Source organism: Siphonobacter sp. SORGH_AS_0500, from assembly GCF_031453245.1.
In the GTDB taxonomy this organism is placed as follows: domain Bacteria; phylum Bacteroidota; class Bacteroidia; order Cytophagales; family Spirosomataceae; genus Siphonobacter.
Genome location: NZ_JAVIYT010000001.1, coordinates 205,172 through 262,842, shown reverse-complemented (window position 1 = coordinate 262,842; position 57,671 = coordinate 205,172). Strand labels below are relative to the sequence as shown.

Below are 57,671 nucleotides of genomic sequence, written 5' to 3'. Positions count from 1 at the left end.
AGCACACCCATTTCGCTAGTATTAGTATACCCTTTCTTCTGATTAACCTGGCCATAGCAGAACCCGCTCAGACACAGCATTGCTAGTAATAGAGTTGATTTCATACGAAAAGATTAGGCTTCAGGACGGGTTACGGGAATTTTGCTTAGTAGTCGAGGATTATTACGATCGGTGTAATCATACTGATAAAAACCGTCTTTACCGATCAGTAATAACAGCTTTGTACTCAGCGGGATAACATCATATGCATCCATGTTTTTAAAATGGTTCAGTAAGTGCTTGTCTAGCTCCAGCGGATTACTAACGTCAAACATTTTTAGTCCGTGACTACCTTCACACACAAATAAAGTTGGATGATCGACGCCCAAACCATAAGGGCCTTCCATGGGAAAGGATTTTAATAATTTGGGAGCATACATATCTTTCACATCAATCAGATCAAGCTGGTTACTAGGCGAGCCACCACAGATCGTTTGCTGCCGAAGCGTAACGTAGGCATGGTTTTCATGCACTACTACCGGATCGCAGGCCCGTACGTGACTCAGCGTAGCCACTCGAACGGGATTATTCGGGTCGGCGTTGGAAAGGATATGTACGCCCGTTGTCGAACCTACATACAGCCGATCCTGATACGGGAAGATGGTTTCGATGCCCCATCCCAGGGTAACCACGTTGCCCTTCTGCGGATTTTGTGGCTGGCTGATGTCAAACAACTGCATATTCTGATTGGTAACGGCGTAAAGCGTATTATTCACAATCGCAAAACGAGCCATCGAGCCACCCGTTCCGCTGCCCTGATTTGGTGATGAACTGGACGATAACGAAGCAGAAAACGAGCTGGAGGCATTAAAAAAGCTGTCGAATACTAGCCAGGGATTACTCCAGGGATTCATGTTCCCCTCACAATCCGTTTCAATCACACTGGTAATTAGTTCTACATCATAGTCTGTAATTTGCGTGGGAGCCATCGCAGGATTCATTCCATTGGCGTTACTAAACCAGCTCACACCTTCTACCATGCCGCTGGTGAAAGCATTTTCAATCCGTTTTAAAAGTTTGGGCTGAGTAGGGTCCGACAGGTCAAAAACCAGGAAATCGGTGTAACTATCGGCATAGAGCATATTCCCTTTTACGGCCATATCCGCATTACCTAAAATGCTCAGGAAAGAAAGGTTTTTAGGGTTATTCGGATCGCTGTTATCAATGATATGGATTCCTTTTTTGATTTCATTGATGAACAGATAACTGCCCTTTACGTAGATTTTACCCGGCTTTTCGAGCGATTTAGCTCCTGCAATAGCAACGCCATTGTTACGTAAGTCAGCAGTAGAAATTTGCTTACTAATTAGATTTCGGGAAACGTTTGTCTGATGGCACTGGTCCTTACAGGAAGTCAGACCCAGCAAAGCGACAGCCAGTACGAGTAGTGATTTTTTCATAGAAAAAGGTGTTTGAATGTTAAAGGCAATTCGTAAAAAAGGCAAAGCAAAGCTAGGGTTATGCATAGGCATAACCAGTTGTCATTCACTTGAAATTGTATGGGTAACGAGAAGAATGCGACCTAGAATCTTTACTTCATTGGTCCACAGGTACCATCCAGACAAGTAACTGCCGGTGGGGTTACTGCGACGCAATCTGAAATTTTGCCTTCCCGACTATTTACTTCTGCTTCCAGCAGATTGTAATCCTCTACTTTTTCCTTGAGCACTTCTACGTCTGTCGGCGTAAGTGAATAAATCAGGTATTTCCAGGGGCCGCCGCAGGGCTTGCTTCCAAAGGCAATGCTCCCACATACCCGCTCTCCCTGGCAGGCCTTGTCCTGAATCAAGGCCAGGATTTCCTGCTCCATGAAGCGTAATCGCTCCGAATCACCTACGATTACCTTTTCTTTCTCGCAGGAGATTAAAACCAACAATAAGCTTCCCAGAGCGAGGATACGTTTCATAGTTATTGAGCTTTTACAGGAAAGACAAGCAGAAGACACTGGTGAAAGTCAGAAAGTTGGAAAGAGAAACTATTTTTTCAAAAAATACTGCTGTTAAAAATCGTTAAGGCTCCAAAACGCAAAAGCAGAGCCCTTTTGAGGCTCTGCTTTTTATTTCTACGGTTTATTACTTTTATGCTAATTCAGCAATAATCGTTTTTCCAGAAACGGGTTTATCGCCTAGATTAACCAGAATTTTTGCATCAAGCGGTAAAAAAATATCTACACGGCTACCAAATTTAATGAAGCCAAATTCTTCTCCCTGATTAACTACATCGCCTTCTTTCACATACCAGCAAATCCGTCGGGCCAGAGCTCCGGCAATCTGCCGAAACATTACCTCCACCCCTGATTCATGACGAACAACAATAGTTGTACGCTCGTTTTCAGTCGAAGATTTGGGGTGCCAGGCTACCAGATATTTTCCGGGATGGTACTTGAAAAACGACACTACGCCTGATATAGGATTCCGGTTTATATGCACATTCACGGGCGACATGAAGATACTTACCTGCCGACGAGGGCCGTTGAAGTATTCTGTCTCCACTGTTTCTTCAATTACCACTACTTTACCATCCGCCGGAGCAATGATTTGTTTAGGGTGTTGAACCGTTTTACGACGGGGATTTCTAAAAAACTGGAGGATAATCAGGTATATGATAATGCTACCTATAATGGCTAGCTGCCTTACCAACGTTTGTTCAGGAAAGACATAGGCAATAGTAGCATTAATCGCTAGTAAAATGGCCAATGCCAGGGACAACGTAGCAATACCTTCTCGGTGGATGGTCATAAAAAAAATATAAATGTTCGCGATCGGTGAGTGTTAAAGAATGACGGTAGACCTACTGATCGTCAATGCTGTACAGGAATATCAGCGTCATTGAAGCCGCAAGGTACGAAAAAATCACTCGCCGTAGTAACTTGGCCTTTATCGAACCACGATGAGATACTGCACAGTTCGGGCTGGTTTTACAGAATAATCCGTCAAAATCCAGAGGGTACTCCCTTTCTTCACTCCTTTTACCGTGTACACTCGTTCACCGATCAAATCTGATCGCACAGGTTTTTGATAAACGCTGGTAATACGCACCACACTGGAATCACTCAATGCCGATTGCCAATTATTCTTTTCTTCCTTCTGCCCCAATCGAATTTCCCGACTTTTTCCCTCCGCAAAAACCAGTTTGGCGGGCTTTTGCCCGGGTATTAGCCCGAGCAAAAAAGTACTTATCCATACCAGAACTATCATCAGCTATAGCGATCATTACGCCAGGGATAGGCCGTATTAGAATAGCCTCTTTCCTCCCAGAAACCAAGTTTATTTTCGGGTAAAAACTGAATCCGTTTGATCCATTTGGAGCCTTTCCAGGCGTATAACTGAGGCGTAATCATTCGAACCGGACCGCCATGCTCTACGGGTAAGGGTTCGTCATAGACGGTATGGGCCAATAATACATCAGGTTTCAAGGCCTCTTCCAGCAAAACGTTAGTACTGTACGTATCATACCCATAACACATGATGTGAGTAGCGGTTTCTTTCGGCTGAACCAGTGCCGCCAGATCCATCAATCGCACACCCTTCCAAACCATATCCAGTTTAGACCAGGTTGTTACGCAGTGAAAATCAGAAATGTCTTCTACCTGAGGTAGATTCATGAAGTCATCCCACTTCAGAATGACCGGATTTTCCACTTCTCCATCAATGGTTAATCGCCAGCGGTCCAGTGAAACGTTGGGGTGATAGCCCAAATCTAACACCGGCCACTTCTGGGTTAAGGTCTGGCCAACGGGCGTTTGTGGCATCCCATGCCGATTGATAGGTCCCCTTCCCTGTGGGGTTTCATCCGCAATCGAAGGCGTGCCTTTCATGCGTTCTTCAAACCGATCTTTCAGCTTCATCCGAGCTTCAATGATCCGGTCTAATTTATCATCAGAAGCCGATTCCATGTTTGCTAAGTTTTAAATCAAATATAGCTTGTGTTCAACGATTCTACTGCTAGAATCGTGCCCAGCGACTTGCTGATAGTTTCTTTTTTCAAGAAAAAAGCCCATTCGTTAAGAAATGGGCTTTTCTATTCAATACAATGCTATTTAAAACCTAGGAAACCAGCGTTACGACTGCCAATTCACGAACGGCCCGGGCAATGCCCTCGGGATCAAAACCACATTCGCGATGTAGGTCTATTTGCTCGCCGTGTTCCACAATTCGGTCAGGAATACCTAGACGTTTGATTTTGGCAGTATACCCATGTTCGGTCATGAATTCAACTACCGCCGAACCCATACCACCCATCAGACAGCCATCTTCGACAGTAATGACTTTATCAAATTTCTGGAAAACTTCGTGTAATAAGGCTTCATCCAGGGGTTTTACGAAACGCAGGTCATAATGAGCCGGGTGTAAGCCTTCTTTTTCCAGTAACTGACAGGCCTTGGGAACGTAGTTACCAATGTGGCCGATGGTTAAGATAGCTACGTCTTCTCCCTCCTGAACTTTTCGGCCTTTGCCAATTTCCATTAACTCAAAAGGCGTACGCCATTCCGGCATTATACCTTCGCCCCGAGGATAACGAATGGTCATGGACTGGGTACCAGACTGGAAACCTTCACTTTGAGCGGTGAACATTAAATTACGCAACTCACGCTCGTCCATCGGGGAGGCCACCACCATGTTCGGAATGCATCGCATGAAAGCAATGTCATAGGCTCCATGGTGCGTCGGACCGTCGGCACCAGCAAAACCAGCCCGATCCAGACAGAAAATAACGGGTAATTCCTGAATACACACGTCATGTATAACCTGATCATACGCTCGTTGCATGAAGGTGCTGTAAATATTACAGAATACCGTCAGCCCCTGCGTAGCCATTCCGGCAGAAAAGGTTACCGCGTGTTGTTCGGCAATACCCACATCAAACGCCCGATCCGGCATGGCTTTCATCATGATATTCATGGATGAACCACTCGGCATGGCGGGGGTAACGCCTACGATACTACTATTTTGTTCGGCCAGTTCCACGAGTGTGTTTCCAAACACTTCCTGATACTTAGGAGGCTGGGGCTTCTCGTAAACCTTCTTGAAAATCTCACCAGTAATCTTATCGAACTTGCCGGGAGCGTGCCATTTGGTCTGATCTTTCTCCGCAGGAGCGTAGCCTTTTCCTTTAACGGTAACGCAATGCAGAATTTTAGGACCGGGAATATCTTTCAGATCGGAGAAAATTTCAACCAGATGATCAATATCATGACCATCAACGGGGCCGAAATAACGCAGATTCAGAGATTCAAATAAGTTACTCTGATGCAGTAACGTGGCCTTAAGGCCATTCTCAATTTTGGAGACAATTTCCTGTGCCGTCCGACCGAAGTTACTCATCTTACCCAGCAGATTCCATACTTCGTCTTTAACCCGATTATAGGTATGAGACGTAGTGATGTCCGTCAGGTAATCTTTCAAAGCCCCCACGTTGGGGTCGATACTCATACAGTTATCATTGAGAACAATCAGCAAATTGCTGTCTTTCAACGATCCCGCATGGTTCATGGCTTCGAAGGCCATACCGCCCGTCATGGCTCCGTCGCCAATAATGGCTACGTGCTGTTGCTTGGTATTACCCTTATGCAAAGCCCCTACCGACATACCTAAAGCCGCCGAAATTGAAGTAGAGGAGTGCCCTACACCAAAGGCATCATAAGGGCTTTCTTTCCGTTTGGGAAAGCCCGAAAGTCCACCATAAAAGCGATTGGTATGAAAACGATTCCGCCGACCAGTAAGGATTTTATGACCATAAGCCTGGTGACCTACGTCAAAAACCATCTGGTCTTCAGGCGTATTTAACACGTAATGCAGAGCTACGGTAAGTTCAACCACTCCCAAACTAGCTCCGAAATGCCCGCCGTATACCGAGACATTATCTATGATAAACTGACGTAACTCCTGGCAGACCTGAACCAACTGCGATTTATCAAGTTTTCGCAGCTCGTCAGGGGTGTCAATTTGAGCTAACAAAGGACCAGGCGTAATAAGCATTGCATAAGAGATTCAAAAACTGAATGAGTGACTCGTTGTAATTTACTCAGTCAATTAGTCGTAGTTTATCCTAAACAGCTGAAAGTCATGAAATGTTTCAACGTTTCAGCAGGATCATTTAGGAAATGAGGCACAAAGTTACTGTAAAATAACTTACGTGTACGATTTAATAGAGTATGTATTCCACAGAAAAGCCCCTCGAAGATCGAGGGGCCGTTCGCTTAGTTTTTCTGACTGGCTTTGTAAAGCTTCTGTTTTTCCTCCCGAGTCAGGCTTTCGTAGCCTGATTTTGAAATTTTATCCAGAATAGCATCAATTTCTTCATCTCCCGGATAGTCCTCGGCAGTAGCCGTGCTGTAAGTCGTATAAGTCGTCCGTGTTTGAGAACGATATTTCACCTGCATGGTAGGACGAGGCTGACGGGCAAATAAACGTTTGAAAAAATCCAGGACCGCTTCCACGGGCTGGCCTAAATCAATGCCCCGACGTAACATCCGAATGTACATATAGCCAAATAAGGCTCCACTCAGGTGAGCGATATTACCTCCCGCGTTAGTTCCCGGAATCTGAGCGAAAGAAACAATAACCCAGAAAGCAGCAATGTACTTAATTCGAACCGGACCAATGATCAATACATGGAAAGTATAATTGGGCAAAAGCGTTGCTGCCCCTAACATAACGGCATAGACGGCCCCCGAAGCTCCCAGATTTAATACATCCAGTTGACTCTGATACAAAGGAACCAGATTGTAAAGGGCAATGAAGACAAAGCCCCCGAAAATGCCTCCCAACAGGTAAATGCTAACCAGCCGCCGGCTACCGAGATATTCCTGCACCAACTGCCCAAACCAGAACAGAAAAAGCATATTGAAAAGAATATGCAGGACGTTCTGATGTACAAAACAGTAGGTTAGTAAAGTCCAAGGTTTGTAAAGCACATGAGCCAGGTTGGATTTTAAAGCCACCTGGTTCAGAATGATGTCGTAAATACCCGCTTTTCCGGCAAGACTAAAACTTACCTGTAACACCAGTAAGAGTAGAAATACAAATACGTTGATCAGGATTAACTGAATCAACCCGTTGTCCCGTCTGGAAAAGGCCTCTTTTATGTCGTCTACAAAGCCGCTCATAACCCGATTATAATGTTAATACTGCTCCTAATGGCCATACAAATAGCTATACTAGTATAACGGGTACGGCTAGGTTTGGGTTCTAAAAAAATAATGCCTGATTAATAAAAATTTTTTCGTTGCCGGGCCCAGTATCTGATCAGAATATACGCAAACAACATCCCGCCAATGTGGGCGAAGTGTGCCACGTTATCTCCCGGATTGCGGTGTAAACCAGAATACAACTCGAATATACCATATAAAGCTACAAAATATTTAGCCTTGATTGGAAACGGTATCAGGAACAAAAACAGCTCCGTGTTAGGAAATAACATTCCGAAAGCCATCAACAATCCAAAAATAGCTCCAGACGCTCCCACCATGGGGGTGTCGACCACCATTCCCAGGTATTGTTTAGTCAAAGCAATACACTGATTTTGCAAAAATGTGTTATCTGGATTTCTTAGGTATTGACCCACCCATGGCTCTGAATTCAGAAATGGAGCATGGTCATTGACAAAACCTACGAAATTTGTGGGGTCTGGGTCTTGAATAAACCTAAGGGCTGATTGATATAATTGATTGTATTCATAATAATTGATCCCTGAATACAATAGGCCTGCTCCAATACCCGTAAAAAAGTAAAAGAATGTAAATCGCTTGGTGCCCCAAAGATTCTCCAAATTGGGCCCGAAGATGATCAGGGCAAACATATTACTGAAAATATGCCCGAAATCATTAACGGCATGCAGAAACATGTATGTGACAAACTGAATGGGATTGAATAAGCTAGAACTCACACTATGCAGAGCTAGCAAATCCGTAATCTGAGGAAAAATCAGTCGTTGCATGGCGTACATGGCCACATTCACAATCAATATAATTCGAACCGCAGGCGTAAGATTGAACATATCAGGTTATACTTTTTTATAGAACGGGTACTACAGGCTTTTCAGCTCTTTTCTTAGAGGAATAGCTACTAAATTTTTCTGCCAGTACTGACAGAATTCCGTTAGCTGACATTCCTGACACTTTGGCGACCGGGCCAGGCAGACGTATCGTCCGTGTAGAATCAACCAATGGTGAGCTCTGGGTACCTTTTCTTTGGGAATGTATTTCATCAATTCCTTCTCAACGGCTAGCGGGGTCGTTGCCGTTTTATTAACCAGCCCCATACGATGCGAAACCCGAAAGACGTGCGTATCGACGGCCATTGTCGGCTGATTGTAAATCACCGAAGCAATTACGTTTGCCGTTTTTCTGCCTACACCCGGCATTTTCTGCAAATCTTCGACTTTGGCAGGAACTTCCGAACCAAATTCGTTAACCAGAATTTTGGCCATTCCAACCAGATGCTTCGCCTTATTATTAGGGTAGGAAATCGAGCGAATGTACTCAAAAACCTCATCAGGGCTAGCCAATTGCAATAATTCAGGCGTTGGGAAACGCTCGAACAATTTAGGCGTGACCATATTAACCCGTTTATCCGTACACTGGGCAGAAAGAATAACCGACACCAGTAATTCATACGGATTTCGATAAATCAGCTCGGTCTCAGGTTCGGGAAAATGTTCGGTAAAGTAGGCAATCAGGCCTGCGTAACGTTCTTTCTTAGTCATAAGCAAAAAAACCCCGTCTCGTCAATGGAGAGGGGTACGCGAATATAAACAAAAAACCAATCCCGTTTCAGTGATACTGCTGACGGGACTGGCTTTGCTGACGCTTCTCTTTCGAGTAGTTCAGAATTGTATCAATTACGCGGGTGGATGGCTCCAGCTCAATTTTATTCAGACCAGCTTTCAAATCCATGACATCGAGATAGAACAGGAGTAACTCATGGTCGTGCATGAGCAGTTCTTCGATCTGCTGGTTTTCTTCCGTAGTGGTTTCTTCGTAAGCGTAACGAAGAATGTCATTTTGTGTAAAGGTTTGTATCATGCGTACGTACGTTTTTACTCATCATCTTCCGTAAATTGATGAGAGCATAACGCATACGACCTAACGCGGTGTTAATACTAACGCCCGTTGCATCAGCAATTTCCTGAAAGCTCATGTCTTCGTAGTGCCGCATAACCAGTACTTCACGCTGCGGTTCAGGGAGCCGCGTAATGAGATCTTTCAGGTGTTCATACGTTTCGTTACGAATCGTCGTCGCCTCGATGGAGTCGTCCGCAAATTCTAACGTATTAAACACATTGCTTCCGTCTTCGAACACCACTTCGGGGTAGCGTCTCTCTCGGCGGAAAAAATCAATTGCGAGGTTGTGAGCAATTCGTACGATCCAGGGAAGAAATTTACCTTCTTCGTTATATCGTCCTGATTGCAGCGTATCGACGGCCTTGATGAAGGTATCCTGAGTCAAATCTTCTGCCACAAACGAGTCCTTAACGATAAGGTAAATGGTTGTGTAAACCTTTGATTTATATCTGTTTACTAAATGCTCAAAGGCACGCTCATTACCACGGATATATAGCGAAACCAGCTCACTGTCGCTAAATTGGACTTTTGCCATTTACTTTCCAGTTTAGTTAACGTAGAGCGGTGCTGCATGTAGTATCTCCTATCCGGTTTTTTTTTAAGAATTTGTAATAATCAAAATTAATGAGCTTACGCAAATAACCAAAAATGATTCAGTCAAACGAAGCCTCTGGACGACATATTTAACAGATTTTAACAAGCACGATGGTAATTTTTAACCAATCAGGCTTTTTCAGCAAAGGTTCTTTTGAATAAAATCAGTTTTACAGTACTATCATCTTCTTGTGAGGAATCACAATTATAGTACAATAAATTCATTATATAGACCTTTATTTATTTAATGGTAAAAAAACTCCCAATTTTCGGCGAAGGGCCAGTGGTAACGAATTTTGTTCCTTCACTAATATACCTATCATAAAGCCTAACAACAGCAGACCATGTACGAAAGTCGAAAGCCAAAGGTTTTCAATTTTTATAAATGAAGAAATAACGATTAATCCACCGCCCACCAGCAGATAACCCACCGCCGACGAAACATAGTAGGGAATAGGGTAATGTTTTTCGCCCAATCCATAACAGGTAACCATCATTATAAAGCAGGAGACCGCGAAAGCAATGGCACAACCCAGATAACCCAAATAGGGAATGAGTATAAAGTTAGCAACCAGCGTTACTGCGGCCCCAATGAAGGTTAGTAAGGTACCATACTGGGTGCGGTCTGAAAGCTTGAACCAGATGGTGAGGTTGTAATAAATACCCAGGAATAAATTCGCTAGTAACAGCACCGGCACCACGTCCAGCCCTTCCCAGTATTCTTTCTGGCGGAGAAATAACTCGGCTACTAAATCCAGATTAATCGAAACGGCTACCCAGATTAATACCGAGACGATGATAAACCATTTCATTACATCGGCAAATACGCCGGGGGCATTTTTATCTTCAGCCTTCGAAAAGAAAAAAGGCTCGGCTGCGTATCGGAACGACTGAATGACCAGACTCATAAATATGGAAAGTTTGTATACGTTTCCATAAATACCCAGAGCTTCTTTGGAAGTGCGACCGGGGTAGAAACCTTCGGGTAACCAGCGTTCAAGCACAAGACGGTCAAAGAGCTGATTGAAGTTTCCTGCCAATCCTAAAATTAATATCGGGTACGCATAAATCCACATGGGTTTGAAAGCGTTCCAGTCCCAGCGAAAGCGAAAATCCCGAAACTCTGTCCATAGCATCGGGATCGTTGCCAGGTTAGCAATCAGATTGGCAAATACAATGTAACCTACGCCTAGTTCAGGATTATAATTGAATAACCAGGTTCCTTGCAGAAACGTCAGAAAATGTCCGTCGTGAATGCCTTTACAAAACCAGAGAAAGTAAAAATTCAACCCTACGTTCAGCATGATGTTAGACACGCGAATGGCTACGAACTTTCGGGGCCGTTTTTCGAGGCGAATACGGGCATAGGGAATGGCTACCAGAGCATCAATAACCATGATGATGGCAAGCCAGCTAACCAGTTGCCCCCGACCAGGATAACCAAATTCCTCCGCAATGGACGAAGAAAACAGAATGATTAAGCCTGAACAAATGGCACTTACGGTCAGAATGGCCGTAATGGAAAGGTTATAAAATTCCTGAAAACGATCTTTCTCACGGGACGCAAACCGGAAAAAGGTAGTCTCCATCCCAAATACATAAATCACGTTTAACAGAGCCACCCAAAGAAAATAGGTAACCTGCTCGGCCATGACGCCGGGTCGGAATACGGAGGTATGTAAGGGAACCAGAAGATAGCCAATTACCCTACCTAAAATGCTGCTGACACCATATAAAGCCGTGTCACTGGCTAATTTCTTTAAAGCACCCATGTGAAAAATGTACGCTCATTGCGAAACGTCTGATCAGTATGATCGGTAGCAACTTTGCCGCAAAGGTATAGCAGCCAGGGGGCAAATTACCAAAGCGGTGAGCAATGAGAGCGAGAGAATCGTACTTTTGAGCAAAACTTTCTCCCATGAAATTTCTTTACTTCCTCGTTTTGCTGTTCTTCTTCACCTCTGCTCAGTCGCTTTTTGCCCAGGCGGCGGTGGGTTATTACCCTTTTAACAGCATTCTGAACATAAGCAGCAATCCTAAAAATCGAATTTGGGTAGATGCCCGTTTTCAGACGAATTCCATCTTTTCTTCCTTAAATACGGAAGTGGTTCCGATGGTAACTTTCGTTCGCAAGCCTCAGCATTTGTTTTACGCCGGGGTAGGAGCTAACATGGGTATCGTTGGTAAGATTGTGGATTCCCGTAGCCGTCTCATTCAGGGTTACCTCTTGAGCGTCGGAACGCGGGTATATCCGCTGGAAAAAGTCCCACAACTGGGCATTGCTTTCGAAATCACCCCTTATTCACGTCAGGATTTTAAATCGGGGAATTTCCGCACCTGGCTTGGTGTGTCCTGGCAATTGAGAAAAACCAAAGAAAAAGGTGAATAGGATTTCAGCCTACTCACCTTTTCAAAATCGAAATACGTTGTTACTTAAGCTGGTTAACCGCCATTTGATCAGCCTGTGGAAAACCACTCAAGGCTTTCTTATACAGGGGATCATTGGCATTTAAAACCTGATAAAGCTCATTGCGAAGTCCGGCAGTCGTAGCCCGTTTTTCCCAGACATAACTAGCTACCAGAGCTTTAATCTGATCCCGCACATACCCTTTTGAACGGTTAAACTCGGCCTCATTTCGCTTGATTCCTGAAGCCGCCGCCATAGCTACGACTTCATTCAACATGGCATCGGTTACGTTAAATTTCTGCAGATACTCTTTAAACGTTTGTCCGCCTAACCGGGCTTTGTTATCCAGAGCATAACGGAAGGCATATTCTGCAATCACATTTTTGCCCGCTAACTGGTATAAATAACGCGTTCGGTAAGTAGTATCAATGGGTACGAAAACGTCAGGAATAATACCGCCACCGCCGTACACAGGACGACCATGATCGGTTTTAAAGGCCTGTTTTTTATCGAATTTCACACTATCTGCCACGAACAATTCGCCGTCTTTATACCGATCATCGGATTCGTAAACGGCGTAAGGTTTCTGAATACAACGGCCACTGGGGGTATAATACCGCGAAACGGTAATGCGAATCTGCGAACCATCCGAAAGATCAATGGGCGTCTGCACCAATCCCTTGCCAAACGTGCGACGACCCACCAGCAACGCCCGATCATGATCCTGCAAGGCACCTGCCACAATCTCGGATGCCGAAGCCGAATTCTCATCGATTAATAAGACCACGGCTCCTTTTTCGAAAAGTCCTTCTTTGTTTGCAAAAGTTTCCTCGTCAAACTGAGGACTTTTTCCATTAGTCTTGACAATCAGTTTATTACCTCCCAATAATTCATCAACAATATTCGTTGCCCGGTCTTTGAAACCGCCGCCGTTGCCGCGTAAATCCAGCATCAGGCGGGTCATACCTTCTTTTTTCAGCGAAGCCAGCGTATTGCGGAATTCGGTATAAGTAGACTCAGCGAAGCGATCAATTTTGATATAACCCGTTTGGGGATCAATCATATAAGCCGCCGAGATCGAATACGTTGGAATGCGACCGCGAGTGACCGTAAAAGGAAGCAGGTTTTTCTCACCGCGACGCTGAATGTCCAGCTTGACGGGCGTTCCACCCGGTCCGCGAAGTTTACTAAAGATGAGTTTATTGTCTATGTTCTTACCCGTCAGTAAAGTACCGTCGGCTTTAATCATGCGGTCCCCCGAGCGTAAGCCCGCTGCTGCTGCCGGACCTCCGGGAATGGCATTAATGACAAAAACGGTATCGTTGAAAATATTAAATTCTACCCCAATACCATCAAAACCCGATTCAAGCTGAGCCTTAGCAGCAGCAACTTCCTTTTTCGGGATGTATACACTGTGGGGATCAAGGCGGGTCATCATTCTTTCCAGACCATAATCCACCAACGTATCAGTATTGACTGAATCAACGTAGGCATTATCAATCCAGGAAATGATTTCCCGAAATTTATTCAGGTTACGCACCAAGTCACCCGAATACTTGGGCCGCCCCCCAAAGAACGTAGCACCAATCAGAATACCGCCAGCCATGGTAATGGCCAGTAACAAAGGCAGCCGAACGGTAGAAGAACTGTTTCGGATATTTTTATCTGAATGGTTTTCCATAGGGTTCTATAAGATATATTCGATCAAGGCAACAACGTAGAAACGTTTCTTTGTGGTGCTTATAAATTCTTTTTCTCCAGTTTTTTAGGATCAATCTGCCGAATCAATTCCTTTCGATTCAGGTAAATAGCCCACAGGCCCAGCAAGTCGTTTTGCGGTACCGATTGAATGACTGGATTACTGATACTTTTGTTTACCAGTGCCGCTTCTATTTCTTTAGTCATCACAACGGGAACGGTATATAACCACTCGCTGCCGTCACCAATTTGCTGAATATTCGTTTCCTGAGGTAAGTGCTTTTCTGCACTGTACTGATAGGCGGCAAATACTTCCTTCGTTTTGGTATCCGTTTGGGGCTTACTCAGGTCCTGCGTGGGGACGAAGACGATACGAGAAGCCGAGGCTTTTGCCAGCGAATCCACGAAGGTGGTATTACGTAAAGCTCTGACGGGTTGTTGCTGTAAAACGCCAGCCAGTTCTTCGCCCTTTTCACTGGAAAATGTAGAAAGCTGAGAGCTGGTTACGTGCTTAATCTGCTGATTCTCCATGTCCTGCTTCATTTTAGCCGTATCCAGCCGCTTGAATTCGCAGGCGTTACAAACCACCATACCCAAGATAAGTATGCATCCCTGTATTTTCATAAAAGATAATGTTAAAGAGTAACCAGACTCGGACTGGAGGAGATCAATAATCCAGTCTCGTTCCGATAGATATTCGGCGAAGGTAAGGATGCACTTTTAATCCGCAGATACGTAGGAGGTGCAAAAACTCGACCAGGACGAAGAAAGTCCATATTGAATGTTTCACTCAGGCGATCAAACTGCCGACGGCCCCAAGGAGTGTTGAACGTAGAAAGACGAATTTCAGGACTTACCTTTAAAATAATAGTGGCCCGTTTCACGCGTACTACCTGTCCATTGATCACCGCTTTTCGGGTTTTTCCGAACAAGGGAATATCAATGGCCTGAACAGCCGTAGCCGTCAGCACCAGAAAAAGAACGATGAAGGATGGAATAACTTTCACGCAGTAAAATTACGGATAATTAGAGTAACTGGTTTTCCGATGGATAAATCTTCTATTACTCCTAACATCAACGCTTTGCTATAGGTTCTTTCGTTGGAACCTCTTATAATAATTATCTTTGCAGAAATTTTATCCTTCATAAATGAAATTGAAGGAAAATGATTCATTCTCACGACCATGCTTGAGCAATTAAAAGCCATACGCGAACGCTTTCAGGAAGTATCCCAACAAATCGTGCAGCCCGAAGTGGCAAGCGATGTAAAGCGATATAAAGCCCTTAGTAAAGAATATAAAGATCTGGAAAAAATCGTTAAAAAGTACGAGGAATACGAGTTGCTGCTCGGACAGATCGCTTCTGCCAAAGAAGTATTATCCACAGAAAAAGACGAAGATTTTCGGGAAATGGCAAAAGCCGAACTCGACGAACTCGAACCCAAACAGGACGAAATAGAACAGGAATTAAAAGAGTTACTGATTCCGAAAGATCCTAACGATAGCCGAAACATCATTCTGGAAGTTCGCGGCGGTACGGGTGGCGACGAAGCGGCCATTTTTGCCGGTGATATCTTCCGTATGTACCAGCGTTTTGCCCAGAATCAGGGCTGGCAGTTCCAGATCATGGACCAGACCGAAGGTAGCTCGGGTGGTTTCAAAGAGATTATTGCTTCCGTGCAGGGAGAAGACGTATACGGAAAGCTGAAGTTTGAGTCGGGTGTGCACCGCGTACAACGCGTGCCCGCGACGGAAACGCAGGGCCGGATTCACACCTCTGCCGCCTCGGTAGCCGTATTACCCGAAGCCGAAGAAGTGGACGTTCAGATTAACATGAACGACATTCGGAAAGATACCTTCTGTTCGTCAGGGGCCGGTGGACAATCCGTTAACACCACGTACTCTGCCGTTCGGGTCACACACTTACCTACCGGGCTGGTGGTACAATGCCAGGACGAACGTTCGCAGATCAAGAACTTTGAGAAAGCGATGACTGTTCTTCGTTCACGCTTGTACGAAATGGAATTAGCGAAACAACAGGCCGAAATCTCCGGTGCCCGCAAGAGCATGGTTGGCTCGGGTGACCGCTCCGATAAAATCCGAACGTACAATTATCCACAATCACGGGTGACCGATCACCGCATTGGTCTTACGGTTTATAACCTTCCCGCTGTTATGGATGGAGAAATTGGTGACTTCATCGAACAGTTACGCATCGCCGAAAACGCCGAGCGTCTGAAAGAAGGAGCTGTTTAGTAATTAGTTGATTATTGTTGGAATTCGTTTGAAAGGTTAATAGGGTTTGAGGTTTGAAAACGTACCTCAGACTTCAAACCATCTCTAACTTTCAAACCTTCCCAAACTCTATTAAAAGTCATGAAAATTACGATTGAAATTCCTGATGATCAGGCTGTTTTTATGAAGCAGTTATTAGATCGTTTATCTTTTGTAACATCTATTGAAATGGAAGAAAAGCAGCATTCGGTGGTTACTTCTGCCGAGTTACTTCATGCTTTTCCCATCCTGAAAGAAGAAGCCAATGTTCGTTTGTCGAACATTCTGGATCAGCATTTGAATTGAGTTCTTAATCATTTCATTCTTGAGCGATTTTCTCTTTCTCTTTACCGGCTTGCTCATCGGAGCTGTAGCAACCTGGATGGCTACCAAAGGCCAGAAGGGCTCACAGCTCCGAGTGGCTGAGCATTCCTTTCAGTCGCTCCAGAACGAGACTAGTCAGCTTCGCTCGACGCTGGAAAAAGAGCGTCAGAATACCCTGGATTTGAATCGTCAGTTAGCCGCTCTGGAAGCAGATTACCGCAATCTGGAGGATAAGCTTCATTTCCAGCAAGAAGAACTTTCTTCGCAATTTCGGCACCTGGCCAATGACTTACTTGAAGAAAAATCCCGGCGTTTCACCGAACAGAATCAGCTTAACCTGAATCAGTTGTTGCATCCCTTGGGTGAAAAAATTCAAGCCTTCGAGCGAAAAATTGAGGAGAACTACAAAGAAGAACTTCGCGACAAGGTGAGCCTGTTGGCCGAAGTTCGTAAGCTTCATGATTTGAGTCAGCGACTCAGTCAGGATGCTGATAATCTGGCTAAAGCCCTCAAAGGTGATACCAGACAACAGGGAAACTGGGGTGAGGTCATTCTGGAAAAAGTACTGGAACGCTCAGGCCTGATGAAAGGAGCTGAGTATAATACCCAGGTATTAACCCAGAATGTGGATAACGCTCTGATTAGGCCGGACGTGGTTATTTACCTGCCCGACAACAAACACCTGATTGTGGATGCGAAAGTTTCTCTGTTAGCCTACGAACGTTGCATGGGCTGCGATGATGAGATGGAACGCGGGAAATACCTGACGGCTCATTTGAGTTCCGTGCGAAGCCATATCCGACTATTAGCGGAGAAAAAATACGAAACGGCTCAGGGCTTACTAACGCCCGACTTTGTGCTCTTATTCATGCCCATTGAACCCGCCTTTAGTCTGGCGATCCAGTCGGATGCTGAGCTATTCAATTTTGCCTGGGAACGGCGGATTGTATTGGTAAGCCCCACCACTTTACTGGCAACGTTACGAACGGTTTCCAGCATCTGGAAATTTGAAAAGCAGAGTAAGAATTCGCTCGAGATTGCCCGCCTCAGCGGAGAGTTATACGACAAGTTTGAAGGCTTCATCCGGGATTTGCAAAAAGTAGGAGATACCCTCAAATCTTCCCAAAACGCCTACGATGAAGCCGTCAAGAAGCTGGCCGAAGGCAAAGGAAATATGCTCCGCACCGCCGAGAAAATCAAAGCCCTCGGAGCCCGCTCCACCAAAGACCTACCCAAATCCTGGCTCGATCAGGCGGAAGAATAACGTGCAGTTTTGAGTTTAGGGTTTGGTGTTTTGAGTTATAAAACCCTAAACTCTAAACCTTAAAACCCTAAATTCAGGACAATGAATATTGGTCTATTTTTTGGTTCTTTTAATCCGATTCACATTGGGCATTTGATTGTGGCGAATGTAATGGCCGAAACCACCGATCTGGATCAGGTTTGGTTCGTGGTCTCGCCGCAAAATCCCTTCAAGAAAAATAAGCAGTTACTTCACGAAGAAGATCGCTATAAGCTCGTGGAACTGGCCATTCAGAATAACTCAAAACTTCGCGTAACGGACGTAGAGTTTTCCATGCCCCGGCCCAGTTATACCGTTGATACGTTAACTAAACTTCAGGAAAAATTCCCGCAGCATACCTTCCGGTTAATCATCGGTGGCGATAACCTCGGCCAATTTCCGAACTGGAAAGAACACGAAAAAATCCTGAATGATTTTGGCTTATACGTATATCCAAGGCCCAATTCCGAGCCGAGTGAGTTAGAGCATCATCCCAATGTTCGAATGGTAGAGGCTCCTTTACTCGACATTTCTGCCACCTTTATTCGAGCCCAGATCAAAGCCGAACGAACCATTCGTTATATGGTTTCGGAAGAGGTAGAGACGTACATCCGCTGGAAGAAATTTTATCTGTAAGTATTTACTTATTTACTCAACATTAAACAAATGAAAATCAGTATTCTGGGTTGCGGCTGGCTGGGGTTACCGTTGGGAGCTTTTCTTGCAACGAAGGGGTATATCGTTACCGGAACAACTACTACTCCTGAGAAAATTCCCGCTTTGCAGGAGGTTCGTATTCAACCCGTATTACTGAATTTCAAACCAGAAATAGAAGGTGATCTCTCCGCTTTGATAGACGCGGATGTCTTGATTATTAGTATCCCTCCAAGGGCTGGTAAACAAGGGGATGCTTTCCATCCTCAACAAATTAAGTATTTACTTAAAAGCTTAACTTCTTTTCAAGGTCGTATTATTTACATTTCTTCGACCTCAGTCTATCCAGATACCAATGGTATCATCGATGAAAACGGCCCGGTTATTTCTGATCATCCGTTGGTTGAGGTGGAAAACTTACTTCAGCAAAGTCCCTTTCCGATTACTATTCTGCGTTGTGGCGGATTAATGGGTTATGATCGAATTGCGGGGAAGTACTTTATTGGCAAGACGGTTCATACGGGCGATGTTCCCGTCAACTTTGTTCACCGGGACGATGTTATCCACATCGTGGAAAGCATCATGGAGCAGAATAGCTGGGGTGAGGTTTTCAATGTAGTCTGCCCCGAACACCCCATCCGACGGGACGTGTACGAACAAAATGCCAAAGATCACCACTGGCAACCGCCTGTCTTTGAGGTACCGAAAGAACCACTTTCTTTCAAAATCATTTCCAGCGAAAAACTTCAACGCATTCTTTCCTATTCTTTCCGCTTTCCCAATCCTATACATTTTAAATAATATTTTACTTAAATACGTAAATAAGTTTTTGTGTAAGTACGGATTACTTACACGTAACTGTTATTGTCTCTTCACTAGGTAATAATTTCTACAATTCCTAAGTGCCTACAGGGGAATGTAAGCGAAGGAACTGTTTTTTCATGTACTACTCTATTTAACATAGAATAAGCCATGAAAACGACACCAAACGCTGAAAATACGGATAAAAAAGAGCCTAATCGCTTGTATGTGGGACTTAATCCGTCAGAACTGGAAGCTAACGCTGATGCTGGTTTTGAAAACTATGAACAGTCTTTCGAGGAAGAAAAAGGAGAGTTCGACCGAACTGATATTGAAACCGAACCAAGTCTGCGAGAGAAAGGAAACATCGATCGAGCTGATCGCCATCAGCAGGACGACGCTCGTCATCAGGAACACAACGAAGCTCCCGATCCTGAAAAAGAGAATTAGTAATGGATTCATTACCGATGGATCATTTACTGTTCCAACCCAAAATTGAATATATATGAGTGTTGTACCTCCTTTGCCTCTAAAACCGGCCCGTCGTCGTCGAACTCGTCTGTGGTCGAAAGATCCCAAGCGTTCCGCGAAAGTGGCGGGTCTAATCTATACGACCGACGACCAGCCGGGTATTCTTCGACTTAGACACAGTAAGTCTTTTCGATACGTTGATGCGGATAAAAAGCCCATTCGCGACGTGGAAAACCCTACGCCGAATCCGCTCGCTGGTGATCCCCCCAGCCTGGGAAAAAGTGTGGATAAGTCCGTTGGAAAATGGACACTTGCAGGCGACAGGTTATGACACCAAGGGACGTAAACAATACCGTTATCACCCCGACTGGAACGAAGTTCGAAACGAAACTAAATTCTCCCGCATTATTCAGTTTGCTGAGTTATTACCCAAGATTCGCCAGCAAGTGCAACAGGACTTACGGCGGCCAGGCTTGCCTTATGAAAAAGTACTTGCTCTGATCGTGCAATTGATGGAAAAAACTAGCATTCGCATTGGTAACGAAGAGTACAAAAAGCAGAACGGCTCGTATGGATTAACCACCATGCAGGATAAACATGCCGATATCGAAGGGTCGAAAGTGACGTTTCGGTTTAAAGGAAAAAAGGGCGTTTATCACGAGATCAGCCTGAAAGATCGAAAGCTAGCCAAGCTCGTTCAGCGGTGCAAAGACGTGCCCGGTGAAGAGCTTTTTCAATACATTGATAACGACGGTAATCATAAAAGCGTAGGGTCAGGCGATATCAATGCCTACCTGAAAAACATTACTGGCGAAGAATTCACCGCCAAAGATTTCCGAACCTGGCGTGGTACCTTAGGAGCCTTCGAAGCTTTCCAGGCTTTAGGCTTGTTCGATACCCCAACAGCCTGCAAGAAAAATATAAATCGCTGTTACGACCTGGTAGCCGAAGCTCTAGGTAATACGCGGGCGGTGAGCAAAAAATATTACGTTCACCCCAAAATCATTTCGGCCTACGAATCAGAAAAGCTGTGGAAATACTGTGATGGACTGGATGTTCCCGTGAAAAGTGCAGATGATACAACGGCTTTATCACCACTCGAACTAAAGGTAAAAGAGTTATTGGAAGCCAGCTTTTAATCCTATTAACGCACAGAAAACCCCTTGGGAGATGCCTTTCGAGGGGTTTTCTGTGTTCAGACTACTCCCAATTACTTATCGGCTCCATTTGTCAGAGGAAAGACCTTAAGTTTGTTGTTTATTTTCTCATTGATTGATTATGCTGGCAAAAACGTACGGAGCGGCCATTTTTGGGGTAAATGCAACGATGGTAACCATTGAAGTTACCGTGGGGCAGGGGAACAACACTTATCTGGTCGGTTTGCCCGACAGTGCCGTCAAGGAAAGCGTGCAACGGGTAGAGGCGGCCATTAAATATCAGGATTACTTTTATCCCCGTAACAAAACGGTCATTAACCTCGCCCCGGCTGACGTGCGTAAGGAAGGCTCGGCGTACGATTTGCCCATTGCTTTATGTATTATTCATTCTTCAGAACAAGCCAACCTGAAGAAATTGGAAGAGTTTATGATTATGGGAGAGTTATCCCTCGATGGTAAACTTCGGCCTATTAAGGGCGTATTGCCCATCGCGATTGAGGCCCGTAAGAATAAATTCAAGGGGTTTATTCTACCGAAAGAAAATGCCTCGGAAGCTTCGATTGTGAATAACCTCGATGTCATCGGCGTAACGACGCTTCAGGAAGCCGTAGATTTCCTCAAAGGCACATTGGAGGTTGAACCTACGATTTCGGATACGCGGGATATTTTCCTGAGTACACTGAATGAATATGAAACGGATTTTGCCGATGTGCAGGGTCAGGAAAACATCAAACGCTCCTTGGAGATTGCCGCCGCTGGTGGACACAACGTTATCATGATTGGTCCGCCAGGAGCTGGAAAAACCATGCTGGCGAAGCGTTTGCCGAGCATTCTGCCTCCCTTGTCTTTGCAAGAAGCTCTGGAAACCACCAAAATTCATTCAGTAGCGGGTAAACTCGGGACGAAAGCGACCCTCATTGCCCGAAGACCCTACCGTAATCCCCACCACACGATTTCTGATGCAGCTTTGGTAGGAGGCGGGGGCATGCCTCAACCCGGCGAGATTTCACTAGCTCATAATGGCGTTTTATTTCTGGATGAGTTACCCGAATTCAAACGCTCGGCTCTGGAAGTCATGCGACAACCCCTGGAAGAACGAACGGTGAGTATTTCAAGGGCTCGCTGGGCGGTAGAATTTCCGGCAAATTTTATGCTCATTGCCAGTATGAATCCCTGTCCCTGTGGCTATTACAACCACCCGGAAAAAGAATGCAGTTGTCCACCGGGAAGTGTGGGTAAGTATTTAAGTAAAATTTCAGGTCCTCTGTTAGATCGCATTGATCTGCACGTAGAGGTAACACCCGTCAATTTCGACCAGCTTTCCTCCACCCGCAAATCGGAACCCAGTGCTCAGATTCGGGAGCGGGTGATTAAAGCCCGCGATATTCAGACGGAACGGTTCAAGGATAATCCGGGCATCTATTGCAACGCCATGATGTCTTCTGAGATGGTTCGGCAAGTTTGTGCACTAAGCGAAGCGGGCAAGATGTTATTAAAGACTGCGATGAATAAATTGCAGCTTTCCGCCCGGGCTTTCGATCGTATTCTTCGCGTTTCGCGAACCATTGCGGATCTGGCGGGTTCGGAAGAAATCAAAATTGAACATTTAGCTGAGGCGATTCAGTATCGAAGTCTGGATCGGGAGAACTGGGGAAGCTAGAAGCGTTTTGAGTTTAGGGTTTTGAGTTATTTGTTCTTAAAAACATTGCTTTGGATATTTTTTTGCTTTTGGGGGCTAATTTGGGGGATCGTCAGGAGACTTTTCGGCGGGCTATTGAGCTGCTTTCCGAACGAGTTGGAACGGTTACTTTACAATCCAGTCTGTGGGAAACGGCGGCCTGGGGCTTGACGGATCAGCCTAATTTTCTGAATCAGGTTTTATTACTTTCAACGGCATTACAACCATTGGAGGTACTAGCCCAGACGCAGGCCATTGAAATTGAAATGGGGCGGGTTCGGAAGGAGAAATGGGGAGCTCGTTTACTGGATATTGACTTACTGTATTATGGCTCAGAAATTTTAGACTTGCCTCAGTTGAAGGTGCCACATCCGTACATTCCCGAGCGTCGGTTTACGCTGGCTCCACTCGCTGAGATCGCCCCGGATTTTATGCATCCTTCACTCAGCCTAACTCAGCAGGAGTTATTAAATCAATGTGTGGATAACTCTGTGGTTAATAGAATTTGAAATTATTTTTGTTATTATTTAATTGATTATCAGAGTACTATTTTCTTTAACTTTCATTAACAACCTTCTTTTATGGAATTTTTGAGTCGCTTGCATCCAAAGGGTGAAATGATTCAAAAACCAATTAATTACACAAAGTCATGAAAAACATTCTTTTGCTTGCCGGAACCTTATTATTCAGTACCACCCTTTTCGCTCAAAATGTGGATAAAGAACCCGTTCGTAAAATCGAGATCACGGGCACTTCCGAAGTTGAAGTGGACCCCGATGAGTTTTATTTGAGCATTACTCTTAAGGAATATTACAACGACGAGAAAAATCAAAAAGATAAAGTGACCATTGATATTCTCGAAAAACAGTTAGCTCAGTCCGTTCAGGCAGCGGGCTTGCCTAAAGAGGCTCTGAGTATTCAGGGAATTTCAGGTTATCAGAGCAGCGTGGGCAAAAAGAAAAACCCCGCTCAGTTCCTGGAAAGCAAACAGTATCAACTGAAACTTTCGAAATTATATAATGTGGATAACTTGCTCTCAAAAGTAGATTCCCGTGGTGTAAGCAGCACCCGCATCAGCCGGGTAGACTACTCGAAAAAAGAGCAGTTACGTAAGGATAACAAAATCAAAGCTCTGCAAGAGGCCCGCGAGAAAGCCACGTACATGGTGGAGGCTTTAGGCGGAAAATTGGGTGAAGTGCTGGAAATTCACGAAGTTGAAGACGGCGATATTTATCCACAATACATGGCTATGCCTCGGATGGCTCTAATGAAAGCAGATGCAAGTACCGCTGAGGTTGCTGATAGCGATCTGGAATACCAAAAGGTGAAGTTTACCTCTCGCATTCAGGTTATATTCCGAATTAAATAATACTGATTTACTTAAGTACTTAAACGACCTGCGTCAGAGCAGGTCGTTTTTCTTTATAAAATGAAAATGCTTTGCCGTATTTTTGTAATGATTAGAGGGTATAAACAGCCTAAAAACTGAAAACCCGAGACAGAAAACAGTAAACTAAGAAAATGATCGGGACGGATTTGCAACGGGCGAAAGAGCTTCTGGAAGCAGGAGCATTGGTGGGTATTCCAACGGAAACAGTCTACGGACTGGCAGGTAATGCTTTGAATGAAGAGGCCGTACTTTCCATTTTCCGGGTAAAAAATCGTCCGGCTTTTGATCCGCTTATTATCCACACCAATTCATTTGAACGTTTACAGGAGTTTGTTCGCGACATTCCCGAGAAAGCTCTGTTACTAGCTGAAAAATTAACACCCGGTCCGCTTACTTTCCTTTTACCCAAAGCCCCGCAAATCCCGGATTTGGTAACCAGTGGGCTGGATACCGTGGCCGTCCGCATTCCTCAGCATGCATTGACTCGTTCTTTGCTCGAACAGTTACCTTTCCCCTTGGCCGCTCCCAGTGCGAATCCCTTCGGCTACATAAGTCCAACGACGGCTGAGCACGTCGAGCAGCAGTTAGGCGATAAGATTCCGTATATTTTAGACGGTGGCCCTTGCGAAATTGGGGTAGAATCTACCATTGTCGGTTTTGAAGGCGATGACGTTATAGTGTACCGAAAAGGAGGAACACCCATTGAAGCGATTGAGGCTTGGATTGGAACTGTCGAGGTAAGGGCCCATTCCAGCTCTAATCCACAGGCTCCGGGGATGTTGAAAAGTCATTACGCCCCTCGCACGCCGCTTTCAATTCATGGAGAATTGGAAACGCTACCGCTGTCGGATCGGATCGGAATCCTTGGTTTTCAAACCGATTATGGCTTTACCCATCAGGAAATTCTTTCGCCTACGGGTAATTATGCCGAAGCGGCCCGCCAGCTATTTGCGGCTATGCGAAGACTCGATGCCCTGGACTTGGATCATATTTACGCCGAATTATTACCCGAGCAGGATTTAGGTGTAGCCATTAATGACCGTATCCGACGGGCAGCGGCTTTATGATACTCAAACATGCCGTCACTCGGCTATAGTTGAATGCCCTATAGCTATTACCCTTGTTAAGCCAGACGCGATTTATCGCTTCTTTACCTAAGAAATCTCTACAACCTTATGAAAATCAGACTTTTACTTTTCTTAATTATGGCTTCGCTAAGCTCCGTAAAAGCTCAGGTTTCATTTGGTAAAGCGTGTCTTGGAAAGTGGGAAGGTATGATGCGGATGTATCAGAAAGGGCAGCTGAAAGATAGCGTCAAGATTCTGTTAACCGTAGCCGAAACGCAGGACCCTCAGGTCTGGTTGTGGAAAACGGAATACTTATCCACCAAGCATCCCGCAGTTAAAGACTATACATTGAAGATAGTTGACGAGAGCAAAGGTCATTACGTCATTGATGAAGGAGATGGTACTGCATTACCTTCCTATCGTTTTGAAAATAAACTATTTAGCCTTTTTGAAACCGAAGGAATTACGTTGACGTCAACGTATGAACTAAAGGGCGACGAGTTAGTTTTTGAAGTTACTTCCGGGAAAAAAGGAAGTGTTCAGCCCGTTACCACTTTTTCCGTTGATTATCTACAGAAAGCGTTATTGAAACGTCAGTAAACGGTTATCAGTATTTTACTCTTATATCTTTCCAAAAAGCAGCGTGCCCCATTTTACAACTTTTGAGAAGTATAGATGCCAGCGAAAAGCTGGCATCCATTAATTATCTTAAAATTAATTATCTTAAAATCAGCTCCAGATTTCGTTAGCTTCTGTCAGAATCACGGGCTTATCGTCTGTTACCACAATGGTATGCTCGTGTTGAGCTACATAACCACCGCGATTGCCGAGTAAAGTCCAGCCGTCTCCGGCCTCATCGGCGTAAATGGAATGCGTAGAGATAAACGTTTCGATAGCTACTACCGCATTTTTCTTGAATCGGGATTTGTTATGCGGATTATAACAGTTCAGAATCTCGCTGGGTTCTTCGTGTAATTTGCGGCCAATGCCATGCCCCGCCAGGTTTTTAATAACCCGGTAGCCCGCCTTTTTAGCTTCTGTTTCAATCAGTAAGCCAATATCTGCAATCCGAACACCCGTTTTGATCTGGTGAATCGCTTTATGGAGGATTTGCTTCGAAGTATCTACTAACCGCTGGTGATTCCTGGCATCGTTTCCTAACACAAACGAACCGCCATTATCCGCCCAGAAACCATTCAACTCAGCTGATACATCTACGTTGACGAGATCGCCTTCGCGGAGTATTTTCTTAGCCGAAGGAATGCCGTGAGCCACCTCATTATTCACACTGATGCAAGTCCAGCCCGGGAAACCGTAAGAAGCCCTGGGAGCCGATTTAGCTCCGAGTTCCTTTAAGATTTTTCCACCAAAATTATCCAGTTCCTTCGTCGTCATACCCGGTTTTGCGTATGTCCGCATTTCCTTCAGGGTAAGAGCTACGGCCTGACTTACCTCCTTCATTCCGGCCATTTCTGCCTGCGATGTAATCGACATATGGTATTAATTTTAAATCTTACTAGTAACAACCTTAGCCAAAGGGTTTTAGTTTATCCTACGATTTCCATTTCGCTAAATCCACTGGCTTGTTTCCGCAACTGAATCTGCGTTGTAATGCGTTCTTTTAAGGCCTCTACGTGCGAGATAATCCCGATCATGCGGTTAGATTCCGCCTGGAGTTTTTCGAGTGTTCCCAGAGCAATTTCCAGCGTATCGGGATCTAGTGTACCAAAGCCTTCATCGATGAATAAACTTTCAATCCGAACGTTTTTCGATACCATATCGCTAAGTCCCAAAGCCAGAGCCAGACTCACCAGAAATGTTTCGCCCCCGGATAGGGTAGAAACGGCCCGGCGTTCGTCGAAGTTTCGATCCAGCACCCAAAGGTTTTCTTCGTCTCCTTCGGGCGGCAACAATAGGTATCGATCCGATAAATCTTTCAGTCGACTATTGGCCGAACGAGCCAGATTAGCCAGCGTTAATTTCTGAGCAAACTGATTGAATTTTTTCCCTTCCCGATCCCCCAGACCTTCGGCTAATAACCGCCATTTTTTATAACGTTGTTCCAGTTCCGCAATATCTTCAAGCCTTTTGGCGTGCTCAGTCCGACTGACTTCGTTATCTTTCAGCGATTGCTTCCAGCCTCCTATTTTTTGCAGATACTCCCGTTCAACCATGCTGTGCGTTTCAATTTCCGTTAGTAAAGTGGAAATCTCAATCGCTGCCTCATCCTGTTCCTGAAGAAGCGTTATTTCCTGAGTTAAGGTATCCAGTTGGGTATCGAGCTGCGTTTTTCGTTGAACAAGTTGTTCTTTTTGTTGCGTTAATTTTCGGTGGTTATCCGGTGAAAGTAACGCGGCTTTGGCTTCTTCCACTGAACTAAATCCAAATGTGGATAACTCTGTTAATAACTTATCTTTCAGGCTTTTAAATGCTATTTCAGCCTGTGTATAACTTTGCTGACATTCTTCTAACTCCTGTGTATATTGCTCAGGAGAATAGGACTTATGCACCAGTTTCTGGAGTAACCCGTCACAATCGCCCGCCAGAAACTTGATGTCTTTTACGTAAAGCTTTTTTAACGCGTCCGTTAGTTCCTGGTGTTTCTGGAAGTAAGACAGTCCTTCTTTCAGATGGCGGCCAAATTGAGCCAGACTTTCGCTCTTCTCCTGAATTTTTAGTAATTCTTCCAAGTGCTGGAAACGCTCGGTTTCTTTTTGCAACCAATCCCGGACTTCTTCGGACTTGCCAATTTTTTCAATCTTTAAATCAGCTTTCCACTTACTGATCACCTGAATAATGGGTTTTTCTTCCGTTTGAGCATTGGCTTTCTCTGCCTCTAACGTCTGAATCTTTACCTCAATTCCTTTTCTATCATTTTCCAGTTGACGCAAACGGGTTTCCAGGGTCGCCAGATTTCTTTCCCGGGCTTCGAAACGGGCCTTTAAATTTTCCAGTTCCCGCAAATAGATATCCACACTGAAGTGATCTTCTTCATCCGTTTTTAACAAAACGGGATGGTGCGTTGATCCACACACTGGACAAGGCTGTTCTGTGGATAACTCTGTGCGTAACCGGGGGATTGATGTTTCCCTAATAAAGTTAAGTTGTTCTTCCTGAGCGATTTGTAGTAGATTTCTGGCTTCCGTTACCTCTTGTGTGGATTTGTGGATAAGTGGTAATTGTTCGTGGATTAACTTTCGTTGTTCTTCCACTTGCCGATCATAATCCGTTAATCGCTTTCGGAGATTTTCGTAATGTCGAACCTGAATTTCCAGTTGTTGATACGCTTCCCGCCGTTGCATCGACTCTTGGCGAAGCGTTTGGACATCGGTGTTCTTGTCTAGTTGGTATAACTGCTGAAGTTCCGTTTTGCGTTGATTAATTTCCTGCCAGGCTTCGCGGGAAATACTGAGACAATCGGCGTACGCTCCACGGCTCCAGAAGGACTGAATTTCGGGCGACTGGGTTTTGGTTAGTAACTCAAACGCCTGATTTTTAGCCGTTCCCCAGTTCTGGCTGGCCATCTGCTGATCCGTGTAACTCTGGCTCACTTTTTCCCGAAAAACCTCAATACTTCGCTGAGCTGACTGGGCCGTCACTAATTCCGTTACTAGTCCTGCAATGTCTGATAGTAACTGCTTCTGGTTTTGCTGAGCCAGTGCCTGCTCTTTGGTAATCCGTTCCCACTGAAGCTTAGTGCTTTTCAGGCTTTGCTCCTGTAGCTGATAGTTCGTAAGCGGTTCTGAAAATTGCTGGACTCGTTCATGCCGTTCCAGGACCAGAGCATCCTGCGTATCAAAGGTTTGTTTATCCACATTCCAACGTGGGTATTCTCTCTGATGCAGTACGTCGAGAGCAGTCTGAATTTCCCGAATCCGCTTTTTTCGCTGCACCTGTACTTCCAGCGATTTTCGTTTTGTTTCAGATACTCGGTATAACTCTTCGTGCTTTTCTATTTCTTCCAGCAAGACTTTTAGCTCTTCTTCCGTAAGAATTTTCTGAAGATCAAGGCTTTGTTGTTTGCTTTCGATTTCTTTTTTATGGTGATCGTGCCAGCGGGAAAAAGCTTCCATACCGAGTTTCCGGTAGATCTCCGTACCCGTAATCCGTTCGAGTAACTCCGCCCGTTCTTCGCGTCTGGCTTTCAGAAAAGCCGCAAAGTCGCCCTGCGAAAGCAAGATGGCTTTGACAAATTGTTCATAATCCAGCCCAACCCGTTTTCGGATTTCTTCCTGAACTTCCTTCTTTTTCTTCGAGGCCAGAATGGTATTACTTTCTAAATCAGCAATTTCAGCGTATTCATCCAGTCGGGACTGTCCTTTATTAGCTCCCCGGCTGATGATTTCCCGCTGTAAACTCCACTTGGCCCGGTACGACCCTCGTGGCGTGGTAAAGCTAACTTCCGCATAAGCCTGATTGGTATCCCGGGTGAGAATACCTCCCAGTTTTTCCAGCAGATTACTATTGACCTCTCCCAATCGAGGCGTTCGGTGATACAAAGCCAGGGTAATTACGTCGAGAATTGTGGTTTTCCCCGCTCCGGTGGGGCCGGTAATGGCAAAAAGATTGGAGTTGCGAAACGCAGCTTCATTCTGAAAATCAATGGTATGCTGGCCCCGTAAGGAGTTAATATTCTCGAAACTAACTTTTAAAATACGCATTCGGATGTTGGATCATCAGGGAATGAATTCAGGCTTTACTGCACCGAATTCATCAACTCGTGGAAAGCTTCCGTTAATAAGACTTTGGATTCGTCAGAACCAGCATTTTCCTGCAACCACTGCTCAAATACCTGAGCAGGAGCCAGCTCGGGCAAAGCCATGGTTTCACCGAATAATTCATCAGTCGTTTTGAGTTGTTGCTGGAATTTGAATCGCCAGTTCAACACGGAAAGGTGAGAATGGTTCAGTTTCAAAAAATAAGCCTTTGCCTGATCAATCAATGCCGGATCGCGATGCTCTTCGTGGATTTCTATTTCAGCTAATGTGGATAACTCATCCGAATGTTGATAACTATTCAATAGCGTTTCTATCTCGGTGAATGACCCCCTGAATCGGCGTAGCTGGCGAAATTTAGGAATGTTAACTTCCTGAATATCAATAATCTTATTATTCTTTATCTCGATGTGGATAACTAATTTCTCATCCAGTCTTTCACTAAAGCTGAGAGCTACGGGCGAGCCCGAGTAACGAACATACTCCTTTTTCCCTAACATTTGAGGTCTGTGGATATGTCCCAAAGCCAGGTAATCGAAAGCAGGGAAAAGACTTACCTCAAACAAATCGAGTGTACCAATGCTATGCAGTTTTTCGTCGTTGTCGGACGTAGCAGAGCCATTCACAAACAAATGACCCATGCCTAAAAGGGGTACATCAGCGTAGGTTTTTCGGCCATGAGCATGCACCTGGTCGTATCGACGCTGAATACCCGCCCGAACGGCCATGCGGCGATCTTCAAAGGTTTCGCCTTCCACCGAACGTTTCAAATCCCGATCCCGCAGGAAAGGAACGGCGGCGACGGCAGCCTGAAGTTTTCCATGACGGTCGAGTAGGGGAAGGACTTCTTCGTGACAATCATCACAGGCTCCGCCAATGACGTGTACATCCAATAAGGCCAGTAACTCGCGGGGGCCATTGAGGACCGCCGCCGAGTCGTGGTTACCACCCGTAATAATCAGCCGACATTTCAGACGTATTAATTTTCTGAGAAAATCGTAATACACCTGCATCGCTTCCGTAGAAGGGTTAGCCGTGTCGAAAATATCCCCCGCAACGAGTAACACATCAATTTGCCGTTCTTCGATGGTCTGCAACAACCAGTCCACAAACCGACGGCTGTCTTCAAGCAAGTCCGTTTGGTAAAGTCTCTTTCCTAAATGCCAGTCGGCTGTGTGCAAAATCTTCATTCTTCAAAAATAAAACAATCGCTTAGAAAAAATCCCCGAATGGTACAGCTACCAAACGGGGATGCTTCCAAAATCTTATAACTCGGTGGAAAATGGGTCACTGAGAATTCGATACGTATGCTCAACTGCCCAACTCTAAATTTTTATTCAATTCTCAGAGCCTTAAAACCGATTATTTATCCACCCTTAATTTTTGAAAATCAACAACTTATCCACATATTTTTCCACACTCAAAATTGTTGTCCACAAATCGAACGAAACCTGATTTTTAGACTTATTCAAGTACACCGAGGTAATTAAAGGGCGAAATGGCTCTCAATTCGGCTTTTATGGCTTCTGACACATCCAGAGTCTCAATAAACTCAGCAATCGTTTTTTCAGTGATCGCTTCGTTCTTCCGGGTCAGGGCTTTGAGAGCTTCATAAGGTTGTGGATAACTTTCGCGACGTAATACCGTCTGAATTGCTTCGGCTACTACGGCCCAGTTGGCCTCTAGGTCGGCATCGATGGCCGCCTGATTTAATTCCAATTTGTCAATGCCGCGAAGTAAAGATTTCAGAGCGATCAGTGTGTGAGCCAAAGGCATACCCAAATTCCGCAGTACCGTTGAATCAGTCAGATCGCGTTGCAAACGTGAAATAGGTAACTTGGCCGACAGGTGTTCGTATAAGGCATTCGCCACTCCGAAGTTTCCTTCGGCATTTTCAAAATCAATGGGGTTAACCTTATGAGGCATCGCCGAAGAACCGACTTCCCCCGCTTTGATTTTTTGCTTGAAGTAATTCATGGAAACGTACGTCCACACATCCCGAGAAAAATCAATGAGGATGGTGTTCAGGCGTTTCAAAGTATCCAGTAAAGCCGCCAGATGGTCGTAGTGTTCAATCTGAGTGGTGTACTTACTACGGGTTAATCCCAAGTTATCCACAAACGTATTCCCAAACTCAGGCCAGTTAAAAGCGGGGTAAGCGACCCAGTGGGCATTGAAGTTACCCGTTGCTCCACCGAACTTAGCCGCGTGTGGAATAGCGGTTAACAGGGCCTGCTGCTGTTTAATACGTTCGATGAATACCAGAATCTCCTTGCCCAAACGGGTTGGAGAAGCGGGCTGACCGTGCGTACGTGCCAGCAGAGCCACGTCTTTCCAGCTTTCAGACCGTTCGGTTAACTTGTGGATAACTTCCTCAAAGGCAGGAGTAATGACTGCCTCCATCGCTTCTTTTAGCGATAATGGGATAGCCGTATTGTTTACGTCCTGAGACGTTAAGCCAAAGTGGATAAACTCCAGATACTGCTCAATGTCCAGATCTTTAAGTTTTTCCTTGATAAAGTATTCAACGGCCTTCACATCGTGATTGGTCGTTTTCTCAATTTCTTTGATTCGGAGGGCGTCCGTTTCTGAAAACTCTGTATAAATGGAGCGTAACTTTCCAAAAAGAGCCGTATCAAACTGAGCCAGTTGGGGAAGCGGCAATTCGCAAAGGGCAATAAAGTATTCGATTTCAATCCGAACCCGATAGTGAATTAACCCGAACTCTGAGAAAAAGGGAGCCAGGGATTCCGTCGCCCGGCGATAGCGGCCATCTACGGGAGAGATAGCGGTTAAGGTAGTGAGAGCCATACTAATTTGCTTCGTAAAAGACAAAGTTACCCTGATTTTGTGAAGAATAGCGATTCTGCTAGGCCTAATCCGTAGAGACGTCGATTTATCGCGTCTTCTTTTTATCTGATTCCTATTTATTTGAAATAGATACGCGGAATTAGACGCGATAAATCGACGTCTCTACGAATATTAATTCCAAACAAACACCCAGTAATGCCTATTTTTTCCGAATTTGCTTTCATATTTCATCAAATTACCTACATAAACTATTCTTATGCCTGAATCACAGGGTCATCTTCGTCGGTCTATTGGCCTGGTATCCGGGATTGTGTTTGTTATCAGTGCGGTTATCGGGACGGGCGTTTTTAAAAAAGTAGCCCCCATGTCGGCTGAGCTACAATCGCCGGGCCTGGTGCTGGCGGCCTGGTTATTGGCAGGATTAATTAGTCTGGCCGGAACGCTCAGTAATGCAGAGGTTGCCAGTATGCTCGTGGATTCGGGTGGGGAATACGTCTATTTTCGAACCATCTACAATCGCTTTTTTGCCTTTCTGCTCGGCTGGACCAACTTCGCGGTCATCAGAACGGCATCGATTGCTTCCATTTCTTACGTATTCGCTCAATCGTTAGGCTCACTCATTACCCTACCCGCCACGCCCGCCTCCCTGGCGGATATTAACCTTCTGGGATTGCACCCGCTGGATAACCTCAGTGTTAAGGCCGTTGCCATTGGACTGGTGTTAGCTCTGACTTTTCTCAATGCCCGAGGATTAAAAATGGGTGAAACCATCAGCCGGATTCTGACGGTAACCATGATTGGAACCATGCTGGTTATCATTATTCTGGGGTTAACTTCATCCACTGGAAGCTGGGCTAATATTCAGCAACCTTCGATTGATTTTAACGCTGAAGCCATGTCAGGAGGAACGCTTCTGAGTGCCTTAGCTTTGGCCTGTTTAAGTGCGTTCTGGGCTTATGAAGGCTGGAATAATCTGGGGTATATCGGTGGAGAAATTGAAAATCCGCAACGAAATCTCCCCTGGGCTTTAACTATCGGTACACTGATCATCATGACGATTTATCTATTGATGAACTTCGTGTACTTCTACGTATTACCCATTGACGAGATTATTAATGTGCATAAGTCACAAAATGGTATCGCAGCGGTGGTAGCCGTGAAGCATTTTCTGGGAGCAGGGGGTGGATTAGCCATTTCTTTGCTGATTCTGGTTACGACATTCAACTGTACCAGCAGTACGATTTTGATGGCTTCGCGTTTGTTTTACGCGATGGCGAAGGACGGTTTGTTCTTTAAATCAGCGAATTATATTCACCCGGTTTTTAATACGCCTTCTAAAGCATTGTGGATGCAGGGCGTATGGTCTTCGGTACTGATTTTATCAGGAACGTTCGATCAGTTAACCGATATGCTTATTTTCGCTTCGTTCATTTTTTACGGAGCTACAACGCTGGGCGTGTTCATTTTACGCCGGAAAATGCCAGATGTCAATCGTCCCTACAAGGTGATTGGTTACCCTGTAGTACCCGCCCTCTTCCTGATTTTCTGTGGCTTTCTAGTGATCAACACCCTTTTTAACCGTACAACAGAGGCTTTGATAGGTTTGTTATTAATGGCCACGGGCTTACCGTTTTACGCCATCTGGCGAAAGCGGGCGACAGTTTAGTAATTTGAGTGGTTGGTTATTAGTTGTTAGAAAGAAAAACTAATAACCAACCACTATCAACTAACTATACATGCTTTCGATCAAATCCTTATACTTCTGAACCACTACTTTGCGTTTGATTTTCAACGTTGGAGTTAATTCTCCGGCGTCGATGGTAAAGAGTTTGCTGAGTAATGTATACTTCTTCACACGTTCGAACTGGGCAAAACTTTCGTTTAACTTTTCGATTTCCAGGTGCAGTTTTTCCAGTACCTGTTCGTTTTTTATCATCTTCTCGGGCGTAGAGTATTCAATCTGATTAAGGTTACAATACACCTTCAAGGCCTCGAAGTTGGGAACAATAATGGCCGATGGAAATTTCTGACCTTCACCCACCACGATGATTTGTTCAATGTACTTCGATTCCTTAAGCTTGTTTTCAATCAACTGAGGGGCTACGTATTTACCTCCCGAGGTTTTGAACATTTCTTTCTTTCGATCCGTAATCTTTAGAAAACGGCCTTCGACGGCTTCGCCAATATCACCCGTATGAAACCAGCCTTCGGCGTCAATAGCCTGAGCCGTCAGTTCCGGCTGGTTATAATACCCCTTCATAATATTGGGACCCTTGACCAGAATTTCACCATCATCCGCAATTTTGACAGTTACTTCGGGCAACACACTACCCACGCAACCTACCCGCAGGTCAGGCGGATTCACCCGGCCTACGGAGACCACGGGCGAAGTTTCGGTCAGGCCATAGCCTTCGGCTACGGGGATTTCCGCCGCCCAGAACACGCGGGACAAACGGGGCTGCAAGGCCGCCGATCCGGTACAAACGATTTTGATGTTCCCGCCTAAAGCCTCTTTCCATTTACTGAAGATGAGTTTGCGAGCCAGTTTCAACTGCGTATTATACCAAAAACCCTGATCAACGGCGGGATCATACCGAAGCCCTAGCTTCAAAGCCCAGAAGAATAACTGCTTCTTGATTCCCTTTAATTCATACCCTTTGGCCACAATCTTATCGTACACTTTTTCCAAAAGACGCGGCACCGTCGTGAATACAGTGGGCTTTACCTCCTTGAGGTTATCCGCAATCGTATCCATGCTTTCAGCGTAGAAAACCGATACTCCGTATCGCATATACACGTAGAGAATGGTCCGCTCATATACGTGACTCAAAGGCAGGAAACTTAGCCCCCGCTCGTGAGGTTTCATGGGCATGTAAGGTTTTACGCCTTCAATATTAGAGATCACATTTCGGTGCGTTAACATGACTCCTTTGGGCGTTCCGGTCGTACCTGACGTATAAATCAAGGTTAATAAATCCTCAGGCTGAACGGTTTCTCTGATTTCCTCCAGCGACGGAATGTCTGCTTCATTCGCCAGATCCGTTAGCTCCTTCCAGTTCTTTACGCCTGTAATGGAATCAATGGAATAGATTTGAGGTACTTCGGAAAGGCTATTGACCGCTTCAGATACCTTACCATACAGAGCTTCATTGGATACAAATACAATTTTTACTCCGGCATCATTAAGAATGTAACGGTAATCGTCAACAGTAATGGTAGGGTATAAGGGAACCGATACCGCTCCGATTTGCTGAATTCCGAAATCAATGAAATGCCATTCCGGACGGTTATTCGACACAATTGCAATCTTATCATCTTTCCGAATACCCGCTTTCAACAAACCTAAACTCACCAGATTGGCTTGACGAAGAAACTCAGCCGCCGGTATTTTTTCCCATACACCATTCTTTTTAGAGGCTAGAGCTTCCTGGCTGTTCGTTTCCTGAACGAATCGGGTTAATACTTCAAAAACTCGCTTATACGGGTACTCTTTCGCTTCGCTGGGAAATGAGGAGGTTATTACTTGCATTATAATGTGGTTTGTGGCTAAGTATTCAGATTTCAAGTCTAAGTTATACTTAATAAAGAATACTCCGAAAACAGTTACGAGTATACATAAAAAAAGGCCGGTAATCCGGCCTTCTCATTTGAAAAATAAATCGTTATTTTTTGTCCTGTCGAGCATCTTTGATGTAGTACAGAACTTCTTCGTATCCACTGGAATAAACGTATTTACCTCGGCCATGTCGGTAACCGTTTTTAAATTCGCCAATATAGCGGTCGCCATTTTTGAATTTAAGCATACCCACACCCTGACAAACTCCGGCGTAAAAGTCTCCGGAATACACCGCTCCGTTGGTATACCAGAGCGTTCCCTTGCCTTCAAAACGACCGTTCAAGAAATCACCTTCGTATTTCTTTTTGCCATTGGCGTAAAATTGTGTACCGACCCCGTTAGGCCGATTATTTTTCCATTGCCCTTCGTATTTCTCCAGTGTCTTCCGATTGACATAGGAACCCATGCCTTCCGAACAGTTGCCGGTAACACAACCCGTGCGGGCAGGAGCTTCTGCTACTATTACCGGGGCTTTGGTTTCAACGGGAGCCGATGGGGTAGGGGAGGAATCTGGAACTTTATTCGCTATACGTGGGTAAAAATTATCCGCTTCACGCCATCCTTTCTCAATTGCGGATAATCGATCACGTTTGGCAGGGTGCGTCGCGTCGCCTTCGTCGTTCTGTAAAAGCTGAATCGCAATTTGGGCGTTTTCCAAAGTTCCCCCCAGATTGTGGATAACAAAACCAGAGAAGTAATCAGCCTGTAGCTCCTTATCAGGGCGACTGCCGGTACCGTCCGATGTATGACCCAAAATGTGGTGACCAATCTCGTGAGCCATAATACTAGTAGCCGACCAATCCGTGCGGGTGCGGTTTTCTACCTGCTTTAAAAAGGCATTGTCATAAACTACGTAGCGAACTCCGTTGATAATGGTAGCATAACAGTTATCGGTATTGGGACATTCGACCACCTGAAAGTTTCGCTTCCCAAAACCCATGCCCGCCGACTTCAGAATGTTATCCACAACGCCTTCGGCATGTTGATTAGACTTAAATAGATATACGTCGCAAGGCCCTTTTTGTAGTTTTTGCGAGCCGTAACTCCAAGTTGGAAACTTATCTTCCTGATTATCAGAAGAATTTTGAGAAAAAGCGGGTCCGCACAGAAACACCAAACCGCAGAAAAGGCCCTGCTTGACAAGACGGCTTAAAGTAGACATGTGGATAACTTTGTTGGGTTATTAACAATAGGAATGACTTTTCCACAACGAAAAGAGGGGGATAGAAGTTCGTGGCTCATCCAGTTGCGGCCCACGTCCGTTTTTCAACGGTATTTCCACGAGCCACGAACTCTAACTTAACAATCGAAAAGATTGATTAATTTATTGCATCACCCCGAAGATTTCTAAAACGTTTGCGGGCTTCAGCGGTGTAAATACTACCGGGATACTTCGTCAGGATTTCCTGATACAGCTTCATTGCCGTTTCCTTATCATTTTTATTCTCCTGCTGAAGCTTCGCCATCAAAAACAAAGCATCGTCACCCAGAATGTCCTGAGGGTGGGTTTTGATGATTTTATCGAGATCTTCAATGGCTTCATCCGTCCGGTTTTCCTTGATCAGCGTATTGGCTCTTCGCCAGAGAATCTCATCGGCCAGCGAATGATCTTTGTATTTCTGGTATAGGTCATTGAGCGAAGCCAGAGCTTCATCCGTCCGGTTCTGGAAAAGTAACAGATCTACCGCCGCGTAGGCTTTCATAGCCGTTTCGGTGGTATCCATGCCCGTATTGTCCTGAATTAATAAACTCAACTCAATGGCATCGTTGGAGATTTCGCGAGTAGTGGCCTTTTTGAGAATATCCAGTACATCTTTGGCCAGCTCAAAATCGCCCTTGTAATACGACAACTTCGCGTTTTTCAACTTGGCATCGTAACCCATCGGACTGTCTTTCGCTGACTTTTCCACTTGCGAGTAAAGTAGTGTGGATTCCCAGGGTTCGCCTTTCAACAGGAAAACGTCACCTAACTCCAGCTTGCACTTATTCACAAAATCCTGATCCATTCCACCCGCCTGAATGGCTTTCTGGAGAATGGCGGCGGCTGTATCTTTCTCGTCGAGGTAAAACGCGTAGAGGTGAGCCGAGTTACGCAGGGCTTCCAGCGTACGGGGGTTTTCACCCAATTCCGCTAACAAGCGACCGTATTCGTTAATCAGTACCCGGATATCTTCCTGTTTCACGGGATAAGTGGTCTTAACCACTTCTTCCTTGGCATTGATTAACAAACGGCGATAAACGGGATAGTTGGTACTTTTGGGGTATTCTTTCACCAAATACTCAAAAACTTTCCCCGCTGCTTCGTAGTCTTTGTTCTGCATGGCGAGGAAGCCAATTTCCGTAACTTTCTGACCTTCCTGCTTTAACCGCCGATCCAGAGCACGGGCCTGGATGAAGGCTTTCCCAAATTCTTTCTGCTGGAGCAGGAACCAAATCAGCATTTCCCCGTAATACTTCTCATTGGGCAATTCCTGTACTTTGCGGTAAAGCGTTTTCTCCAGTGCCAGTACGATTTTCTCGTCTTTCATTTCATCCTGCAAAATGCCCTGCACCAGATCGGTATTACTTTCATTCGATCCAAAGACGAGATATTCCTCGATCATGGCTTCCGATTGGCCCAAAAGTCGATGCAGACGAGCGATCTGCAAAGAATAGCGTGATGGGTCACGCTGAGCTTTTCGAGCCTCCTGGAAGAGTTTTAGGGCCCAATCGAGCTGATCTTTATCGGCCAGGTTCTTTCCGAGCCGATACGTCCATTCTTCTTTTCGCTGTCCTTTTACCAAAGCTTCGTTATACCATTTATCAGCTTCTTTGACTTTTCCCTGACTTTCGAGCATACGGGCATAGTCCAGTGAGTAGAAGGGATTCTCGGGCTCTTCCTTCATCTGCTTTTTCAAAAATTTTTCAGCCTGATTCCAGTCTTTCAACTTAACCAGACTTTCGAGGTAAGGCTCGTATACTTCCGCCAGCAGGCTTTTCTCTTTAGCCAGTTTCTCAAGGGTAGCACGGGCTTTTTCATATTCCCCATTGCGAAGGTATTCTTTCCCCAATTGAACTTCCGGCGTCTCCACCTGAGCGGGCATAATCTGAGCATTACTCCCAAACGAAATCAGAAGAGCTCCGCAAAAGAACAGTCTGAACAGTTTCTTCACCATTTACATTTATTAAGAAATTCTTTTTTAAAATCTTTTTTAATGGTTGTTATAAAGCCGGTGGAAAAGTGAATAAATTTTTTTTCAAAAACACTTGATTGGATCATCGTTGATTAAATCACGGCTTGTCCACACTTACCCACATCTTTGTGCACATCTAATATACTGATTTACAATTAAATTCTATTTACCCACATTTTGAAGAGTTATACACCGTGGAAAAGTGGATAATTTTTACCCCTGGAAAAACGGTTAATAACTAGTTCATGATTCGGGGATTACTCGGGAGTTTTCAACGGATAACTTTCATTTTCAGTCTTTAGGGATTGGATTGTGGATAGCCCTATGAATAGTCCACAGGCTTTTTCCCCACTATCCACAGCAAAAAGCCGGTTTATCAACGTTCTTATCCACAGAAAGTTTGGACATTTTTAATTTAGAATGTAGCTTTTCCGTAGTCCCCTATTTTAGGACCCAAAATGACTTTTTCCACCGGACTTTTCCACATAGTAAAAAGGCCTTTTATCGGTCTTTTCAGGCATAAAAAAGCCCGTCCGAGTGGGATAGGCTTTTGATGGGGATAAGCAACTGGCTACAATGAAAAGTCGTTACCTAGTAACTCGAAATTGGCCTTAAGCTTAATATCATTCGGAAAGACGATGACGGGCTCAGGCGGAATGAATTCATCAGGATTACCCGCATCCCATTTACCATTTTTATTCAAATCCAGAATGAGCCTTAACTTATAGGTTCCCGGAGGGACGGCGGTAAAGGTATAAGGGCTCTTATTAGGAATGCTGCGAATCACTTTGAAATCGGCTGCACTTAATAACTCGACCATATAATTCGACTGGACGTTTCGAACTTCGCCACTGATGGTCCCGTACTTTTCGGGATCACGTAATGGATTCAAATTTTTTACGGCCTGCACGGTATCTTCTTCAATGGAAATGAAAGTGCCTTTCGGAAAAAGGCTGCGAACGTCGCGTTTGAATTTTAATTCCTTTTCGATCTTGAATTCCGTTCGATAGGCATTCCATTCAAAATCGTTAGCAGTGAAATTAACATCGCGAATAGTATCTTCCTGAATGCGGACCAATAGCGGATTAAAGCGGGTGATGGGTTTGTTGAATACCATCTGCATTTTAAAAACCTCGTCTATGTCTTCTCCACTTTTCGGCGTTTGTTTTACTTCCAGAGATTCGCGGGTATCCGCATCACGTTTGCCTTTTTCGCGGAAACGAATTTTTTGATCGCTGGTAAAATTGCGACCCAGAGAATCCTGAACGGTAACACTGGCCCGTAAGGTATCCGTAGAATTGATGGTATTATAAAACCGGATCTGGTTGGATTCCATCAGAGCGTAAGGCAAGCTGTCACCCGCAAATTTAACCTTAACCGAAGTAATGCCTCTGGGATAAATCAGAGAAAAAGTCCGGGATGTTGCCAGCGTCTTGGGGGTTCGCTGCGGCGACTGGTCAGCGTTTGTAATTTTAAGAACGGGCGAATCCGTGAAGCCGGGTATGGTAATAGGGTTGGGGTGAAAAGCGATGGCTTCTTTTTCGGTATTATATAAAAGGTTATTGTTAACGTCTTTCAAAGCCGCTAGCCAGTACCGTCCCGGAGCCATATTTTCCAGATTAAATCGACCGGAGCTGTCGGTCTTCGTCAGGTAATAAGGTTTGTTTTTCGAAAACTTCAGGGTGTCACTTACCTGGTATAATCCGACCAGAGCATCATACACCGGACGGTCAGTAAGTAACTCCTTCACCGTTCCCTGCAAGCGAAGCGAGTCAAGTTGAGTACCTGTACTGAAAACCAGTTTAACGTTCCGGGCAGGGTTGCGTTCGGTTACATCCTTGAATGCATTCCGAAAGTTTAAGGTGTAAGTGGTGTTGGGGCGGAAGTCTTTTTCGAAAGTAATCCGCACGCCTTTGGGGTAAGTTTTAAAGTCAAACGTTCCTTCAATGGCGGGGGTAATAAGTAACTGTTGATTCAGGTTATCGATGTTGATATACTCATCAAAATCCAGCTCAACGATTTTCCCTTTAAAGTTCGTCGTTAGATTTTCAGGTACCTGGCGAGCCACTTTCGGGGGCGTTAAGTCTTTTTCTCCACCCGACGGCGAACTCTGCTGGGCACAACCCGCCAGCCCGATCATCCATATGATGGCCCAGCATAATGCGGTGAAATGGTTACGCTTTTTTGAATACATAAATAAGGCTGGAGTAATTGTTCTGATGGCTTTTGGCCCACTGATTCGAGCGAAGCCCTTTCCGTACGGCTTCCACATAATTGATTTTACCATCCCGGTATTTCGTGCTGAGCATACTCACGTAAAACGAATCGAAAGGCATGGGTAAGGTTTGCGTCAGTGTAAATCCTTTTTCTGATACTAATTGTTGAATGGCCTTTTGTGAGAAGTGATACAGGTGGCGGGGTACGTCGTAAGCGGCCCAGTATTTACCGTATTCCTGAGCATCGAAAGACTGCAAATTGGGAACCGCAATGACCAGATGACCCTGATTCGCTACCCGATCTTTCAGCCAGTTTAGGGTTGCATCGAGTTGATGAATGTGCTCTAACACATGCCACATCGTAATCATCTGAAAGGTCTCCCCTGCATAACTTTCGAGAATGGAAGACTGAATATGTTCAGCCGTTTGTTCGACTGCAATTTGGCGGGCTCCGGCGTCGGGTTCAATGCCTGCTACTTGCCAGCCGTCCTCTTTACATACTGATAGAAACATGCCCGTGCCGCAACCCACATCGAGTAAGCGACCTTTTTTAGGGCTTAATTCATTGACCAGTTTGAGCTTGTTTTGAAGCGTAATCTTCCGAACACTGTGATAAGCTTTGGCGACTAATCCCTGTTTGGTATTACTGTGAGAGATATAATCGGTCGATTGGTAATAGGCTCCAATTTCATTTTCTGCGGGACGTGGATTTGTAAAAACAAAGCCGCAGGACTGGCATTGCTCCAGTGTGAATTCTTCCTGACTAACAGTATAATCCTTGCAAACCAGGTAGGGGGTACGTCGCTCCCCTTTGCACACTGGGCAGCAACTGAGGGTTTCCATTTTCATGCTTCAAAAATAGCCGATGAGTTTTGATTCCCTGAGCATATCGGTCGAGCATCTTTCATGACTTCGTTAAATATGCTTAAGGCTAATAAAAAACCCCTTCGCGGAGGAAGGGGTTTTCATAAGAAAGTCTGGATGGCTATCGGCCCAGATGCACCATCAGGATTGAAATATCCGAGGGAGATACCCCACTGATGCGGGAAGCCTGGCCCAGCGTTTCGGGACGAATACGGGTTAACTTCTGCCGACTTTCAATAGATAAGGCCGTCAGTTTGCTATAGTCGAAGTTAGGATGAATGACCAGATTTTCAAGGCGACTCAGTTTTTCCACCTGACTTCGCTCCCGTTCCATGTAGTCCTCATACTTCACATTGATCTCCGCCTGCTCCAGAATTTCGTCTGAATATAGGCTCCGTAGTTCCGCTGTAGCAGTGCTCAGGTCAAGAAGTCCGTGAATATCCAATTCTGGACGCTTTAAAAGTTGGTATAAATTGGTTTTTTCCCGCAATAAAGCTGAGTTCTGACGCTCCAGACCCACATTTGCCTCTTCGGGAGTAACCTTCATTTTTTTGAGGTCATCGATCAATCGGGCGGTCATCATCCGCTTTTCCTGCACCTTTTGGTAGCGTTCTTCCGAAGCCAGCCCCAGTTGATAGCCTTTTTCAGTTAAGCGAAGATCCGCATTATCCTGACGAAGCAGGGTTCTGTATTCGGCCCGGGAAGTAAACATCCGGTAGGGTTCTTCCGTACCTTTATTAATCAGGTCATCGATTAAAACCCCGATGTAAGCCTCTGAGCGATGCAATACAAAAGGCTCTTTTCCGTGAACTTGATTGTGTGCATTGATACCTGCCATGAGTCCCTGGCAAGCGGCTTCTTCATAACCTGTCGTTCCATTAATCTGTCCGGCAAAGAATAACCCCTGAATCAGTTGGGTCTCCAGCGTAGACTTTAACTGGGTTGGAGGGAAGAAGTCATACTCAATAGCATACCCCGGGCGGAACATACGTACCTGTTCAAAGCCGGGAATTTTTTTCAAAGCAGCATACTGTACATCTTCAGGCAGTGACGTTGAAAACCCATTGACGTACACTTCAACGGTATTCCATCCTTCAGGTTCTACGAAAATCTGGTGACGATCTTTATCCGCAAAACGGTTGATTTTATCTTCGACGGAAGGGCAGTAGCGAGGACCTAATCCTTTAATCCGACCCGCAAACATGGGCGATTTCTCAAACCCAGTCCGCAGAATTTCGTGGACTTCGTGATTGGTATACGTAATCCAGCAACTGCGTTGTTCTTGCAATACGGGCGTATCCAGGTAAGAAAATTTACCGGGTAGCTCATCTCCCAGTTGTTCTTCCATTTTAGAATAATCCAGACTGCGAGCATCCACGCGTGGCGGCGTTCCGGTTTTCATTCGTCCGGCTTCAAAACCTAATTGAACGAGTTGTTCCGTAATGCCAGTCGCTGCTCGTTCAGCGGTACGTCCTCCTCCAAACTGTTTTTCACCAATATGAATTAATCCATTCAGGAATGTTCCGTTGGTTAGTACGACAGATTTGGATTTGATTTCAATACCGAGCTGGGTGCGAACGCCGGTTACTTTACCCTCTTCCACCAGAAGTCCTGAAACCATTTCCTGCCAGAAATCGACGTTTTTATTTTGTTCCAAAGCCAGACGCCATTCTTCCGCAAAACGCATCCGGTCGGATTGGCATCGGGGAGACCACATGGCTGGACCTTTCGAACGGTTGAGCATGCGGAACTGAATCATGGTTTTATCAGAGATAATACCTGACATACCCCCGAGGGCATCTACCTCCCGCACAATCTGACCTTTGGCTACTCCACCCATGGCTGGGTTGCAGGACATCTGGGCAATGGTATTCATGTTCATCGTAATGAGCAATACCTTCGATCCCATTTGAGCCGCCGCATGAGCCGCTTCACATCCGGCATGGCCGGCTCCCACTACTATGACATCGTACTCGTTAAACATCTTTTTGTATGTTACTCATTTTCAGTACTTAGTGCTTTGTATGAGTAAACGTTAGGGCTGTGTGAATTTTTGTAATTTTTGAATGTTTCACGTGGAAACTTATTTTTTTATCAAAAAGTAATGTTTCACGTGAAAATATTAAGGTCTTAAAGCCAGATAGTGAGACTCTAAACGACGCATTTCAGCTTCCTCTTCATCCGTCTTATCCAGATACCCCGAAAGGTGTAAGACGCCATGCACGAGTACCCGACAAAGCTCGTCGTAAAAAAGAGTATTGAGTGAACGGGCATTGTCTTCAACTCGTTCCACGCTTACAAAAATATCTCCGCTTAATAGACTCTCTTCTTCTGAGTTATCAAACGTAATGATATCTGTATACGTATCATGATCCAGATACTCAATATTGATCTTGTGTAGATACTCGTCAGAGCAGAAAATATAATTTAACTCATGGATTTTAAATCCTTCAGCCAAGGCAACCGTGTTAAGCCAGCGACGAGTTTTTTGTGGAAATGGGACTTTAAATTCTACGTCCTCTATGAAATAGCGAATCATTCAGAAACAAATTGAGAATCACAAAGATAAGGCGAATTCAAGTAGGATAGAAGCCTGAAAATGAAACGGTGGATAACTCTGTGGAAAACCCGGTGGATAAGATCGTGCATAACTAACGACCTGACTATTAATAACGTACAAGCTGGTGCTGCAATCTAACAATCACAGCAATCATAAACCTGAAGCAAGAAAAAAGCTGAACCTTTCGATTCAGCTTTCAGTAGGATTAACGAAGTTTTTTAAAGTACTGATCCACTTCCTTTTTATAGAACGGAGCCAGAGAGGGCGGAACCGTTCGTAATAACTCGGTCTGCTTTTGCTTCTCCTTTACGTACTGTTCAAAGGCAGGGGGGACTTTGGGAGGAAGGGGTTTTGCCGTTTCTGATTTCCTTTTTTCGTCCTCTTCCTGTTGCTGAATCGCCTTTTCAGACTCCAGTAAGCGGGTCAGAATATCCTTATTACGGTTAATGGTATTTGGAGTAAGCCGCTTATTAACCAAATCTTCTTCCGTCTGATCCATCTTTTTCATAAGATCATTCGCTTCGTTTTGCAATTTCTTACCTGCTTCTGTTCCTTTCAGCCGTTCCATAGCTTCCTGCAATTGTTTGCGAATAGCCGCCTGTTGAGCAGCCATCTGTGCCATTTGCTCGGAGAATTGTCGACCCTGTTTATTACCACCCTGCTGCATCTGCTGCATTTGTTGATTCATTTTCTCCTGCTGCTTACTCATGCCGGGGGCGTTGCCTTTTTGTTTTTTGCCTTTTCCTTTGCCGGAAGCCATCATATTCATGGCGTTATCCTGCATTTGCTTGAGCACGTCCGAGAGCATCAGAGCCAGGTTATTCATGTTCGTCATGGCAAACTGCTGGCGAGCGGTGGCTTGGGACAGTTTCCGCTCACGGATCGACTTGGCAGCATCGTCCATATTTTTCTTCATACTGCCTACTTCGCGGGTAACAAATGCTTCAATTTGCATGACGCGTTTCGCCAGGGAGTATAAACTGTCTTCAATGATCTTGGCATCATCCTGCATTTTGATTTGCTCCTGAGCCAGTTTTACGAAGCGAGGATCAGCCAGTTGAATGCCCCGGAACTCCTTCATTAAGCGTTCCTGATCAAAACTCAGGTGAACCAGATTTTCCAGAATATCGCGTAGGTGATCCATGTTTTCCTGATTCTCTTCCATCTCCGCTTCCTGTTTCATGTCCGACAGTTTCTGAGCCAGTTTCTGCATTTGCTGGGCGGCCTGCTTCTGCTTTTTAGCGGCTGATTTCTGATTGCCCTGCTTCATATCCTGCATACTCTGTTCCTGCTGTTTGGAGATGTCTTCCTGCTCTTGCTTGCCCATATCCATGTTTTCCATGTCTTTGAGCTCTTTATTTAGTTCTTCCACCTGCTTCAGCTCTTCCTTGACATTCTTCATGTCATCCTGTAGTTTCTGCTGTTCCTGCTGAAGGGGAGAGGCATTTTCATCGGCCTTTTGACTCTCTTTAGAATCCTGATCTTTCTGGTCGGTATTCTGATTTTTCAAAGAGTCCTTTTCGTTCTTATCATTTTTAGGATCCTTAGAGTCCTCATTATTTGAATCGTTCGGCTGATTTTTATCTGATTTCTGATCTTTACCCGGATCCGTTTTCTGAGCTAATTGTTCCTGATTTTCAGCCAGTTTTTTTAACTCTTCGATAGACTTATCCAACTTTTGTTCGCGTTGCAGACGCTTGAATAACTGCATCGCCCGATCCAGATCTTTCTCGGCATTACGCTCCTTTGACTTCAGGCGATCCAGCAAGTCCAGCATGCGTTCGTCCTGATTTTTTTCCAGCATTTCCTTGAGTTGCTCATAGAGTTTATCCGAGTCGTTTTTCATTAACTCATTCATGAGCTTCTGGAGCTGCTCGAACTTCTTAGCTAACTCGGGTTTCTGTTCACTGAAACGTTGCTGCTTTTCGGTTAAGCTTTGGTTCAATTCCTGTAACTGCCGGATTTCATCCTGTAGTTCCTGCCGCTTTTTCAGCAGTTCTTCTACCTGTTTTTTATCCTGATAATCCAGATCACGTTTGTTCTTCAGGCGAGTTTCCAGAGCTTCGAGTTCCTTTTTGAGTTGCTGAGCTTTACTCAAAGAGCGGTCCATCTGATGCTCGGTTTTATCAATGGCCTGTTCAATTTCCTTGTCAATCGCTTTTTTAGAAGGGATGGAATAGTTCATTACGCCCGTCTTGGCTGCTTTTGCTCCATTGACGCCATCATTATCCCATACCTGAACGAAGTATTCAATCTTATCGCCCGGGGCCAGTCTAAGACTATCAGTAGACCATTGGTAATAAAAACTCTGAATGGTTTGGCCTTTAGAGAAGGGAATACCCAGAGAAGCATATGCTTTAGGCTCAGGCTTGCCTTCCCGCTGGATGCGATAAAAAAGTTTGAGATTCGATACCCCATAGTCATCCCCAATGTTTCCACCTAACACCAGATAGTTATATAAAGTAGAATCGCGGTATTGTTCGAGTGAAATGGTAGGATACTTATCGGGAATTACGTTCAGGAAGAAGCTAACCGGCTCGCGATTGTTAGCGTATTTATTTTTCAGAAAAACCTGATACTCGCCGGATTTACGAGCTTGTTTAGCAAAAGAAAATCCTCCAATCAGGGCCTTTTTCGCAGTCTGTTGTCCAGTTTCTCCTTCAAAAGCCAGGTTAACAGCATCTGTTTCAGACGCGTCAAATTCCCATTCAATGCGGGTTCCTTCAGGAACGGAAAGGTTACCCGTGTTTTCTACGGATTCAGTGGGTTTATTAAGATAAGCCGGGTAATGGAGGTTCACCGCAAAACCCGTCAGATTAGGTCGGGCAATGAGATCAATTTCGTACGCACGAGAGGTATAACCCGCTGCTTCAAACTTAAAATCAATATCCTGTTGCACTTTGCGGAAGGTGTATTGGTAATGCCGCTGATCGGTCGATTCCATCTTGAAGCGTCGTCCTTCGAAAGTCAGATACACGGCTTCGGGAATGGCTTCGCCCTGAAGCCTTAATTGGACGGTATAGTCCTCGTTTCTGAAAGCTTGTAATTCTTTGTTTTCAAGCAGGAAAGTAAAGGGAGCCTCTTCCGCAAATTCATTGGTGAAATAAACAATCCGCGTCGTGGATTTGGTAAAAAACTGCGGCCAGACAAGGAGAATGGCTGCTATGACCAAAGCCGGTATGGCTACGAACTTGATGTATTTTTTATTCTCATTGAGCTTAACCGCATCCGCAAATTTGACCAGCGTCAGTTGCTGTGACTTCTGCTCAATAGAAGCCAGGATTAACTCGTTCTGGTTATGATTCAGTCCAACGAGTTGAAGCGTGTTTAGTAATCGATCACCCACTTCCGGGAAAAAACGTCCAATCTGCTGAGCGGCTTGTTCATTGGAAAGGGGCTTCTGTTTTCCGTATAAATACACCAATGGTTTGATTACCCAGAAGATGATGGAAAACAGAAAGACGGCGACAAAACCAAAGAAAAGAACCGTGCGGAAGATCGTGCCGAAATGGCCGAAATATTCGAGGGTATTCAAAAGCAAATAGGCCGAAAGCACCACGGCTGCCGAAAAGAGAATACCCTTTAACAGCAAGTTGGTATAAAACTTTCGCTTGTATTCGTCCAGTTGCCCTAATAGAGTAGAGATTGGAGAGTGTTGCATAGAGTACAGAGGCCTTTAGAGTAAATGCTGTATGAAGCGTATACCGAAGTATAGATCAGTCGTGTATTTTAAACGATTTAAGTTACAAAAAATTTATTAATAACCGGTAAAAGCTTCGGTTTGCGTTTATTAATTATTTGATAATCATACAAATACCTTAGAGATAATCTGTCAATGAAATTCAAATAAAAGTAAGTAGGCTTTTCCCTTCGTACGAGCGGGTGTAGAGCTTACTTGGCCTTGGGAAGATTTCTTTGAATGTTACTTCCCCGGTCTGGATGGATCCGGATGAAATTCGGGGACACTGGTTGGTATTTATAATTATCGCACACCTGTGGGGACATCATATCATCAGGGCCTGTCATCCAGAGCGAAGCGAAGGACCTTATTTCCTTCTTCTAACTTATGGGGTCATAAGGTATCATTATCAATCTTAAAAGCCAAGGTCTATTCCTTCGTTCAAAAGAAGAGGTAATAGGCTCTATCATTTGGTAAAATGTCATTTTGGAAGCATCGCTCATCTTCTAAAAAAAAGAACCGGATCTTATCGACCCGGTTCTTAAATAATTATTATTTAGTAATTAGCGTTTTTTTCGAGAAGAACTATTTCGATTTTTATCTCTTGGCGAAGAGCTGGAAGGCTTACGATTTCGGTTCCCACCGCCTCGGTTCCCACCCCTGTTACCTGAGGATGGAATGGGTTTGAGTCGGGGAGACTCGCCCGTAGTCAAGATGCCTAATAATTCCAGATCAATGATCCGGCGACTTAAGTTGGCTTCTTTTACCTTCACCCGAACGTTATCTCCAAAGTTGATAATACGTCCTGAATTCTGACCTACTAATCGGAAATTAGCAGCATCCAGATCATAATAATCATCTTTCAAATCACTCAAGCGAATCATACCTTCACTGGCGGTTTCTTTGATTTCCACGAATAAACCAAACTCGGTAACACCTGAAACCATACCGTCGAAGACTTCGCCCTGATGCGACTGCATGAACTCAACCTGTTTGTATTTAATACTGGCCCGTTCAGCTTCGGCGGCCATTTTCTCGCGTTCGGAGCTGTGCTTACAGCGACCTTCGTATTCGTTCCGGTTCTCTGAATTGCCGCCGTCTAGGTAATGTTGAAGCAAACGGTGAGCCATCATATCCGGGTAACGACGAATGGGAGAGGTAAAGTGCGAATAATGAGCAAAAGCCAAACCAAAGTGACCAATCTCTTCCGTCGAATAGCGAGCTTTGGCCATCGTTCGTACGGCCAGGTTCTCGATTAGGTTTTGCTCGGGCTTACCTTCCACTGCCGTCATCATGCGGTTGAGCGAGCTGGCAATGTTCCCCTCTACATTGACCTGATAGCCGAAACGAAGAGCAAAATCCGCAAAGGTCTTCAAGCGATCTTTATCGGGAGCTTCGTGAATTCGGTATACCATCGTATTACGAGGCTCGTCTTTCTTGAGATTAAAGACAAATTCCGCTACTCGCTTATTGGCCAGCAACATGAATTCTTCGATCAGCTTGTGAGCGTCTTTCCGAACTTTCTGATATACATCGAGAGGCTTCCCATTTTCATCCAGACGGAATTTAACTTCAACCGTTTCAAAATTGACCGCTCCTTTACGGAAACGCTCAGCCCGTAGTGTTTTGGCCAGATCATTCAACACGTGCAAATCTTTCTGGAAATTAACGGTGGCCTCTACCTTTCTCTTTCGGCCTTTGGGCTTGTCCGTAGCTTCTGGCGTGGCAGGCGTTTCACTTTCTGTTAATTCAGCTTCCAGTAACTCCTGAGCTTCCTCGTAACTAAAGCGTTTATCCGAGTGAATGATGGTTCGGCCAAACCATTCATTGATAATTCGGGCCTTGTCATCAAGTTCAAAGACGGCTGAAAAGGTCAGCTTATCTTCATTAGGCCGAAGCGAACAAAGGTTATTGGAAAGCTTTTCGGGTAACATCGGCACGGTCCGGTCAACCAGGTAAACCGATGTAGCTCGGGCGTAGGCTTCTTTTTCCAACTCCGTTCCCGGCTGGATGTAATGGGTAACGTCGGCAATGTGAACGCCTACGCGGATATTACCATTTTCGAGATACTCCATGGAAAGAGCATCATCGAAATCTTTGGCATCGGCGGGGTCAATCGTGAACGTAGTAATGGGGCGGAAATCCCGACGCTTTTTAACTTCTTTCGGGGTGATCTTCTCCGGAATGGCTTCTGCCGCCGCTGTGATGTGTTCTGGAAATTCATTGGGTAAACCAAATTCGGCCAGAATTGCGTGCATTTCGGTGTTATTATCACCCGCATTTCCTAGTACAGTTTTAACCCTACCTTCGGCCCGCTGCCCTTCTACGGGGAATTTAGTAATCTCGGCGATTACTTTCTGACCGTCTTCTACGCCATTAAAATCTTCACTTCGAATGAAAAAATTCGTATAAATCCGGCGATTGTCGGGATAAACGAATCCATATTTTGGACTCATCTGTTCGAAAGTTCCTACAACTTCCTGCCGGGTTCGGTGAAGAACCTCCTGCACCTCGCCTTCGGGACGATAGCCAGAACGCTTACTGCCTTTCCAGATCGAAATCCGTACCTGATCGCCATCCATGGCAGAATTCAGGTTATCCGTTGGAACATATACGTCAGGCTCGTCGGGTTTGGCGTCGTCCAGCACAACAAACGCAAAATTTTTGTTGGTGTGTTCTACCCGGCCCGTGCGGTAACGTAAGCCCGTATCTACCTGATACTTACCTTGAGCGAAAAGTAATTTTCCTTCTTCGTTGAGCTCTTCGATCATGAGGCGATAAATCTCCCGCAGGGACTTTCCCCGTACATCCATCTGATCGCATAACTCCGAAATAGTGAAGGCTTCTTTGTAATTAATATCAAAAAAAGAGTGAATTTCGGCTTTAAGTTGATTGAGGAAACGTTCTTCTTTCGTGACTGTATGATTTTCTTTTGAATTTTTTTTCATGTAAATTATATCGTTACGTACTGATTAACAGATGGTTGAGTGAATTGGTTCTGCGTTGGAATTTATTACATACAGATTGGAAATACCTATACTACCGGCAAATAACAACTAAAGTTAAAGTTGTATTATTTAAAAAACGTTTCGAAGATATTTCTTCGAAGATTGCCTAATTTTGCACATTCCTAAGAATTGAACTAAAAAAACTGACGCTCAGAGGCTTCCAATGGCATTATTCGATTTCCTAACCAGCGACATAGCGATCGATTTGGGCACGGCCAACACGCTCATTATTCATAAAGGCAGAATAGTAGTGGACGAACCCTCTATTATCGCCCTCGATAAAACCACTGGCAAAGTACTGGCCATTGGTCATCGAGCCATGCAAATGCACGAAAAAACCAACGAAAACATCAAAACGATACGTCCCCTTAAGGATGGCGTTATTGCCGACTTTACGGCAGCCGAGTTGATGATTCGGGGGATGATTAAAATGATTGACGAACGCAAAGGCATGCGTTTCTTCACCGCTTCTCACCGCATGGTAGTTTGTATTCCTTCCGGTATTACCGAAGTGGAGAAACGAGCTGTAAAAGATTCGTGCGAGCATGCCGGTGCAAAAGAGGTGTACATGGTACACGAACCCATCGCCGCAGCCTTGGGTATCGGTATCGATATTCAGCAACCCAACGGTTCCATGATTGTGGATATCGGAGGGGGAACAACGGAGATTGCCGTGATCGCACTTTCGGGTATCGTTTGTGAAGCATCCGTTCGCATTGCCGGGGATGTCTTTACCCGTGATATTGTGGATTACATGCGTCGGGAACATAACCTCCTGATTGGCGAGCGTTCGGCTGAGATGATTAAAATCGAAGTAGGAGCAGCCTTACCCGAACTGGAAAACCCACCCGCGGATTTCGAAATCCGTGGTCGGGATTTGATGACGGGTATTCCGAAAGAAATTAAAGTAACGTATTCGGAGATTGCATATGCCCTTGATAAATCGATCTCGAAAATTGAGGAAGCTACCATGAAGGCTCTTGAAACGTCACCTCCAGAGCTTTCGGCGGATATTTACCACAACGGTATTCACCTGACGGGTGGCGGTGCCTTATTACATGGATTGGACAAACGTCTGGGTGCAAAAACAAAACTTCCGATTCACATCGCCGATGATCCTCTGCGGGCTGTCGTTCGTGGAACGGGCGAAGTATTGAAAGATCTGGATAAATTTAAGGCCGTTCTTATTAGTTAATTTCAGGACAGCGTAAAACGTAAGTAACCCAGGCCTCAACTGACTCGGTTACTTACGTTCTCATTTTTGCTTCCCGTTGCATGAATTCGCTTTTTGCTTTTATAGCCCGGCAGCGGGCCTTTATTTTATTCATCCTGCTCGAAGTTTTAAGCTTGTGGTTTTACTTCAAGTTTAACAACTACCCAAGCTCGATTTATTTCCACACGTCCAATTATTACGTGGCCAAAAGCCTTCAGTTACAGGCTTCCGTCACGCAATATTTGAATCTGGGGCAGGTAAATGCGGGCTTGGCGGCTGAAAACGCCCGTTTGAATGCGGAGTTAACCAAGCTCCAGAATAAACAGGTACCCAGCGTTATTAACTACAAAGCGGATTCAGCGGTTGCTACGCGGTTTCAGCCGGTGGTAGCCAAAGTGGTGAAAAACTCCATCGTTGTGGCTCAGAATAACTACCTCACCCTCGACAAGGGCACAGCGGATGGCGTTCAGCCGGGAATGGGTGTTATTTCTCCCACGGGTGTAGTGGGTATCGTTAAAGGCTGCTCCGAGCATTTTTCTCTGGTAACTTCTATTCTGCACATTGATCCGCCCATGCGGGTTTCTTCGGAGGTACGACGTAGCGGAGAAATTGGTTCCAGCCGTTGGGAAGGACAAAATACCGAGATCGTGAAGCTCTTCGATGTGTCGCGTTATAAGTCGGTAAAAATGGGGGATACTATTGTTACTTCGCATTTTAACTCCGTTTTCCCGGCGGGAATTATGGTGGGCACTGTTAAAAAATTAGGCGTTAGTTCAGACCAGACGTTCTGGGATATTGATGTAAAACTTGCGACGGATTTACGTAACCTGTCCTACGTGTATATCATTAATAATCGCCTTCAGAAAGAGCAGGAACAACTCGAAAGTACCGTCAAGTAAAAGAGTTTAGCGGTTTGAGTTTAGGGTTTAGAGTTAATAACGAACTCCAAACTCCAAACATAAAAACCCTAAACCCAAACCGCATTTAACCCCATGAATCGAAATATTTTAGGTATTGCCTTTTGGGTAGTTCTTTACTTATTGCTTCAGGTCTTTTTCTTTCGAAGCATGATCCTTTTCGATCATGCCTTTTGCTTTATATACATTGCCAGCGTTCTTTCTTTGCCTTTTGATACTCCCAAAACCTGGGTGTTGTTGTTGGCCTTCGTCTCCGGCTTCTTCGTCGATTTCTTTTATAATACGTTAGGATTACACGCGGCCTGTACGGTTTTTCTGGCTTTTGCCCGTCCCGGTATTCTGAGGTTATTAACACCTGCCCGAGGATACGAAGAACGTAACGAACCTACACTGGAAGTGATGAATCTCTGGTGGGTGATTCGCTATACATTCATTGCCGCATTACTGCATCATGCGTTACTTTTCAGTCTCGAATCTTTAAGCCTGGCTTTGATTGCTCCGACGTTGATTAAGATTATAGCCAGTACCTTTTATTCGACATTGGTTATCGTTATTCTTCAGTTCTTTAGAGGAAACTAGAGGTTGTACTGTGGTTAACTACTAATAATTCTTTCCTGTCATTCAGAGCGTAGCGAAGAACCTTACTTATGAGTTGCGAGTAATAGTTTCTGATTGAAATTAATGAGCCTTTTCCAAAAATAGTCCCATGCCTACAGAAGGTCTCTCTCTATGTTCGAGATTACAGGCGAAGGAATAGACCACCATAAAAAATGCGACTCGCTGAAACGAGTCGCATTTTCCTTTTATTCCCGTAGAGACGTCGATTGATCCCGTCTCATGCTTTCCATTTCAATTAATCTGTTTACTGTAACCGGGTTTGATTAGGCTAAACAGATTAATTGAGGTCTCTACGGACTTAATTCTTGATAAACCGTTGACTTACCCGTTCATGTTCGTCGATAATCTGCACAAGATATAATCCGTTACTCCAGCGGGAAACGTCTACGTCAAGGTAATAACCCGTTCCTAACGGAGACATCTGCTGCGTTAGAAGCGTTTTCCCATCACTACTCAAAATAGTTGCCGAGACATTGGAAGCGGTAGGGTTATCATATTCAATGCGAATACGTTCCTGAGCCGGGTTCGGTGATACCTTGAAAATAGTTGTCTTCTGAACGGGTTCCACCGATGTAATAACCACGGTAACGGCCTGCGAACGGGCTTTACAACCAGCCGATTGCGTAGTTTCCACCTGGTAAGAACCCGATTGCCCAACCAGATAGGTTTGAGATGAGGCTCCCGAAATCAGCGTACTATCCCGATACCATTGATACGCCGTTGCTGCGGAAGAAGTTAGCTGTAAGTCCTGACGGTTAATGGTCGGAATCGTTACAGCCTGACTGCGTACCACTGTAGCGGAAGAGGTCGTCTCACAACCCGAAGGTTCCGAAACTTTTACTGTATAACTTCCAGCCTGGTTGAGCGTATACGTCGACGAAGTGGCCCCAGAAATCGTCTGGTTTTCTTTGTACCATTGATAGATGAATCCAGTTCCAGTGTTAGCCTGTAAGGTGAGGGTTCCGTTCTGGCACACCAGGGCACTATCTCCGGCGGTAATGCGGGCAGGCGAGGTAACCGTTCCTACTGTTACGGGCACTGCAACCCGATTACTGGAACAACCGCTGGCTTTTACTTTCAGATCGTAGAAGTAATAATAGTAGGTATAAGCGGCACTACCAGCTCCATTCCCCGTAATCGAAAAGATATTACTGATACTGAATGGATAAGGCTTGGTGCTACTGCTCAGGTTTCGGTAAATCGTAGCTCCATTGCCGTATGCAATCTGAATTTGATAATCTCCCGCCGGAATGTTCAGTCCGAGTGGGTAAATGGCCCCATTATCACTAGCGTCGTCCGTACTGGCACCCGTTGCCGCCGGATTTCTAGTAGCCGTTACATCCAGCGTTACACTGGAGAATATATTTCCCGAAGCATTAACAACCGAAAAAGTAATCGTACCGCTATTGCCAATGTATAATCGGGCACTTTCCAGTACTACCGGAATATCGGCATGTACAGTAATCGCAGGTGTAAACTGGTTATATCCACCACCCGGATAAACCGATTTATTAGCCGGGCCTACCGTGCCGCTGAATTCGTTCAGGCTGGCATAGATCATACCAGAGGCGGGTTTCTGAGTAATAGAAGTGGCATTACCAATGGCGAGTAAGTTACCTCCACTGGGCGAATCGTACCAGAAAGCAGTGCCGGAAGCAGAGTTTCGCAAGGTTACCTTCGTATCTGTTCCGCAGGTTTGAGCGGTAGCGACGGGAGTAACCAGGGCTGCACTCGTCCGCGTTTGCGTTAATCCATCATTGCTGGATTGTTGATCTCCCGGTAAGGCTGTGGTAACAGTAATGGTATACGTTTTGGTAGCTTCGGGTGTAAACGATCCCGTCAACCACACATTTTTCTGCTGAAAGGCATTAATACTGGTCTGGCCGGAAAAGGTGGCTACCGTGGTAGATCCCTCTTTGATTTGAGCCGTAATGGGGATAGAAGATTGATTTTCTGTACCAAAATTCTTCACCGTTACCTGCACAGAAGTACTGCCGCCGGAACAAAAATTCACTTCGGGCGAAAGCAATGCGGTTATGCCTACGTCTTTGGCAGGCGTAACAATTTTCAATGCGTATTGCTGCGTTTGTCCGGCAGTATAGTTACCGCACGCCGTAATAGCTGTTGAGCCTTCTTGAGTAATGATTCGTAAGGGAATGAATTGCCCGGTAGTGACGCCCGAAGGAATAGTAACGGTTCCGCTGAATAGGCCTCCACTTTGCAAAACGGATGAAGTTCCCAGCGTTTCATTCGCATCTTCGAAATCACCGTCCAGATTCCAGTCGGCAAAGATTTTTACCGTTTTGCTGGTGCTGGTTCCGTTACAGTTTGCTACGGTAATTTCATAATTAATGGTCTGGCCTGTAGATACTTCAGCGATTTGGTCTGCAAATACGAGATTTGTTGAACAACCTTCAGGTAAGGCATTATTGATGGTACCGAAAACGACTTTACTGATTTTACTGACATTCGTATTGGTTGCCAGAGCCGAGCAGTAGGCCGTTCCGCCAATACCGCTCATGATTAAACTATAAGCCTGAGGGGCGGATAAACTGTTTTTGTGAGAAACGGTAATGGTATAAGTCCGGCCGGGAACGGGATTCTCAATGACAACCTGCTCAACATTATCCCGGATATTATCTCCACGAGTGGCCAGAGCGGAAGGATTTTCAGGATCGAGAATGTAGGGAAGGCTGGTCGTTGTTCCATCTGAAATCCGAATATCCAGGTCATTCACTAATCGGGGTGTACGGTTATTTAAAGCCGCCGCATTGACGGTTAAGGGCGTTGCTTCGGGATCAATCCAGGCGATGGTTACGACTAGCGGACCTTTACCGGAAGCAATCACTTGTTGCGTGTAGGTTTGCCCTGAGCTTAATTCGCGTTCAGCGATGGAGTAACTCTTATCCTGATTAAGAATAGCCTTGGCGGCTTTCTCCATGTTCAGTAATCCCCAGCCGTAGGTATAATCTGGCCCCTTGTTTCCGGCCTCATCTGCGGTATGGATTACTAATCCTTTCAGCGTGGAAGAACGCATGAACTGGTTGTTATTCTGCTGACTGTAAAGCTCCTGTAGCAAAAACAGACTTCCCGAAACGTTAGGGGATGCCATCGAAGTGCCTGAAAGCGTAGCATACGCATCGCGGGCCGACGAAGTAGAAGAGAGAACATTGACTCCATCGCCAACGATATCAGGTTTAATACGCCCATCGTCGGTAGGTCCAGTGCTGCTGAATGAGCCTAGCTGCACATCTGAAGCATAGTTATAACCCTGAGGTAAGCCATACACTGCTCCAACGGTCAGGATATTTTTTGCCGTAGCATAGGTTGGAATATTATCAAAAGCTCCATTGCTCTTGCGGACTTTCGTACTGGTTGTAGA

The 57,671-nt window shown here is 45.0% G+C and carries 48 protein-coding genes (2 of these 48 running past the window's edge); 18 read left to right on the top strand and 30 right to left on the bottom strand.

Annotation, left to right across the window (positions count from 1 at the left end):
- From QE357_RS01180 to QE357_RS01120, 13 genes are all read right to left on the bottom strand, one after another.
- Positions 1–104: the 5' end (the start) of a hypothetical protein gene (locus tag QE357_RS01180; RefSeq protein ID WP_309705139.1), read on the bottom strand. The gene continues 454 nt to the left of window position 1, outside the view; the window shows 104 of its 558 coding nt (coding positions 1–104); its start codon is at positions 102–104; its stop codon lies off the left edge, out of view.
- Between the two features lie 9 nt (positions 105–113).
- Positions 114–1,439, bottom strand: a complete 1,326-nt coding sequence (locus tag QE357_RS01175) for a hypothetical protein (RefSeq protein ID WP_309705138.1) — start codon at positions 1,437–1,439, stop codon at positions 114–116.
- A gap of 131 nt (positions 1,440–1,570) precedes the next feature.
- The gene (locus QE357_RS01170; protein ID WP_157830291.1) at positions 1,571–1,945 is read right to left on the bottom strand and encodes a hypothetical protein; all 375 of its coding nucleotides are present in this window, start codon (positions 1,943–1,945) and stop codon (positions 1,571–1,573) included.
- A gap of 172 nt (positions 1,946–2,117) precedes the next feature.
- A complete protein-coding gene (locus QE357_RS01165) occupies positions 2,118–2,777 on the bottom strand; it encodes a phosphatidylserine decarboxylase family protein (RefSeq protein WP_106636461.1) in 660 nt (219 codons plus the stop codon).
- 138 nt (positions 2,778–2,915) lie between these two features.
- On the bottom strand, positions 2,916–3,236 hold the full coding sequence (locus QE357_RS01160) for a hypothetical protein (RefSeq protein ID WP_106636460.1): 321 nt from the start codon (positions 3,234–3,236) through the stop codon (positions 2,916–2,918).
- On the bottom strand, positions 3,236–3,934 hold the full coding sequence (locus QE357_RS01155) for a sulfite oxidase-like oxidoreductase (RefSeq protein WP_307141722.1): 699 nt from the start codon (positions 3,932–3,934) through the stop codon (positions 3,236–3,238). Before QE357_RS01155 ends, QE357_RS01160 begins: the two co-directional genes overlap by 1 nt.
- 151 nt (positions 3,935–4,085) lie before the next feature.
- On the bottom strand, positions 4,086–6,017 hold the full coding sequence (gene dxs, locus QE357_RS01150) for a 1-deoxy-D-xylulose-5-phosphate synthase (protein ID WP_309705132.1): 1,932 nt from the start codon (positions 6,015–6,017) through the stop codon (positions 4,086–4,088).
- Positions 6,018–6,238: 221 nt separating this feature from the next.
- Positions 6,239–7,147 carry a rhomboid family intramembrane serine protease gene (locus QE357_RS01145; RefSeq protein ID WP_106636458.1) on the bottom strand — a complete coding sequence of 303 codons (909 nt, stop codon included), beginning with the start codon at positions 7,145–7,147 and terminating at the stop codon, positions 6,239–6,241.
- Positions 7,148–7,248: 101 nt separating this feature from the next.
- Positions 7,249–8,037: a rhomboid family intramembrane serine protease gene (locus QE357_RS01140; protein ID WP_309705129.1), complete on the bottom strand. Its 789-nt coding sequence runs from the start codon at positions 8,035–8,037 to the stop codon at positions 7,249–7,251.
- 30 nt (positions 8,038–8,067) lie between these two features.
- Positions 8,068–8,745 (bottom strand): endonuclease III, encoded by a 678-nt coding sequence (gene nth, locus QE357_RS01135; RefSeq protein ID WP_309705127.1) that lies wholly within the window; start codon positions 8,743–8,745, stop codon positions 8,068–8,070.
- 67 nt (positions 8,746–8,812) lie between these two features.
- Positions 8,813–9,064, bottom strand: coding sequence for a hypothetical protein (locus QE357_RS01130; RefSeq protein ID WP_106636455.1), 252 nt, complete (start codon positions 9,062–9,064; stop codon positions 8,813–8,815).
- Positions 9,039–9,638, bottom strand: coding sequence for an RNA polymerase sigma factor (locus tag QE357_RS01125; protein ID WP_106636454.1), 600 nt, complete (start codon positions 9,636–9,638; stop codon positions 9,039–9,041). The genes QE357_RS01130 and QE357_RS01125 overlap by 26 nt, the downstream gene beginning before the upstream one ends.
- A gap of 295 nt (positions 9,639–9,933) precedes the next feature.
- Positions 9,934–11,469 (bottom strand): polysaccharide biosynthesis C-terminal domain-containing protein, encoded by a 1,536-nt coding sequence (locus tag QE357_RS01120; protein ID WP_309705123.1) that lies wholly within the window; start codon positions 11,467–11,469, stop codon positions 9,934–9,936.
- Between the two features lie 146 nt (positions 11,470–11,615).
- Here QE357_RS01120 and QE357_RS01115 point away from each other — a divergent pair, with 146 nt between their 5' ends.
- Positions 11,616–12,086, top strand: coding sequence for a hypothetical protein (locus QE357_RS01115; RefSeq protein ID WP_106636452.1), 471 nt, complete (start codon positions 11,616–11,618; stop codon positions 12,084–12,086).
- A 40-nt stretch (positions 12,087–12,126) separates the two neighbouring features.
- On the opposite strand, the gene QE357_RS01110 is transcribed toward QE357_RS01115, so the two are convergent.
- Genes QE357_RS01110 through QE357_RS01100 form a run of 3 tightly spaced genes read right to left on the bottom strand, consistent with a single transcriptional unit; the run spans position 12,127 to position 14,809 of the window.
- Positions 12,127–13,785, bottom strand: a complete 1,659-nt coding sequence (locus tag QE357_RS01110; RefSeq protein ID WP_309705119.1) for a S41 family peptidase — start codon at positions 13,783–13,785, stop codon at positions 12,127–12,129.
- 59 nt (positions 13,786–13,844) lie between these two features.
- Positions 13,845–14,426 (bottom strand): hypothetical protein, encoded by a 582-nt coding sequence (locus QE357_RS01105; RefSeq protein ID WP_309705117.1) that lies wholly within the window; start codon positions 14,424–14,426, stop codon positions 13,845–13,847.
- 11 nt (positions 14,427–14,437) lie between these two features.
- Complete coding sequence (locus tag QE357_RS01100) at positions 14,438–14,809, bottom strand: hypothetical protein (protein WP_106636449.1); 372 nt, start codon at positions 14,807–14,809, stop codon at positions 14,438–14,440.
- Between the two features lie 177 nt (positions 14,810–14,986).
- Here QE357_RS01100 and prfA point away from each other — a divergent pair, with 177 nt between their 5' ends.
- From prfA to QE357_RS01035, 13 genes are all read left to right on the top strand, one after another.
- Positions 14,987–16,057, top strand: a complete 1,071-nt coding sequence (gene prfA / locus QE357_RS01095) for a peptide chain release factor 1 (protein ID WP_309705114.1) — start codon at positions 14,987–14,989, stop codon at positions 16,055–16,057.
- A gap of 120 nt (positions 16,058–16,177) precedes the next feature.
- Entirely contained in the window at positions 16,178–16,381 is a 204-nt protein-coding gene (locus tag QE357_RS01090; RefSeq protein ID WP_309705112.1) for a hypothetical protein, read from the top strand.
- A gap of 19 nt (positions 16,382–16,400) precedes the next feature.
- Positions 16,401–17,663 carry a DNA recombination protein RmuC gene (locus QE357_RS01085; protein ID WP_307141715.1) on the top strand — a complete coding sequence of 421 codons (1,263 nt, stop codon included), beginning with the start codon at positions 16,401–16,403 and terminating at the stop codon, positions 17,661–17,663.
- 81 nt (positions 17,664–17,744) lie between these two features.
- Positions 17,745–18,317, top strand: a complete 573-nt coding sequence (gene nadD, locus QE357_RS01080) for a nicotinate (nicotinamide) nucleotide adenylyltransferase (RefSeq protein ID WP_106636444.1) — start codon at positions 17,745–17,747, stop codon at positions 18,315–18,317.
- A 30-nt stretch (positions 18,318–18,347) separates the two neighbouring features.
- Positions 18,348–19,136, top strand: a complete 789-nt coding sequence (locus QE357_RS01075) for an SDR family NAD(P)-dependent oxidoreductase (protein ID WP_309705108.1) — start codon at positions 18,348–18,350, stop codon at positions 19,134–19,136.
- Between the two features lie 171 nt (positions 19,137–19,307).
- A complete protein-coding gene (locus QE357_RS01070; protein WP_106636442.1) occupies positions 19,308–19,586 on the top strand; it encodes a hypothetical protein in 279 nt (92 codons plus the stop codon).
- Positions 19,587–19,641: 55 nt separating this feature from the next.
- Complete coding sequence (locus QE357_RS01065) at positions 19,642–19,938, top strand: hypothetical protein (RefSeq protein WP_309705106.1); 297 nt, start codon at positions 19,642–19,644, stop codon at positions 19,936–19,938.
- Positions 19,865–20,746 (top strand): DNA topoisomerase IB, encoded by an 882-nt coding sequence (locus QE357_RS01060; protein ID WP_409050223.1) that lies wholly within the window; start codon positions 19,865–19,867, stop codon positions 20,744–20,746. The genes QE357_RS01065 and QE357_RS01060 overlap by 74 nt, the downstream gene beginning before the upstream one ends.
- Positions 20,747–20,885: 139 nt before the next feature.
- Positions 20,886–22,424, top strand: a complete 1,539-nt coding sequence (locus tag QE357_RS01055) for a YifB family Mg chelatase-like AAA ATPase (RefSeq protein ID WP_309705102.1) — start codon at positions 20,886–20,888, stop codon at positions 22,422–22,424.
- 50 nt (positions 22,425–22,474) lie between these two features.
- On the top strand, positions 22,475–22,951 hold the full coding sequence (gene folK / locus QE357_RS01050) for a 2-amino-4-hydroxy-6-hydroxymethyldihydropteridine diphosphokinase (protein WP_309705100.1): 477 nt from the start codon (positions 22,475–22,477) through the stop codon (positions 22,949–22,951).
- A 140-nt stretch (positions 22,952–23,091) separates the two neighbouring features.
- Complete coding sequence (locus QE357_RS01045) at positions 23,092–23,811, top strand: SIMPL domain-containing protein (RefSeq protein ID WP_106636438.1); 720 nt, start codon at positions 23,092–23,094, stop codon at positions 23,809–23,811.
- Positions 23,812–23,963: 152 nt separating this feature from the next.
- Complete coding sequence (locus QE357_RS01040; protein ID WP_309705096.1) at positions 23,964–24,899, top strand: L-threonylcarbamoyladenylate synthase; 936 nt, start codon at positions 23,964–23,966, stop codon at positions 24,897–24,899.
- Positions 24,900–25,007: 108 nt separating this feature from the next.
- Positions 25,008–25,499, top strand: coding sequence for a hypothetical protein (locus tag QE357_RS01035; protein WP_309705094.1), 492 nt, complete (start codon positions 25,008–25,010; stop codon positions 25,497–25,499).
- Positions 25,500–25,628: 129 nt separating this feature from the next.
- Here the strand turns inward: QE357_RS01035 and map are convergent, their stop codons facing one another.
- The 4 genes from map to purB form a co-directional block, all read right to left on the bottom strand.
- Positions 25,629–26,393: a type I methionyl aminopeptidase gene (map, locus tag QE357_RS01030; RefSeq protein ID WP_106636435.1), complete on the bottom strand. Its 765-nt coding sequence runs from the start codon at positions 26,391–26,393 to the stop codon at positions 25,629–25,631.
- A gap of 53 nt (positions 26,394–26,446) precedes the next feature.
- Complete coding sequence (locus QE357_RS01025) at positions 26,447–29,560, bottom strand: AAA family ATPase (RefSeq protein ID WP_309705091.1); 3,114 nt, start codon at positions 29,558–29,560, stop codon at positions 26,447–26,449.
- Between the two features lie 35 nt (positions 29,561–29,595).
- The gene (gene sbcD / locus QE357_RS01020) at positions 29,596–30,804 is read right to left on the bottom strand and encodes an exonuclease subunit SbcD (protein WP_106636431.1); all 1,209 of its coding nucleotides are present in this window, start codon (positions 30,802–30,804) and stop codon (positions 29,596–29,598) included.
- A 274-nt stretch (positions 30,805–31,078) separates the two neighbouring features.
- The gene (gene purB, locus QE357_RS01015) at positions 31,079–32,425 is read right to left on the bottom strand and encodes an adenylosuccinate lyase (protein ID WP_106636430.1); all 1,347 of its coding nucleotides are present in this window, start codon (positions 32,423–32,425) and stop codon (positions 31,079–31,081) included.
- Between the two features lie 256 nt (positions 32,426–32,681).
- Between purB and QE357_RS01010 the strand changes: the two genes are divergently transcribed.
- Positions 32,682–34,091 carry an APC family permease gene (locus QE357_RS01010; protein WP_106636429.1) on the top strand — a complete coding sequence of 470 codons (1,410 nt, stop codon included), beginning with the start codon at positions 32,682–32,684 and terminating at the stop codon, positions 34,089–34,091.
- Between the two features lie 60 nt (positions 34,092–34,151).
- Here QE357_RS01010 and QE357_RS01005 read toward each other — a convergent pair whose 3' ends face one another.
- From QE357_RS01005 to rnr, 9 genes are all read right to left on the bottom strand, one after another.
- On the bottom strand, positions 34,152–35,954 hold the full coding sequence (locus tag QE357_RS01005) for a long-chain fatty acid--CoA ligase (RefSeq protein WP_106636428.1): 1,803 nt from the start codon (positions 35,952–35,954) through the stop codon (positions 34,152–34,154).
- Between the two features lie 133 nt (positions 35,955–36,087).
- Positions 36,088–37,203 carry a hypothetical protein gene (locus tag QE357_RS01000; protein ID WP_309705083.1) on the bottom strand — a complete coding sequence of 372 codons (1,116 nt, stop codon included), beginning with the start codon at positions 37,201–37,203 and terminating at the stop codon, positions 36,088–36,090.
- A 157-nt stretch (positions 37,204–37,360) separates the two neighbouring features.
- Positions 37,361–39,196, bottom strand: coding sequence for a tetratricopeptide repeat protein (locus QE357_RS00995; protein WP_309705081.1), 1,836 nt, complete (start codon positions 39,194–39,196; stop codon positions 37,361–37,363).
- Positions 39,197–39,785: 589 nt separating this feature from the next.
- The gene (locus tag QE357_RS00990) at positions 39,786–41,408 is read right to left on the bottom strand and encodes an Ig-like domain-containing domain (RefSeq protein WP_309705079.1); all 1,623 of its coding nucleotides are present in this window, start codon (positions 41,406–41,408) and stop codon (positions 39,786–39,788) included.
- Entirely contained in the window at positions 41,389–42,279 is an 891-nt protein-coding gene (locus QE357_RS00985; RefSeq protein ID WP_106636425.1) for a class I SAM-dependent methyltransferase, read from the bottom strand. The genes QE357_RS00990 and QE357_RS00985 overlap by 20 nt, the downstream gene beginning before the upstream one ends.
- Before the next feature lie 136 nt (positions 42,280–42,415).
- Positions 42,416–44,278 (bottom strand): tRNA uridine-5-carboxymethylaminomethyl(34) synthesis enzyme MnmG, encoded by a 1,863-nt coding sequence (gene mnmG, locus QE357_RS00980; protein WP_106636424.1) that lies wholly within the window; start codon positions 44,276–44,278, stop codon positions 42,416–42,418.
- 138 nt (positions 44,279–44,416) lie between these two features.
- Positions 44,417–44,833 carry an rRNA maturation RNase YbeY gene (ybeY, locus tag QE357_RS00975; protein ID WP_106636423.1) on the bottom strand — a complete coding sequence of 139 codons (417 nt, stop codon included), beginning with the start codon at positions 44,831–44,833 and terminating at the stop codon, positions 44,417–44,419.
- 226 nt (positions 44,834–45,059) lie between these two features.
- Positions 45,060–48,515 (bottom strand): DUF4175 family protein, encoded by a 3,456-nt coding sequence (locus QE357_RS00970; RefSeq protein ID WP_309705074.1) that lies wholly within the window; start codon positions 48,513–48,515, stop codon positions 45,060–45,062.
- Between the two features lie 581 nt (positions 48,516–49,096).
- Positions 49,097–51,481, bottom strand: a complete 2,385-nt coding sequence (rnr, locus tag QE357_RS00965) for a ribonuclease R (protein WP_309705073.1) — start codon at positions 51,479–51,481, stop codon at positions 49,097–49,099.
- Positions 51,482–51,704: 223 nt separating this feature from the next.
- Between rnr and QE357_RS00960 the strand changes: the two genes are divergently transcribed.
- The 3 genes from QE357_RS00960 to QE357_RS00950 all read left to right on the top strand — a co-directional run bounded on the left by QE357_RS00960 (position 51,705) and on the right by QE357_RS00950 (position 54,250).
- On the top strand, positions 51,705–52,736 hold the full coding sequence (locus QE357_RS00960) for a rod shape-determining protein (RefSeq protein ID WP_106636421.1): 1,032 nt from the start codon (positions 51,705–51,707) through the stop codon (positions 52,734–52,736).
- Positions 52,737–52,816: 80 nt separating this feature from the next.
- Positions 52,817–53,653, top strand: coding sequence for a rod shape-determining protein MreC (gene mreC, locus QE357_RS00955; protein WP_106636420.1), 837 nt, complete (start codon positions 52,817–52,819; stop codon positions 53,651–53,653).
- Between the two features lie 93 nt (positions 53,654–53,746).
- Positions 53,747–54,250, top strand: a complete 504-nt coding sequence (locus QE357_RS00950; RefSeq protein WP_106636419.1) for a hypothetical protein — start codon at positions 53,747–53,749, stop codon at positions 54,248–54,250.
- Positions 54,251–54,587: 337 nt separating this feature from the next.
- On the opposite strand, the gene QE357_RS00945 is transcribed toward QE357_RS00950, so the two are convergent.
- Positions 54,588–57,671: the 3' portion of a S8 family serine peptidase gene (locus QE357_RS00945; RefSeq protein WP_309705067.1), read on the bottom strand. It continues 864 nt past the right edge of the window; 3,084 of the gene's 3,948 nt are visible here — the last part of the coding sequence; the start codon falls outside the window, past its right edge; it ends in the stop codon at positions 54,588–54,590.

Bases quoted from the DNA above. Each gene is read 5' to 3' on its own strand.
- QE357_RS00950 (WP_106636419.1), top strand. From the start codon at position 53,747: ATGAATCGAAATATTTTAGGTATTGCCTTTTGGGTAGTTCTTTACTTA.
- QE357_RS01110 (WP_309705119.1), bottom strand. From the start codon at position 13,785: ATGGAAAACCATTCAGATAAAAATATCCGAAACAGTTCTTCTACCGTT.
- QE357_RS01075 (WP_309705108.1), top strand. From the start codon at position 18,348: ATGAAAATCAGTATTCTGGGTTGCGGCTGGCTGGGGTTACCGTTGGGA.
- QE357_RS00995 (WP_309705081.1), bottom strand. From the start codon at position 39,196: ATGGTGAAGAAACTGTTCAGACTGTTCTTTTGCGGAGCTCTTCTGATT.
- QE357_RS01165 (WP_106636461.1), bottom strand. From the start codon at position 2,777: ATGACCATCCACCGAGAAGGTATTGCTACGTTGTCCCTGGCATTGGCC.
- QE357_RS00970 (WP_309705074.1), bottom strand. From the start codon at position 48,515: ATGCAACACTCTCCAATCTCTACTCTATTAGGGCAACTGGACGAATAC.
- QE357_RS01055 (WP_309705102.1), top strand. From the start codon at position 20,886: ATGCTGGCAAAAACGTACGGAGCGGCCATTTTTGGGGTAAATGCAACG.
- purB (WP_106636430.1), bottom strand. From the start codon at position 32,425: ATGGCTCTCACTACCTTAACCGCTATCTCTCCCGTAGATGGCCGCTAT.
- QE357_RS01140 (WP_309705129.1), bottom strand. From the start codon at position 8,037: ATGTTCAATCTTACGCCTGCGGTTCGAATTATATTGATTGTGAATGTG.
- QE357_RS01090 (WP_309705112.1), top strand. From the start codon at position 16,178: ATGAAAATTACGATTGAAATTCCTGATGATCAGGCTGTTTTTATGAAG.
- dxs (WP_309705132.1), bottom strand. From the start codon at position 6,017: ATGCTTATTACGCCTGGTCCTTTGTTAGCTCAAATTGACACCCCTGAC.
- QE357_RS01000 (WP_309705083.1), bottom strand. From the start codon at position 37,203: ATGTCTACTTTAAGCCGTCTTGTCAAGCAGGGCCTTTTCTGCGGTTTG.
- QE357_RS00990 (WP_309705079.1), bottom strand. From the start codon at position 41,408: ATGTATTCAAAAAAGCGTAACCATTTCACCGCATTATGCTGGGCCATC.
- QE357_RS01010 (WP_106636429.1), top strand. From the start codon at position 32,682: ATGCCTGAATCACAGGGTCATCTTCGTCGGTCTATTGGCCTGGTATCC.
- QE357_RS01005 (WP_106636428.1), bottom strand. From the start codon at position 35,954: ATGCAAGTAATAACCTCCTCATTTCCCAGCGAAGCGAAAGAGTACCCG.
- map (WP_106636435.1), bottom strand. From the start codon at position 26,393: ATGTCGATTACATCGCAGGCAGAAATGGCCGGAATGAAGGAGGTAAGT.
- sbcD (WP_106636431.1), bottom strand. From the start codon at position 30,804: ATGAAGATTTTGCACACAGCCGACTGGCATTTAGGAAAGAGACTTTAC.
- QE357_RS01175 (WP_309705138.1), bottom strand. From the start codon at position 1,439: ATGAAAAAATCACTACTCGTACTGGCTGTCGCTTTGCTGGGTCTGACT.
- QE357_RS01130 (WP_106636455.1), bottom strand. From the start codon at position 9,064: ATGATACAAACCTTTACACAAAATGACATTCTTCGTTACGCTTACGAA.
- QE357_RS01070 (WP_106636442.1), top strand. From the start codon at position 19,308: ATGAAAACGACACCAAACGCTGAAAATACGGATAAAAAAGAGCCTAAT.
- QE357_RS01105 (WP_309705117.1), bottom strand. From the start codon at position 14,426: ATGAAAATACAGGGATGCATACTTATCTTGGGTATGGTGGTTTGTAAC.
- QE357_RS01035 (WP_309705094.1), top strand. From the start codon at position 25,008: ATGAAAATCAGACTTTTACTTTTCTTAATTATGGCTTCGCTAAGCTCC.
- QE357_RS01170 (WP_157830291.1), bottom strand. From the start codon at position 1,945: ATGAAACGTATCCTCGCTCTGGGAAGCTTATTGTTGGTTTTAATCTCC.
- QE357_RS01040 (WP_309705096.1), top strand. From the start codon at position 23,964: ATGATCGGGACGGATTTGCAACGGGCGAAAGAGCTTCTGGAAGCAGGA.
- QE357_RS01125 (WP_106636454.1), bottom strand. From the start codon at position 9,638: ATGGCAAAAGTCCAATTTAGCGACAGTGAGCTGGTTTCGCTATATATC.
- prfA (WP_309705114.1), top strand. From the start codon at position 14,987: ATGCTTGAGCAATTAAAAGCCATACGCGAACGCTTTCAGGAAGTATCC.
- QE357_RS01155 (WP_307141722.1), bottom strand. From the start codon at position 3,934: ATGGAATCGGCTTCTGATGATAAATTAGACCGGATCATTGAAGCTCGG.
- QE357_RS01045 (WP_106636438.1), top strand. From the start codon at position 23,092: ATGAAAAACATTCTTTTGCTTGCCGGAACCTTATTATTCAGTACCACC.
- QE357_RS01145 (WP_106636458.1), bottom strand. From the start codon at position 7,147: ATGAGCGGCTTTGTAGACGACATAAAAGAGGCCTTTTCCAGACGGGAC.
- mnmG (WP_106636424.1), bottom strand. From the start codon at position 44,278: ATGTTTAACGAGTACGATGTCATAGTAGTGGGAGCCGGCCATGCCGGA.
- ybeY (WP_106636423.1), bottom strand. From the start codon at position 44,833: ATGATTCGCTATTTCATAGAGGACGTAGAATTTAAAGTCCCATTTCCA.
- QE357_RS01160 (WP_106636460.1), bottom strand. From the start codon at position 3,236: ATGATAGTTCTGGTATGGATAAGTACTTTTTTGCTCGGGCTAATACCC.
- nth (WP_309705127.1), bottom strand. From the start codon at position 8,745: ATGACTAAGAAAGAACGTTACGCAGGCCTGATTGCCTACTTTACCGAA.
- rnr (WP_309705073.1), bottom strand. From the start codon at position 51,481: ATGAAAAAAAATTCAAAAGAAAATCATACAGTCACGAAAGAAGAACGT.
- QE357_RS01025 (WP_309705091.1), bottom strand. From the start codon at position 29,560: ATGCGTATTTTAAAAGTTAGTTTCGAGAATATTAACTCCTTACGGGGC.
- QE357_RS01065 (WP_309705106.1), top strand. From the start codon at position 19,642: ATGAGTGTTGTACCTCCTTTGCCTCTAAAACCGGCCCGTCGTCGTCGA.
- QE357_RS01120 (WP_309705123.1), bottom strand. From the start codon at position 11,469: ATGGGTGCTTTAAAGAAATTAGCCAGTGACACGGCTTTATATGGTGTC.
- nadD (WP_106636444.1), top strand. From the start codon at position 17,745: ATGAATATTGGTCTATTTTTTGGTTCTTTTAATCCGATTCACATTGGG.
- QE357_RS00985 (WP_106636425.1), bottom strand. From the start codon at position 42,279: ATGAAAATGGAAACCCTCAGTTGCTGCCCAGTGTGCAAAGGGGAGCGA.
- QE357_RS01115 (WP_106636452.1), top strand. From the start codon at position 11,616: ATGAAATTTCTTTACTTCCTCGTTTTGCTGTTCTTCTTCACCTCTGCT.
- mreC (WP_106636420.1), top strand. From the start codon at position 52,817: ATGAATTCGCTTTTTGCTTTTATAGCCCGGCAGCGGGCCTTTATTTTA.
- QE357_RS00960 (WP_106636421.1), top strand. From the start codon at position 51,705: ATGGCATTATTCGATTTCCTAACCAGCGACATAGCGATCGATTTGGGC.